Source organism: Companilactobacillus muriivasis (assembly GCF_036246245.1).
Lineage (GTDB): Bacteria > Bacillota > Bacilli > Lactobacillales > Lactobacillaceae > Companilactobacillus > Companilactobacillus muriivasis.
Genome location: NZ_BTTQ01000008.1, coordinates 57,672 through 115,342, shown reverse-complemented (window position 1 = coordinate 115,342; position 57,671 = coordinate 57,672). Strand labels below are relative to the sequence as shown.

The following is a 57,671-nucleotide window of genomic DNA, read 5'->3' as shown; positions in this document are numbered from 1 at the left end:
ACTTGATCTTCTGACATCCCGATACCAGTATCTGACACGGTAAAGACGGAAGCGTGGCGCTCTTCATTACGAATACCACTGATAAATATCTTGCCATCATTAGTAAACTGAATGGCATTTTGCATAACGTTAAAAATAACTTGAACAAAACGGTCATAGTCAGCGTATGTCTGCAATGCACCATCATATGGTTTAAGAATCAGCTCATCGCCAGAAGTCTTAGCCTTTTTATCCAATTGTGAAGTAATATCTTGCAATGGTTTATTAGCATCAAAAATACGTTTAGCCATCGTAATTTGGTTAGTTCTGATTTTTTCGTAATCCAAATTTTCATTAACCAAGCGAATCAAACGTTTCGTTTCATTACGCATCAATTGAATACTTTGACCTTTGGACTCTTCAGGAATAGCATCATATGCCAGCCCTTCCAAAAGTCCATTAATAGTCGTCAAAGGCGTTCTCATTTCGTGAGATGCATCAGCCATAAATTCCTTACGACGTTGCTCCTGACGCTTAATTTCAGTATCTGAAGCCTCCAGTGACTTGACCATTTGGTTAAAGTCATCAGCCAAGTCATCCAATTCATCTCGACCTTTACTTTCAATCTGAACGGAGAAGTCGTTATTGGCAACTCTCTTAGTGGCTCCACGTAAACGGTTAATTCGGTTAACTTGATACCTTGAAAGCAAGAAACTCAAAATAATCGCTGCTAACAAGGAAATCAACAAGGCAAAATACAATCGACGATTAATTTCACCGATATTTGTCTGCAATTCGGAAACATCCGAACCAGCCCAGACAGCCGCAATCAACTTACCATTTTGGAACCACGGCGTCAGAACGTAAACATAACTCCGATTATCGTCCTTTCGCAGTCGGGGATTACCCTCAGTATTCTGTGGCTTTTGAATATTTCGAATCGTCTTACCTTGCTTCAATTTGTTCCAGTAAGATTGCTTCAAATGCAACTTAACGTTAGTTGGTGGCGTTGGATAAACTTGATTATTGTTATAATCAAAAATCGCAAATTGAACATTTCTTTCGGAAAGGACTTGCTCAACCGTTCGAATATTGTCGCCTGTAATATTATGAATTTGCCCAGTTTTGGGATCGGTTTTTAATGCAATTTTCTCGAGATTTCCAGCATAACTTTCCAAACTTTTGTATGTCCGGTTGTACTCCCAACTAGTTGAAGCACTAGTTACGGAATAAAGAATAATCCCAAGCGTTGTTAAAATAACAATCAAAAAACTCAGCATGTTTTGATAAATTAATTTCATTATGCCTTAGTCTTTGCTCCTGAATCATCAAATTTATAGCCAACGCCCCAAACAGTTTCAATAACTTGTGGGCCAACTTTTTCCATCTTTTGACGTAATTTCTTAATGTGGGCATCGACAGTTCTTTCTTCACCAAAGTAGTCGTAATCCCAAACCTGCTCAAGCAATTGTTCACGAGAGAAAACTTGCTTAGGTTTACTTGCCAAAGTCTTCAATAAATCGAATTCCTTCGGTGTTAAATCAGGGATTTCTTTATCATCTAAATAAGCTTCACGAGTGTTGGAATTCAACTTGAAAAAGCCAGTATTGATATCGAAACCATCATCAGCTTCTTCAACTTCAGCGTTGACTGGTGTGCTTTCAGCTAGTTTTTCAGCTAAATTTTCATCACGTCTGTGAATGGCTTTCATTCTGGCAATCAAAGTAATCGGACTGAATGGTTTAGTAACGTAATCGTCAGCACCAAATTCTAGTCCCAATACTTGGTCACTCTCAGTATCACGAGCTGTTAACATAATAATAGGAACAGTTTTAGAAACCTTACGAATCTCTTTGGCAACTTCCATCCCGTCTTTACCAGGAAGATTAAGGTCTAGCGTGATCATATCCCATTTATCGGGGTCCTCATTGAACATGTCGACCGCTTCATTGCCATCATAAGCAAAACTTGCTTCCCACTTCTCTTTTTGGAAAAACATCCCCATCATTTCAGAGACAGATTTATTATCCTCAATCATTAAAATTTTCATAAAAATCACTCCGTATTTTTCAAAATTAGACTATCTCATTACAGAAAAAATTGTTACCATATTGCTAGTATACAAAATAAATTTAAGTTGGTGATCTTTTGCAAAAAAATTATCGCGGAACCGTCTTTTTTGATCTTGACGGAACCCTTTTGAATGCCCAATCTCAAGTTGATGACTCAGTAGCTACTGCCGTCCATCAAGTTGAAGAGAACAACTATCTACCAGTTATCTGCACTGGTCGCTCACCAATTGAAATTGAAGCGGCTACGAGTGCGACCGGTATTGATACCTATGTTACTTTAAATGGCGCATTTGTCCAATCACAGGATAAAATTATTTATCACAATGATATTAAACCAGAACTAATTAAAGATGTAATCGATACGGCTCACAAAACTGGTGACACCGTATATATGCATACGCCTGACAAGACTTTTTTGAGTGGTGAAACCCCATATATCAAAGAATTCTTCCATAAATTACGACTAGATGTACCAAAAATTGACGCTGACTTTTACAAAAAAGATGCCATTCAAATGTTTGTCATCTTAACAGCTGATGACGGTACACGCTATCAAAAGAAGTATCCTGAATTACAGTTTTACAATACTGGCTATTTCTCAATCGATACCGTCGCTAAAGGTGTTTCCAAGATGAGCGGTATCAAAGAAGTACTCAAAGCCTTTGATTTAACCGATAAACCCGTTTACGCATTCGGCGATGGAACTAACGATTTACCAATGATTGAATTTGCCGATTACAGTGTTGCCATGGGTAATGGTATAGATGCAGTCAAAGAGGCCGCAACTTATGTTACCACTGAAAACGTCAACGGTGGTATCGTTAACGGTCTAAAACATTTCAATTTAATTTAACTCAAAAAACGTAACCTTTAGTCGATAATGACTTCAGATTACGTTTTTTTAATTGATTACATATAGTGGTTCTTTATTTTCATTGGCTAAAACAACATTGTTAGCAACAATATCAGCCATCGCATCACGTGCTTCAACTGTGGCATTACCGATATGTGGTGTCAAAATCACGTTGTCTAATTGCTTGAATCCATCAGCTACCTGCGGTTCATTTTCATAAACATCTAAGGCAGCTCCGGCTAATTCATGGTTTTGTAAAGCCGTTAACAATGCCGCCTCATCAAGCACTGGTCCACGAGAAGCATTGATCAAGTAGGCTGAATTTTTCATTTGTTTAAATTGTTCAGCTCCTAAAATATGCTTGGTTTGTGGTGTTAATGGCGCATGCAATGTTAAGACATCACTATTGGCAATCAACTCATCCATTGAGACAAACTTAGCATTTAACTTTTGTTCAATTTCAGGGGCTAATTGATGACGTTGAGTATAGATGATTCTCATGTCAAAGGCAGCCATTCTCTTCGCAACTGCTTGACCAATCTGTCCCATGCCAAAGATTCCTAGGGTTTTACCAGCCAATTCATGACCCAAGAAGAACAGTGGAGCCCAGCCAGCAAAGCCCTTCGTACGCATTAATTTGTCTCCTTCAACTACTCGATGAGCTAAAGAAATAATTAATGCAGTCGTCACTTCAGCCGTCGAAGTTGTGGAAACCTTGGGCGTGTTAGTAACAGGAATATTTTTCTGACGTGCATATTTAACATCGATATTATTGAAACCAGCTCCAAAATTAGCAATCAGTTTCAATTGTGGGTCAGCATCAATAACATCTTGATCCACTTGAGTGGATAGCGGTGTAATCAAGTAATCCTTGCCAACAATTCGCTTCAATAATTCATCCTTAGTTATCAAAGCATCGCCAGTATAACTTTCCACATTTAGTCCTGCTTTTTGCAGGATTTCTAAAGCGGCTTGTGGAATCGCTGCTGTAATGAGAACATTTGCCATTAGTTTTTTCTCCCTTATTCGTTGTCAGATATTTTTTAGTTGCCTATTTTCATTTCTATTTCAGACTCTTAATAGTCTAATTTCTTATCTGTATAATTAATAACCTTTTGAGACACATTAGCATCATATTCCAAAGCATTTGACTAGCAACTTCACTTGCACTTTGTTTGAACTAATTTTGCATTTCTGATTCAGACCACATTAGTAATTACCCTTAATCTTGAAATAACTACCCCGAATAATTCCTGCCAAACTTGAACGTTGACGGGCAAACTTGAATTTGCCATTAAATTCTTCAGGAACTTCGATTCCCTCTGCTAATTTAAAACCAACTGCCCGTTTACCAGTGGAATCTAAACTATATAAAATATTAACTACTAGTCCATTATCATAAAACACATATGACCAACGCGTATCCTCAACAACAAAGTCACTCACTTCTAGCGCTTTATACGGAAATACCATGTCACGTTCCTTTAAAATCTCTTCAATTCGATTCAAAATTTTTGGATTCTCATCTGCTGGAATGGTTACAAATTCATGCTGATATTTATTATTAAAATAACGTGCTTCATTAGCTCTAAGACCTGCAAGATTTTCAGCAACCGGAGAACTCTCCAAGCCAATTGTCTCTACCCGTTTAAAATTAACTTTATATGCCATATTTTTCCTCGATAATTATTAATTATTTGTCAATTAACATTATACTCAAGTTATGTTATTGAAAGATTTTATTACCATTACAAAAATTGATTTACTGCTATTAAAAATTTAATGCTCTAAAAAGTATCAAAAGAGTAAATTTAAATTATTGAATTAAAAAAATCATAGAGCATTAGATTACAATCCAATAGCTTCTATGATTTTTTAATGTCTCCATTTTAATCAACTACGCTTTAATAACAACCTTACCCATCATATGACCAGCTTCGACTAATTCAGTAGCTGCCTTGATATTTTCCAAATTAAAACCATTAAAGACCTTAGTAACAGTGGATTTAATCATCCCACTATCCAAACCATCAGCTAATTTTTCCAAATAAGCTCCTTGATCTGACATGGAATCCAACTTGAACTTAGCCTTAGTAAACATCCATTCCCAGGCAAAGTTAACTGACTTCGACTTCAAATCGCCAATCTGTGATTCACGTAAATTGGTAATTGTTGCAAAAGTTCCAAAAGGCTTGATCAATTCAACAACTTCATTCCAATGTGGATCATTATCACTCAAGCCGATAATGTAATCGACATTTTCAATCCCCAAGTCATGTACTTGTTTGATTAAATCTTGATGATGATTGACCACTAAGTCTGCTCCAAGGTCTTTGACCCACTGGACTTTCTCTGGTGTTGAAGCTGTAGCAATTACCTTTAAACCGGCTAAATGAGCCAATTGAGTAGCAATTGAACCAACACCACCGGCACCATTGATAATCAAAATAGTTTTATCACGGTTATCAGCAGCTGGATTAATCTTTAATTTTTCAAAAAGCAATTCACTAGCTGTCAAAGTTACCAATGGCATAGCAACACTCTTTTCAATTGAAGTCTCTTTTGGTGCATGGGCAACAATCCGCTCATCAATAATTTCATACTCTTGATTTGAACCATCCCTCGTATAATCACCGGCAAAGAAGACTTTCTCACCTACTTTGAAATTCTTAACTTCAGAACCGACAGCGTCAACAACTCCATAGCCGTCATAGCCTAAAATCTTCGGACTGTCCAGTTCCCCAGCGACATTCTTTCTAGTAGCAATATCGACTGGATTGACTGAAACAGCTTCAATTTTGACCAGCAAGTCACGTCCAGTAGGTGTTTCCTTAACTTTATCAAATTCAACAAAACTATCTATTTTATTATCAGTTACACCAAATGCTCTCATTTATCTGACCTTCTTTTCACGTTATATCCATCTTACAATAAAAGTTTAATTGATAAAATTTTTATCCCTTTAGTTCTTGCCATAAATTAGATTCAACAATAATTCAACAAACACCATTGGAATAGACTGGGTATCGACAACCGATTTGCTAGAAAATGTTCGTTCCGGCAACACAATTGTATGTGGAAAATCAGCTGCTAATTCCGCTTTAGGATTCATTGTGATCAAGAAAGAATTTTTCGGCATACTAGTGGCCAAATCAGCTAAATAATTCTTGAAATTGTGTTTATTACCATCAATTGAGAATAACACTACGGTCGAGTCATCATTAACTGGTCGTGTAATATGTTCGGAAATCATATAATCATCGGCAAACATCGAAGCATGTCCCAAATCATTTAATCCCAAATACAATTCTCTGGCTGGCAAAGATGAATAAAAGATTCCCAAAATATAATTTAAATTATCATTCGTTAAGGCATCAACCAATTCATTCATACTTTTAGAGTCAATATCCCTCATTTGATTGATACTCTTCATATAACCATCGACCAAATTATCAATTAAACTGTTGGGTTTTACTTCCTTCTTCTGCTCGTGAATAAAATTCACCATTTCAAAACGGAAATCTTTATAGCCATTAAATCCTAATGTCTGACAAAACCTCAGTACTGCTGAAGTTGATGTACCAGCTTCAGTAGCTAATTTGGTAATTGTAATAACTTCAACTCGCTCGGGTGTTTTGATTATATATTCAGCAACTTTTAATTCAGATTTAGAAAAATCATCATAGTGGTTTTTAATACTTTCTATTATATTCATCGGTATACTCCAATATTTGCTTTTGAATTCAGGATATGCGTATTTGACAAAATTGTCAAAGTATTTTGATAATTCATTGACAGCGTTTTCACATGGTGCTATTATTCAGTTGTGATAAATTTGTCAGATAAATATGACAATATTTTCAATAATTAAAAGAGGTGCCAACATGGATTACAAAAAATTGGCTGCTGACATTGTAAAAAATGTCGGTGGTGTTGATAATATTAAAATCGTAAATCACTGTATGACACGTTTAAGATTCAGTTTGGTTGATGTTTCTAAAGCTGACAAAAAGGCTTTGGAAGATCTCAATGGAGTCTTGGGTGTCGTTTATGCAGGTGAACAATACATGGTCGTTTTGGGTCAAAACCTGATTCCTACTTATGAGGCTGTGGTTAAAGATTTCAATGTTTCCGCTGGTAAGAACATCGACGAAAATCTTGATAACTTAGACCAGAAGAAAGAACCATTAACTTGGAAAAACGTTGGAACAAAGGTAATCGGTTTTATATCTGCTTCCGTTACGCCATTACTTCCCGGACTAATTGCCGGTGGTATGTTAAAAGTTGCTTTATTATTAATTGTCTCATTCATAAATCCACATTACGCTACTGCAACTTCATACCTACTATTATCAGCAATCGCTGACGCACCATTTTACTTTATGCCTATCGTTGTTGCTTATGGTGCAGCCACAAAACTTGGTGGAACTCCGGTATATGCGATGGTTGCTACTGCCGCACTACTACATGGAAATTTCACTACCTTAGTAACCGCTGGCAAAGCCGCAACCCTCTTCGGATTACCAGTTAAAATGCTCAGCTATGGAACTACTTTATTACCGGCCTTATTAATTGCTATTGTTGCTTATTACGCTGAAAAGTTTTTCAACAAAATTGTTCCAGGTATCTTCCGTTCTGTATTCGTTGGTATGGGTACAATTTTTGTCGCTGGATCATTAGGATTTCTTGTACTAGGACCTCTAGGTAACATGTTAGGTCAAGGTATTGCTTCCGCATTCATGTTCTTAAACAGTACTGTTGGACCTCTAGCTGTTGGTTTACTAGCAGCCGTACTTCCATGGATGGTTATGGCAGGTATGCATACCGCTTTGACACCTTTCATGCCTCAACTCTTATCAAATCCCGGATATGATGCTATCTTACGTCCAGCCTTTTTAATTCACAATATGGCTGAAGGTGGTGCCAACCTTGGTGTCGCCGCTAGAACAAAAAATAAAGAATTTAGAAGTGAATGTCTTTCTCTAGCAATTGGTTGTATCGTTGCCGGAGTCACCGAACCAGCTATTTACGGTGTTAACTTGAAGTATCGTCGACCAATGTACGGTGTTATGGCTGGTGGTTTCGTTGGTGGATTCATCGCTAGTTTGTTGGGTGCCAAAGCTTACGTCATGGGTTATTCAAACGTGTTAGCTTTACCAATCTTCCAAAAAACTGCTATGGCTATGGTTATTGCTATTATTGCTGCCATCGCAACTTCCGCAATCGTTACATTCATTCTCGGAATTGACGAGAAAAAAGCTCCAAAAGTTACCGAACCTGTTCAAGAAACACACGCTGACGATGAAATTGTTGCTGTCAGTGATGGTGAATTAGTAAACCTTGAAGATGTTAATGATGATGTATTTTCACAAAAAATGATGGGTGACGGTGTTGCACTCAAGCTCGACAATGATTTCATCTGTGCCCCAGCAAACGGTACACTAGAAACAGTCTTTCCTACTGGTCATGCCTTTGGACTTTTAACAAATGAAGGCGTTGAAATATTGATTCATATCGGTCTTGATACTGTTCAACTAAAAGGTGAAGGATTCGATGTTCTCGTTAAACAAGGTGAAAAAGTTCGTGCCGGACAACCTATAGTCCGTGTTGATCGTGATGCTATCGCTAAGAAAGGTTACGATTTAACAACTATGTTGATCATTACTAATGCTAATAACAAGACAATCAAATTCAAATCAAGTGGAACTGTCAAAATTGGAACAAAACTAAATTAAAATTTTAAAGGAGTAAATCATGACTAAAAAATTACCAGATGGATTCTTATGGGGCGGTGCTACCGCTGACTTTCAATATGAAGGTGGCTTTAACGAAGGCGGACGTGGAATCCTTTCCCACGATTATGAGACTGATGGTTCTCAAGACAATCCTCGTCATCACACACTAAAAACTGCCGATGGCTCAATTATCAGTCCAAAGAGTTCATTTATTTTGGCGGACGACGTTCCTGAAGATGCTCAACCAGTCTTTTTGGACGATCAATACTATCCTAGCCACAAAGCTGTCGATTTCTATCACCATTACAAAGAAGACATCAAACTAATGGCCGGCATGGGATTCAATATTTTCCGTTTCTCAGTTTGCTGGAGTCGGATTTTCCCAAATGGCGAAGAAGAACAACCAAACGCTGAGGGTCTAAAATTTTACGATGACGTTATCAATGAAATGGCTAAATATAATATGGAACCTCTCATCACTATTTGCCACGATGAAATGCCCATGAATTTAGCTCTCAAGTACAATGGTTGGACTTCAAGGAAAGTTATCGACGCCTACGTTAAATACGCTAAGACCCTCTTTGAGCACTTTGGTGACCGTTGTCGTTACTGGTTAACATTTAATGAAATCAATGCTGTTCGTGGATTCGGACCTACAGGTGTTAGAAAAGCTACTGGACAGGACCGTTATCAAGCTGCTCACAACATGTTTGTTGCTTCAGCAAAGACAGTTCAACTAGGCCACAAACTAGTTCCTGGCAGCCAATTTGGAACCATGTATGCCATGAGTGAAGTTTACCCTGCTACATGTAAGCCAGAAGACATGTTCCATCACCTTCAAGAACACCGTGAAAACTGGTATTTCATCGACATCATGGGCCGTGGCTACTATCCTAGTTATTCCAGAGAACTTTGGAACCGTCACGATGTTAAAGATATCAAGATGGATCCTGAAGATAAAGAAACCTTGATGAAAGGTCAACTAGATTTCATCGCCTTTAGTTATTACCGTTCAAACACAACTAAAGCTGGCGATGACTGGTTCAACGTCGGTGGCAATAAGAACCCTTATTTGAAAGAAACACCATGGGGCTGGCCAGTTGACCCATTAGGTTTGCGCTATTGTATGAACGAAATTTACGACCGCATTCAAAAGCCATTATTCATCGTTGAAAATGGTATGGGTGCTATTGATAAAGCTGACAAGAATGATTACGTTGAAGATGACTATCGAATCGACTACTTACAAGATCACCTTTCAGCAATGGCCGATGCAATCAATATCGACAAGGTGCCATGTTTAGGCTATACAATGTGGGCTCCAATCGATTTGGTCTCACTATCAACTGGTGAAATGAAGAAACGTTATGGCTTCGTATATGTTGATATGGATGACAAAGGCAATGGCTCATTGAAACGTACACCAAAGAAATCTTATAATTGGATGAAACACATCATTGAAACTAATGGTGCTGCATTAAAGGATTAGATCAAAAGGGACCTCCAAATTTGGAAGTCCCTTTTATTTTTGTCCAAACAAAAAATCGTCACGTAATTCACTCATTAACAACGAGCAATCTAAGTAACGATTAATATTATCTACCAGATTTAAAAAAGTGATTCTAACTTTCGGGTGCCATATTTCAATACTTTTAGCCGATAATTTCGACTGTAGCACTAGTGATTCCATAAGAAGGAATCATGCTATTTGGCATAGCCATATCAATTTGGTATGGATTGTCATAGGCGAATGTACCCGTATCATTAACGGTACGATAGTAGACATCCCCTTGAGCTGTGGTAATCTTCAAGCGTGACCAACGTGGGATAACGCTCAAATTTGTAGCAACTCCTGAATAACCCATATCTGATCCTAAAACAGCTGGATCATAAAAACTAATTTTAAATGTACCAACATTTCTACCTGTTGATTGCATTTCTACTGGTGGCTCTGCAGCCGCTTGTGTGATAGCTTGTTGTGATTCTTCGATTTGTTCTGGTTGTGAAGTTTGGACTGGTGCATGGTCAACAACTTGGTCATCATTTGACTCTGTTGTGACGTCCCCCATATTTGGATCCTTTTCACTATGTCTAATACCAGGCATAAATTCCTTATTGTCTGATAATGATACTTTTTTGTTTAGTGTATTAGCATCATCATTAACTGCTTGTTTTGTCTCCAAGTTAGTCAATGTTTTTTGAAAATCTGTTGTATTACTTACTTGGCTTGATGATGAATCTGAGGCGTAGGCAACTGTATATCCCATTCCCCCCGTGATGATCAAACTGATAATAAGTAGTGCATCTAATTTAATTTGCTTTAGCAACTAATCTCTCCCCGGTTGTATGTTTACCAGATGAAACTATACAAGACAAATATAACAAACAGATTACAGGAACAATAAGAAAATTCATTCGAGCGAAGTTTCTGTAACGTTCCTGTAATAAGTGTCAAAAAACTGCAAATATATTATTAGTAATTAAACAAAGTCAAATATTTTACCATATTGTGATACTTTTATCAATATTTTTGTAACCGATTTCGTAAAAATAAAAAAAATATTTGTTTGCGAGAACAAATATTTGTTGAATAAATTTTTTTGTGCTAATTTAGAAATATCGAAAGTGATGGAGGTATTTTATATGTCAAAGAAAATTGCTGTAATTGTAGGTAGTTTGCGTGAGGGTTCATTCTCAAAACAAATTGCTAAGAACATGATGAAATTGTTCCCTAGTGACTACGAACCAGAATTTGTAGAATTTGGAAACTTGCCACTATATAACGAGGATATTGATACACCTGAAAAAGTCCCTGCAGAATACACAGAATTCAGAAATAAGATCAAGGATGCTGCTGGTGTGCTATTCGTAACACCTGAATACAACCGTTCAATCCCTGGTGGTTTGAAGAACGCCATTGATGTTGGTTCACGTCCTTACGGTGCAAATGCTTGGGAAAAGAAACCTGCTGCAGTAGTCAGCGTTTCACCTGGTGCAATTAGTGGATTTGGTGCTAACCATGCCCTACGTCAATCATTAGTATTCTTGGATATGCCTACATTGCAACAACCAGAAGCATATATTGGTAATGTTACAAAGATTCTTGATGACAACGGCAATGTTGCTGAAGGAACAGTTGGCTTCCTACAAAGTATCGTCGATGCTTATGTTGATTTGTTAAATAGATATTAAATATTAAATGAAAAATCCAGATAATCTTGAGAACTTTAATGTCCTCTCTGATTATCTGGATTTTTTCTTCTATATAAGAGATATGTTAAGAATTCAAATCTACTTAACTAATGACAAGAAATATGTTGCGCCATTGTGTCCATTAGTTAATAAACCGACATTCCAATATCCATCGACTAACTTAACTTGCAAATTCTTATCGACATTTAAAATTTTATAGCCATTATCTTTAATTTTAAAAGTTGTTTCGGCTCCGATATTTTGACTTGGATCAGAAATACCGAATAATTTTTGATTACCATTATCAATTTTTGTAACTGAAATAGGATTGCTGAATTCCATATCATCAACTTTATTATCACTAGCATTGAAAACATTAACACCCGTAGTTGCACCATTCTTAACGATTTGAGCATCTGCGGTATTTTTAATAATCTTAGGTGCTGTAATATTGTTGAATTCAGTCAAACTTACATTAGGATAAATTACGTAATTATAAGTATCATTCGCCTGAACATGATTCTTATAAATTTCTAAGTATGTTCTGATATATTCTGTTTTACTTTCAGCTGTATTAATTTCTGACCAAGCACCCTGACGCTCAATCAAGCCTAAATTAAGGTTCTGAGGTGTGATGAATTTATAACCAATTGATTCGTCTGGTTTATCAGATTGTAAGTATATAGAAGAAACATTCTCCAACTGTTGAGGGTCGTTCAATTTTGGTTCATAAACTGAACCGTTAACATAAATTGTATAATTCGAACTATCTTCCAATTTGCGGTTATCAATCACGGTTAAAGCCTTGTTTTTTGAAGTATTGTTAATCGCGCTTCCCAATGCAGCAACGCCGTTATTCATCAAGAACCATGATTTATGTGCTGTTAAGTCCCCATCATTATTGATGAAATCCATTGCGATGGAACCAACATTACCGATTGAACCGATATTTCCAAAAACAGAACCACCGACAAAATTCTTTGTTGATGCCTTAGCACCGGCAGCATTCTTTTGAACAGCATCAGTTTCTGTTGTACCAGGTAATTTGTATGGATCAACTGTTGCCCAGTAGTTGTCGTTATATTGATTTAAATCATTATTGTAGACGAACAACATCCCATCACCCGTATACCAACCGTGCAAATTCTCATTGTTCAATGATTCATAACGTTTGATTCGACTAGAAGACATATTGATACCGACCGCAAAATTCTTAGCACCATTCTTCAATAAAACTTTATCCATTGTCGCAAAAATATAAAGATTAGTATCTTGTAAATCAGTGGCTTTAATCGAATCATCATTCATAATCTTGGAAATCAAATCAACATCACGATAACTCGTTAATTGTTTAATATAGTTCTCGTAATTATTGCCATAGCTCAACCAATACTTGATTAAACTTTGGAATTTGGCTCTCTCGGGTGCTGGATATGTACTAATGACACGAGTAATCGATCTAATCAAATCCGCTCCAGAGTCATTCGATTGGAAATATGCACGTGAAATTGCTCGACCACGAACCATATCCATGGAATTACCTTTATAAACAAATGGTGAAAATCCCTTCTCGACCCAAAACTTAATTGAGTTCATTGAAGCATCGCTCAAATCATATGGCGTACCTTGAATTACTGGCAATAATTGGGAAACACCATCAATCAAAACGTTACCATATGAAGCATTGTAACCAACATTTTCATGCTGAATAAATGAACCATCACGATAGAATCCTTCACCATCGTCGACAAGTGGAAAGACTTTTTCCAATGCTTTGATAGCTTTTTTCAAACCAGTTTCATCTTTTTCAATCAAAGCTTGGATAATTTTAACTTTGGCAATATCAACTTGATTAGCACCAGTTGCTTCAGCTTTAGATTGAGGATAAACGCTGCCTCGGAAATAATCAGGGTCCGGAACGAAGAACGTAATTGCATCCATCGACTTTTGAATTTGTTTTTTCGTCAAATGTGGTTGCATAACTGTGGCAATATTATTGACGAAAAGTGGCGTTCCAATTTCCCAGTCCCACCAATTACCATAGGCTTTAATGTTTTGATTGTATTTATTAGCATTCAACCAATTAAAACCATCAACAACATCTTTAATCATTTGTGGGTCATTGTAATATTTCGAACCTGGGTTGGCTGTGGCAATAGCTAATGATTCCAAATTACGATAATCCGTCGTGATGTGAGCTGAAGTTGTTAATTCTTCAATTCCATTCCAAAGATTTTTACGTTCATCACTCTTATCCATCGAGTTCCAAAGTTGCGTAACATTTTTATCTTTTTGCGAACCCATCTGAGTCATTTCTTGATTGGAATTGTCATAATAACTGTCACCAACGACAACATCTTTCCAAGATTGTAACATTTGATCATAGTTATCTTTATCTGTTGTATCTGTCTTAGGAGTAACCGCTTTAGCTGCAGTCACAGCAACATCACTTTTTACTTGGGGTGTTGTGGCAGTAGTACTTGTGGCAGTGATATTTTCTTTTTGAGGAACTGATTTATTTTGAATTAATGCATTATAAGTAGTAGTTGGTTGCTCATTTTTTAAGGCATTGTTAACATCTGCCATTGTATTTTGGTTTGTGGTAGTTTTTGAATCATTAGAAATATTATTCTCTGTAACAGAATCGCTTTGAATATTTTCTGTCTTATTGTTATCCCCATTATCAGTTGTTGCGGCATCTACATTGTTAGCCTGCAAAGCTAGGACCGACAATGTGGCACTAATAAAAATCATATATCTCGTTTTCATAAATAGAATCTCCTTCTTATCCTATTAAAACTATCCGAATGTAATTTTTAAGCCAATTAGTTCCCTCTTTATCAAAATAATTACTTATCCCCTTATAAATATCACCATCCCTATTGGTTTTATGAGAATCGTTGAACAAATACAATCAATTATCTGATAATTTTTGATTTAATAATATAATTATTTTATTTAAGTTATACTAATAATTCGATGATTTGTTCATTTAAAAGCACTATCAATTCTCATTTACTTTTATAATATATCTCAATGAAAGCGTTCTTACAATCGATATGAAAAAGTGCATTAAACAAAAAAATAGGAGTCACAATTTTAATTAATTGTGACTCCTATTGAATTATTTATATTTAAAAATGTGTGGTGCTAGTTAAGTATGCCGTCTCCGGAGCTGAGAAATATTCTCAAGCTGTGCGGAACGGCCCGAGCCAAGGTGCGGTCTCGAACCTCGGTTTGAAGCCTCGACACAGTTCGTCAAGTCTCCAAACACGTCCGGTGATATAAGTACGGAAGATTTCTTCCGTACTTATATCACTACCACGGCACACAAATATTTCCCAGCTCCTCCGACTAGTTAATCGTTATTAGTTGAATGTAATAGTATTTAAGTGGTTTTGGAATACAAAATATTTGTAGTAGATTATCAACCGGCATCATGAGCATTTAAACATTTAAAATATAATGAAATCTTTAATCAGTTTAGAATTTCAGTTTTAATACCATCTTCAAAACGTTAATAGCTGACTTCTGCAAGTCTCCAAGATACATGTCATTGTTGTCTTTCCATTTACCAGTCAACAAAATATGGTTATCATCAACAATCTGAGCTTCACCACTGTAAACCCAATCTTTGATGCGGTCTCTCAATCTAGAATCACTATCAACTCTGACTTTAACAATTACCTCACCGTCTGAATCAATGTTAAAGTCATTCCACATCTCAGTTTCAACGAACTTTTTCCTCAATAAATCATAGTCTTTTTTAATCTCGATTTTACCTTGTGAATCAAACTCTGGACCAAAATCACTAACTGCACTCATCAACTCTGATTTCGAATTTCCAGGCATAATCAAATCATTTCCGGAATGCATGCTCTGCTTTGGATCAGCAGCACTGAACCAATCGGTCATGACCGTTCCTTGGAAATGCCATTCATCGCGTAAAACGTTCGTCAACAGTTCAAAATTGGCAGCTGAGAATACGCCATTAACGCGGTTATATGATGACATAATTGCCATTGGTTGACCAAAATTGACAGCAATTTCAAAATTACGTAAATAAATTTCACGTAATGCCTGTTCACCGATAATACTATTACCCAAATTACGGAAACTTTCTTGATTATTACCAAAGAAATGTTTGAGTGTCACACCGAGTTTATCATGTGCTTGAACACCCTTAGTTTCAAAAGCCGCCATCGTTCCAGATAGGTATGGATCTTCAGCGAAGTATTCAAAATTACGACCACCAAGTGGATTACGATGAATATTCATTCCTGGAGCCAACCAGAGGTCGACACCAAATTCTTTCATTTCAGTTCCGACCCCAAAGCCAACTTTTTCCAACAAGTCCTTATTCCAAGTTTGTGCTAGAGCTGTTCCAATTGGCCAAGCTGTGGCATAGTGTGTGATTGTCTGTTGATTTCGTTCGAATACGGGATCAACTCGAATACCAGCGGGACCATCAGCCATGACAACTGACGGAATCTTCCTGTTAGTATCAGTCCCTGTTTGTCCGGCAGCACCTGGCACGATATCAGAAGAAATACCGACCATACTATTCTTACCACTCGACATCTGACCTTCAACTAAGTTAACTAGTTCTGACTCGGACAAACTAGCGATAAATTCAGCCAATTCGACATCTCCATCAGCGACATCTTGCAATGACTTACCTTCAGCGTTACGAACATGTTCGATGACTTGATCTAATCCTTTACCTGGCAAATCTTCACGTTCAGCCACAAACGTTGTTACATCAGAATTTTCTTGATATTGGACAAAGTCTGGTTCGTTGAAATTGACAGCTTTCAAAATAAAGAATGGCACACCACTAACTTGTTTCAAAGCCACTTTAGCTTTCAACAAAGTAGTTGGATCAATTCTTGGTTTTAGAACATTCTCAACTTTCTTCAAAACTACCTTTTCATCTAATTTGAAACTGGCAACAACATCAGTTTGTCTAGAACTGCTACCGACACGAACAAGATAGGTTCCGGGAACTAAGACGTAGGCACCCAACTCAGTGTCGAAAACGCTCAGGTCATTGATTGGAACTTCAAATTCTAATGTCTGTTGTGCGTGTGGACGTAAATTAGTCGTCTTGCTATATTCAACCAAATCTTGATATGGCACTGAAATCTCAGTTTGAGGTTTAGAAACATAGACTTGGACTGTTTCCTGACCAGAAAAACTTTCAGTCGTGTTCTCAACATTTACTTGCAGACGAATCCGCTTTTCATTGACGTTAACTTTTTGTGTTTTGATAAAAAAGTCAGCGTAACTTTGACCATAACCGAATTCAAACCTAGGCTTGATATCAAAGCTGTCGAAATAACGATAGCCAACAAAAATGCCTTCAATATATTCAGGATTTGCCATCCCAAAATTTTCAGAAGTTGGATAGTCGTGATAAGAATAAGCCCACGTATCAGTCAATTTACCAGATGGACTCTTCGTGCCATCCAAAATATCAGCGACAGCTTTTCCAGTCATCATCCCTAGTTGGGAAATTAAGACGACACTATCGAGCGTTGGACATTCATCGATAAAACTCGTATCCATCACACCGCCAACATTCAACAAGACAATACTGTGATTGTAATATGTACTCATCGCCTTGATATTGGCCAATTCATTATCAGTTAAACGAAAGTCACCTTTATGATTACGACGGTCATAATTTTCACCTGAACTACGAGAAATTACGTAAATACCAGTCGTTGCATCATCAAATTCAGCAATTTCTGGATCTTTAAAATTAAATGCTGGTGCCAATAATGACATCGGATCATCTTTTAATTTATCTTCATAAATACTCTGTTCTTTTTGATAATAACGTTGCAAACGAATCAACCAAGACTTCGAAACAATGTTAAAACCATTGTCTTCCAAACCTTGCATGATATTGATAACATTACGTTGATTGACATCGCCAGAACCAGTGCCACCCTTGACTGTCGCGAAAGCACCATGACCATAAAGTGCAACAGTCTTATTTCTCAGAGGTAATGTTTTATTTTTATTTTGAAGTAAAACGATAGCTTCTTCAGCAGCCGTTTTAGCTAATTCTTGATTTTCAAATTCACGTTGCGAAATATCGCTTTCCATCTAATCACTCCTTTGGTGGAAATGTAATTACCGCGTTGTGTTTTTCATATGCCGTTTCCAGAGCTGAGAGTATTCATCTGCTGCGCGGTACGATCCGAGCCAAAGTACGGTCTCGAACCTCGGTTGAAGCCTTTCCACAGACCGGAAAGTCTCCAACACGCCCGGTGGTGTAAGAGCTAAAGCTCTAACGCCACTTTCGCGGCATATGAATACTCTCAGCTCTTCCAACTAATTTATTTTTGAATTATTTAAATAAATCTATATCCAATTCAATATTCTCTGGCTCTGAATATGGCACACTTAACTAACACCACACGTTTATTACCTTAATTTTACACTTTTGAGCATAAAAAAAGTGATTGCACGGTTATAGTTTTTGCACAATCACTTATTTTTTATAAATATATTTTCGTAAAACAAATTTATGGATTATAAATAAAATAATCAATAAAATTATCCCAATAATTATTTCACTAAGGATGAAATTCAATCCTAATGCTTGAAAAGTATCTAGAATAGGATTATTAAATACGGAAATTAATAATAGGTAGAGAATTATATCTGCTGTATAAATATTCATGGATTACCTCCTAATGCTGATAAATGAATAGTATCATATAATTATAGATTTGCCGCCTCCGGTTTTCAGCAATGTAGTTCTGCTATGGGGACCGGTCCGAGCCAAAGTACGGTCTCGAACCTCGCTTTTGAACTTCGCAAAAACCGCGAATTTCAAAACTCGCCCCGTGGTGTAATGGCTAAAGCCATAACGCCACCTCCATTGCAGACTACATTGCTGAAAACCTACGGCTAGAGTTATTTTTCTTTATTTTTATAATGCAATTATTAAGTTACTAATTACAATCACTAGAACTAGATTCATCATTATTATATTTTAGCTATTATTCGAACGAATATATCAAGAAACATTTGTAGACAACTAAAATGAGGCTGCCATCAAAGAGTACATTAGCCGAAGGCTGACAGTAATTTTACCAGCAGTGGAGGTGGCGTTAGAACAGCGATTTTCTGTTCTTACACCACGGGACGACTTTTGAGACGTGATTTTCGGCTCAAAAGAGAGGTTCGAGACCGCACTTTGGCTCGGACCGGTCCCCACAGCGGTAAAAATCACTGTCAACCTTTGGCGGATTAACACAAAAATTTTGAGGTGAAAAAATGCTTAAAGATAAACACATTGCTATATACGTTACTGGCGGAATTGCTGCCTATAAAACTTTGAATATTGTACGTAGTTTGATTAAAGAGGAAGCTCAAGTGCAAGTTATTATGACGGATGCTGCCCAAAAATTCGTTACGCCACTAACTTTCGCCACACTTAGCCAACGACCTGTTATTACTGACAATTTTACACCACAAACTAGTCCTGACGACTTTATTCCCCATATTCAACTAGCACTTTGGACTGACTTGGCTGTTGTTGTTCCCGCCACTGCTAATATTATTGGAAAGATGGCTAATGGTTTATCTGATGACATTGTTTCAACAAGTTTGTTGGCAACTGTTGCTCCGAAGTTAGTCTTCCCTGCTATGAATACTGACATGTATAACAATCCAGCTGTGCAAAATAATTTGAACACGTTGAAACAAATGGGCGTGCAAATTGTTGAACCTGCAACTGGATTCTTGGCTGAAGGGATGACAGGTAAAGGTCGTTTGCCTGAACTTCCAACAATTATGGAAGCTATTGAACGTAATTTTCAACCTCATCCATTAATTGGTAAAAAAGTTATCGTCACAGCCGGCGGTACTAAAGAAGCTATTGATCCGGTTCGTTATATCGGTAATCGTTCATCTGGAAAAATGGGCTTGGCTATGGCTAAAGTTGCTCGAGACCTAGGGGCTGACGTTACATTAATTACAACTGTTGACACTACTCTCGGTGGGATTAATATTATCAAGGTTCAAACAGCTGCCGAATTGATGACTCAACTTCAAAGTATTTTCCCTGAAAGTGATGTCTTAGTTATGGCCGCTGCCGTGGCAGATTTCAAGCCAATCAACGTAGCTGATCAAAAGATCAAAAAGAATGACGATGAAAATATTTTCACCATCAAATTAACTAAAAATCCAGATATTCTCAAAACTGTTGCAGCTACTAAAACAAACCAATTTGTCGTTGGTTTTGCAGCTGAAACTCAACATCTTTTAGAGAATGCTGAGAAAAAACTCGCAAGTAAAAACGCTGATGTAATTCTTGCCAACAATGTTGCTCAAAGTGATGCTGGCTTTGGTGTTGATACCAACCGCATTACCCTTTTACAAAAGAATCAGCAACCAGAAACTTGGCCAATGATGTCGAAAGTAGATGTTGCTAAAAAGTTCTGGGACTTTTATTTGAACAGATAAATCAAAAAGGGGCTATGACATAACTGTTTTTATCTTAAATATGCAGCATAAACGTGCAACAAAACATAGCTTTTTCCGCTTAAAACAAATAGAGCAGTAATCCAAAATCGGATTACTGCTCTATTTGCCTTAATGCTCGAAAGCTGACCATGTTTTGTCACACTCTCTTATTGTGGATTTTCATCATTACTATAATAAACTGGTTCAAGACTATTGAAATCAGTCTTTCCTAACCAATCCTTAATTTGTCCACCCAAATTTTTTGACATAATTGCTGAAACCATAATCTGTTTCTTAGAAATATGATTAACGTGAACACCAGCAGTTATCGTACAACTGCCAGGTAAATCAGGTTGAATAATTTTACCAATTCGAGTAGCTAAAACATCATCTTTATGTAATCGACCGTCATGACTAGGATAACGAATAGTTTCCAAATCAGTTGTTTTAGTTAACGTTGTTACTGTTCCAATGTGTGGTGTATCGCCACCGGTAACCTTTATCAACAAGTCTTTCCCGATAACTTCCACGTTAGCTTTCATCGTATAATTTTCTTGTGTAATTGAGAATTCCATTAAATACCCTCCCAACGACCACTGATATCATTTTCGATACCTAATGCATCCAATTCTTTCATTGTTTGATGATCCACTAAATCTTGAATCGTCTGTGGTTGATTGTAAAATGCTGGAATTGGCGGAATCATTTGGACACCCATTTTCGACAACTTGGTCATATTTTCCAAATGAATCGTATTCAACGGCGTCTCTCGAGGTACAATAATGAGCTTTCGCTGTTCCTTTAGAGTTACATCGGCAGCGCGAGAAATCAGATTATCACCGATACCAACGGCAATGCTGGCAACTGTTTTCATACTGGCGGGTACAATAATCATCCCGTCGGTCAAAAATGAACCACTGGCAATTGTTGCGCCTAAATCGCTATCACTATAAAAATAATCAGCCAACCTTTTAACTTCAGCCAATGACATATCAGTTTCCAACTGTAAATTTTTCTTAGCCCAAACACTGAAAACAACATGTGTTTCAACATTTTCCATTGATTGCAATTTCTTCATCAAATCGAGTGCATAAATCGTACCCGAAGCGCCAGTAACACCAATAATAATCTTTCTCATTCGCGACATATCAATACTTCCTTACTCTAAATATTTTTGCCAATCTTTTACTTCTTTAAATTTAGCCCGTTCAAACTGAGCTTTCATATCAAACGGAACCGTACCATCAAGAATCGTTTTGGAACTCATTCCCCGAACTCGAATTGACTTAGGGTCATATTCAGGCCGTTCTGATGGATCAAGGGGATGATTACGCATTCCCGGTAGCACCATAATATCTTTGTCACCTTGGAAACGTGTATTCAATGTCCACATCACATCGTTCATATCGAAAATATCTACATCATCATCAACCAAAATGACTGTCTTTAGCTCCTTAAAAGCTGACAATGCCAAAATTGCTGCCTGTCTTTGTAAACCTTCATCTGCTTCGTCATCCTTGTGGATTTGCATAATGGTCATCAACTTGCCACCACCAGCTGGAGGATTATAAACATTCGTTACTTTTCCTGGAATGGCCTTATCGACTAGTTCTAAAATTGAAGCTTCTGTTGGAATACCAGCCATTGAAACATGCTCCTCACTAGGTCCAATCATCGTTTGGAAAATTGGATTCTTACGGTGTGTGATAGCTTTAACTTTGACAACATTAACCGCTGGATTAGCATCGCCATCATAACCAGGAAATTCGGGCATAGCTTTACCAGTGTTAGTATTGATATCCTCTTGCATAGTTTGATTAGGCATAATTTCAGCTTCAATTACATATTCAGCACGAGCAATCGACTTTTCATCAACCGTTTTGGCAGCGACTAATTGAACTGCTTGTTGACGCAAGGCTCCGGCAACATTTAATTCATCGTAACCAAGCGGTGTTGTAGGTGGCTCGAAAGTTGCTCCAATGGTAATTGCAGGATCCAAGCCGATATTAATTGTAATTGGCATTGGCTTATTTAACTTTTCAAATTGCTTTTGGAAATTGCCAATATGACGACCACCGGGCATAATGTACATCCCTAAAGTATCTTTATCTTCCAAAACCATTCGGTGAATCGTAACATCACTCATTGTTTTATCAGGATTTGAACCGAGTACCAATCCGACGGTAATATAAGGACCAGCATCATATTCAGTATTTGTAGCCGCTGGCAAAATCTTTCTAATATCAAAATCCTTATCAGTAACTTTATGCACAATTTCTTGCACAGGCGCTTGGTCAGAATCAACTACAACTGGAGCGACCGGGTGCTCCACAGAATCCTTCAAGAAACGACCCAATGTTTTATAATCATGGTGTAAAATCATTCCAACACGTTGACGACTAGCCATTGAGCCAATATAAATCCGACTGTCAGGGAAACCTTTTATATTATTAAACATCATTGATGGACCAGCTTGTGTAGGACGTTGAACTGTACCACCAGCACCGATATAACGATAAACTCCAGATAATTCTGCATTAGGATCAACCTCAACATTAGTTTCGTGGTATTGATCCGGCTGATTCTTTAATTCATCGATAACTTTTCGTAAATCATATAGTTGTTCTGACATACAATTGCCTCGCTTTCTTAACAAGATTAATTATAGGGGCTGACTATACCTCAGAACAATTCAGGATAAAACAAAAAGCATTCCAAAATGGAATGCTTTTATTTTATATTCAAATGTAATTTCATTCATGATCACTTGGATAATCAAGAGCAACTAAAGTTCTACTACATAGAAAACATAGCGGCAACTAACGAGATAACCCAAACTGCAATCATATAACCATAAAATATTTTATTTTGTTTTTTATACTTAGGATTCCGTGTTGAACTTATCATTGCTTCAATAAACGATATTACTGGAATATAAAAACTCAAACCAGCGACACCAATAACAAACGGTGTACCCCAAGCTCCACCACTCATGTGCAATGACAAACTGTAGAGATAAATTGCTATCAAAATAATAGTTGGAATTATTTCAATAATACGACGAATTTTCATTACGTTCCCCCATCTTTTATACATAACTAAAGTACAGTACTCGTTAAATATAACTTACAATACGCCTAGTACCAGTTGATGGCCTACTATAAATATTCCACAGCCTAAATTCAAATATTTTCACACTCAACTAATAACGAATAATTAGTCGGAAGAGCTGGGAAATATTTGTGTGCCGTGGTAGTGGTATAAGTACGGAAGTAATCTTCCGTACTTATACCACCGGGCGTGTTTGGAGACTCGACGAACTGTGTCGAGGCTTCAAACCGAGGTTCGAAACCGCACTTCGGCTCGGACCGGTCCGCACAGCTTGAGAATATTTTCCAGCTCTTCCGACGGCATACTTAATTAGCGTATTTGGTATATACAACTATCATACTCTAATAATTATTTTTTTGGTTTCTTCTTTGGCAACTTTAATTCAAACAACAATGGGTTCGAATCTGGAGCAATCCGCAATGACAGCTCTTGTTGTGCCCGCGTTACACCAACGTAGAGCAAGCGGCGTTCCTCTTCGATAAAAGCTGAGTAATTTTCAACTTCTTTATAGAAAGTATGAAACATGGCATATTCCTTGGATTTTTCCAAAGTTTTATCCATATTAACGGGATTAAAAGCATTATTATTCGTAATTTCTTTATAGTTGTCGATATGAGCAGCCTGCAACGCGTGCTCCAAAAATTCAAAACTGCGATTATATATATATTTCCACTGTTTAACAAACTGAGCCATTGTCATTTCCGGTGGGAACCAATTGTTCAATACCACTCCGGCACGCTCAACCTCTTTGTCAGTCAAACCATAAAGATAAACATACTTGAACTCCAAGCCTTTAGCTTGATGCAATGACAAAAATTGAATCCGATGTTGCTGTTTATCCTGCTCCACCCGATTCGAAAGAATATCCTTCTTATGCTCTTCATCAAAGAAGAAATCATCAATATTTTTGTATTCGTCTAATTCATCTTCCAAATACTTTTTAATATCATTCACTTCAACCTTCGACATAAAGTTCTTTTCTTCCATAAAGTCAAAATATCTATCAGTCAATTTTGTTGCCGCAGTGTACAAATCTTTAATTAGACTCTTGGATAACTTCTGTCGAGTTTCATCATTATCAGCTTCATCCATGCGAGTCTTAAAACGTTTGATACTGTTGAAATACATCTGAACCCGCTCATCAGTCCGTTTATATGGTGTATTTGTTTCGGCGTTATAGGCTTCAGCTGCTAACAAATATTTACTTAATTTATTGAACTCATCATCAACTCGTTTTTCAACCTTGGTCGTATGATCTTTATAAGCTCGAAATCCAATTCGGTTGGCCTGACTACTGAAATACTTATATTTATCCTGCCAAAGTGCCTTCATCAATTCAGTTATAATTCGATAAATCAAATTATTTTGGAGAATGGCACCTGAATTATTAATATTAGCGTAAATTTTTTGGTTAGCTAGCCAGTCCGCTAAAAGCATTCTTGACGAGTTATAACGTACTAAAATAGCAATATCATTATTGTTAATTTCTGGATCATTAACTTGTTTTACAAGGCGCTTCAACATTTTTGACCCACCACTGAAACCAGATTTCTTACTACTATAAAGTACAAATTTACCAACATCAGGACGGCCTGACAGCAACTCTTTATCCAAACGAACATGATTCTGTTTAATCAAAGGAATAACTCGTTTCAGAATTTTCTCCCCCGTACGATAATTAGTCGACAAATTCAGCTTCTGAGCATCCGGCAACAATTGTTTATAATTCAAGATATACTGTGGATTACTACCTCTAAATGAGTAAATACTCTGGTCATCATCACCAATTACAATCAGATGTTGCATCGTTTCGGGACTCAATAACTTGGAAATAATCTCCCACTGCAAGTTATCAATATCCTGAAACTCATCGATTACGGCAATCTTATATCGAGCCATAATACGTTGGTAATACTGCAAATACCGCGGATCATTCATACTTTCCAATAACAATAATTTCATATCGTTAAAGTCAATATAACCATTGCGGCGCTTGAGTTCTTGATACTTATTAATGACATCCAAATAGTCAGCGTAGAAATCATCATCGTGATTTTGACGTGAGTACTCTGACATAACTTTAATTGATTCACGTAAAGGCTTATCTTCCGTTACAGTCGGCAAAACGCCATTGGTTGTCAATCCCTGATTAATCATATAATCGTTGAGATCAAACATTTCTCCCAACATTTCAGCCTTCGTTATAACGTTACTAGGATGCTTAATTTGATCAGATAAATCACGCATAAACAAGCGATAACTAGTCAAAACTTGAGACCGTTGATACTCAGGATTTTGTCTTAATAATTGATAGAATAAAGCATGAAAAGTTGTGAAATTCGGACGTCCAACGGGAAACTCTAACCCTGTATCAGACAACTCTTTAACAAATTTATCAAAACGTTCACCCATATCTACTCGGGATTTATGTGAAAAGGTTATTCCTAATATTTCGTCTGGAGCGGCGTTACCCTTAGCAACAGCAATCAGCGCCATCAAAATAAAGATAGTCGTCTTACCTGACCCAGCACATGCATTAACTAATAACGGTCTCATAAAATCATTATTTAAAATTTTTATTTGTTCAGCGGAGAACTTCATATTTAGACCTGACTCCATCAGATCAATTATTTCTTTAGTTGATAATTCTTGAATCGTCTCGTCCCCCATCATTTCCAACCTGCTTTTGAATATAATTCCAAAAGAGATTATTTGCTTTCGAATGTTGTCCTTTAACTCTTATAAAACACAATTTATTGGTAATATTAGCCGTCAAAGGTACAATGGCAACTGATTTATTTGCAAATTGCTTGGCAGTCTTAGCTGTCATCACCGATACACCCATATTATTTTGAACCATTTGCATGATCAAGTCCACACGTGTGCCCTCATAAACAATATTAGGGTTGAACCCAGCCTGCTGACAAAGCTCTAAAACTGGCAAATAAAGATTAGTCGAATTACCTAAAATTAAAAATTTTTCAGTCTTTAAATCAGCTAAATCTAATTTATCTTGAGTGGCTAAAACATGTCCCTGTGGTAAAACAGCCACGAATTTATCATTCTCCATGACAATCCGTTCCAATTTTGGATCATCAAATTTAAAAGTCCGTGCAAAAATCACTTCACATTTACCAGCTTTCAAAGAAGTTATTAAATTGTAACTTTCTTCCTCTTTAAGCTGCATTTGGACATCTGGATAGTCGCTTAAAAATTGACCAATTAAGCTAAAGCTTTGATAACTTGGCATCGTCGGAATCGTATGCATTTCAATGGTCATATTTTGAGCAGCTTGATAATCGTCTAATTTAACAGTTAATTGTTCATAATCATGTAAAATATTTTGTGCATATGGAAGGATTAATTTGCCCTGTTCAGTCAGTTCAATCTTTCGATGCGCTCGTTTAAATAAGGAAACATTTAAGCCCTTTTCAAGAGCTAATATTTGTTTGGATATATTTCCCTGAGTCGTGAAAAGATTCTCAGCTGTTTCAGTATAATTGAGTGTTTTTGATAAATCGACAAAAACCTTAAACTTATTTAAATCCACAGTGATCTTCCTTTCTTGAAACTAAACTTACAGGAATTAATTGTAGCATGAATCTCTAAACATTCTGTTGAAATATCCGCTTTATAAACGTAAGGTTAAGTTACGTTATTAAAATCTCTATTATTCATTATTCAGGAGGATTGGCTTTGAACGATATTAAATTGATTGCGACCGACATTGACGGTACACTTTTTGACACTGAACACAATTATGATGTAAAGCGTTTGAATAATTATTTAAATTTATTACATCAAAGGAATATTAAGTTTGCCATTGCCAGTGGTAACAATTACGACCACTTAGAAAGAATTTTTAAAAAGAGTCCAGACATTGATGCTTTTATTGCCGAAAATGGTTCACAAATCATTTCACATCAAGAAACTTTGTATGAAAAGCTAGTTCCAAAAGAATTAGTGAACGATATGATTAAAACTTTAACAAATGAATTAGACCTCAAGGCAATTTCGCTTTCTGGTAAAAAAGCAAGTTACTCAGAATCTAAGGAAAATCAGCCACTCTACCACATCAATAATCTTGAAGTTGTCCCCGACCTTACAAAAGTTGACGATGAAATATTCAAATTTAACATTCAATTGCAACACGATGATCTAGATGCAGCTGTCCAATTATTAAACCAAAAATACGGCAACAAAATTTATGCGGCTGTTAGCGGTTTCGGCAGCATCGACATCATGAGTAATAACGTCAATAAGAGCCTAGGATTGCAACATCTTTCTGAAGGACTAAACCTATCTTTGGAAAACGTCATGTCCTTTGGCGACAATACCAATGATTTGGAATTGCTTGAAGAATCTGGTATTAGCTACGCCATGAAAAATGCTAAACCATCAGTCCTCAAAGCGGCTGACCATATTACTAAAGATGACAACGATCACGATGGAGTTTTAAATACCATCGGTGAATTTTTCCAACTATAAAATAAATAGCCATAGTAATCTGAAAATACAGATTATTATGGCTTTTATTATTTAACAATTTATTTTAATTAAGCTTCGTCAGGTTTTTCCATCAATAACAATAGAATCAAGTAAACGATAATTCCGGGAAACATTGGTGTCAAACTGAGTACCACGTAAAGTACTCGGCCAATAGCTGGATTCCAGTCATATTGCTCACATAAGCCGGCAATAACTCCACCTAAAATTTGATTGTCTTTCGATCTCTTTATTGGAATATGCATTATCTTAACCTCTATTATTAATCAGGATTTTCCATTAACATCCAGAGTACCAAGTAGCCTATGATACCTGGGAATGGTGTCAAACATAGAATTACCCACAAAACCCTAGCGATAGTTGGATTCCATTGAAAATGTTCTGCCAATCCACCAATCACACCAGCAAAAACATAGTTACTTCTCGAACGTCTAATTGAAATATGCATAAGCTACTCCTCCTCTTTATCTTTATTTACATAATAAGTTATTCCGTACAAATAGTACATAGAATTCGCTTACAACAAACTTACATTTTTGTCACTTGAAGTTCCAACAAACTTTTTAAAACATGTAAGTTTTGGTTAAAAGCATTTTTAACGATTGGGGCGAACAAAGCCAATGGTAATTTCAAATCGTTAGTTGGATAAAGTTGCTCCGTAATTCTAGTAAAACCGGACTCTTCACTCAATTCGAAAACAAGTTGATACTCCATTTTTCCAGTGGTACTTTGAAAAATAATTTCATTATTATCTTGTTTAACTTCAATAATTTCATCTTTATTCAAAGCATCAACATCCCGATGAATCGTATAAGTACGTTCACCGACTTCTTTAATATTTCCAATCGCCCAATTCCACTTCAAAAAATTTGGTACTTCCACTAAAAACTTTTTAACAATATTTTTATCAGCCTTAATCAGGATTTCATTTTCAAATAATCTTTTCATGATTGTTTCTCCCTTAATTTGATAAGGCAATCATATGAAAAAATGGGCTTAATTAAAAATCAGTATCCTGATATTTTAGAAATCTTTGAAAATTTGTTCTCCATATAATTCTGAGAATAAATCTTTTCGTTGATTAGCTTCCAAACGTTCGTCATCATTGTGGGCCTCTTGCGCCAAACGAGCCATCAAGAAATAACAATTTGCCAACATATAATGTGAATTATGCTTAGCGATAAAAGCAATCCCATCAACCAAATAAGCCGTTGAATTCTGATAATCGTTCAATTTGAAATAAATTAAAGCTGCTAAATAATAAATAATATTTTGATTTTCGTCATAAGCAAATTCATTCCAATTACGAAATGCAAGATCAATGTTGTCGACCGCCCCAGTTTTATTATTCTGCAAAACGTCAATCACGCCCATTGCCAAATAAGCCAATCGAGAAATTGTATTTAGATGTAAATGATTTACTTCTGCCAAAGATAATCTGAATGAACTCAACCCAGCATCTAACGAACCAGTTTGTAATTGAGCTACCCCGAGATAGTAATAATAAGCCTGCATTTGTTGTGAAGTTTCCAAAGAATCTGTCACAGCATCCTGTTCCAAGAATTCTAATAATTTTTGATATTGGTGAGTATTGCACAGCTTATCCACTGTTTCATTGAAATCACTATGACCACTAATACTATAATTGGCAGCCAAACTAATTTCATTTAGATCGACCTCTAATTTTTTTGCTAAATTGACCAACAGATTAGCATTGGGAATATAAACATCATTCTCAATTGCTGACAACATTGACTGGGCACAGACACCTTCGGCCAATTCTTTTTGTGTTAAACCTTTTTCTTTACGTAATTCTTTTAAGACAGCCCCTAAGTTTTTCATATGCAATCCCTGACTTCTCTATTTAATAACCTACTTCAATTCTAAGGTAAAAATAAAATAAATGCATAGAAAAGGAATTGTTTTCATATTTATTTATAAACTTAATAATTTAGAATGCAGTGTTTATTAAACATTCCGTCTCCAGAGCTGGGAAATATTCTCAAGCTGTACGGGACGGTCCAAGCCAAAATGCGGTCTCGAGCCTCGGTTTGAAGCCTTTACACAGTTCGTCAAGTCTCCAAACACGCCCGGTGATATAAGTACGGGAGATTCCTCTCGTACTTATACCACTACCACGGCACACAAATATTTCCCAGCTTCTCCGACTGACTGATCGGTTTTAATTGAATATAATAATATTCAATTGCTTTATGTTCAACTCATTTTATATACTGAAATATAATCTATACGAATATCTACAATGAATTAATTCCATAAAAAGAGACAATCCCAAATTGGATTGCCCTCTATAAAATTAAAGTTCCTGTGAAATTTTTACTACTGGAGTTGTTATTCGCGTCGTAAATGTTGCAGCTGGATTTAAAGGTTGTAATGTTAAAACAGCTGGTTTTCCGACTTCGATCTTAAAATCATTTAAAACTTCTATATCTTCCGAATCCTTTCGTAACTCTCGCCCTCGTAATTCATCACGTGTCCTATTTAGGACGACCTTTGAATCGGAAATTGTGATTCGATAAATTGATCTACTCATTGTTGTGAAGGTATATGTTCCCTTGGGAAAATCAAATTCCAATGTCTGCATGAATATGCTCCTCAATTTTCTTGAATTGATAGTTTTTATTGTAAAACTTTATATGTCCAAGCTGCTTTTTCATAACCGTGGAATTCTTTCTTAACAACGTCAGCGACTTCTGGTGTGTGGTAGGCTTTAACAATTTTCTTAAAGGTTGGATTATTTTTATCCTTGGCATTAGCTGACATAATGTTGACATAAGGCTTAGACTTGGCAGTAATCTTTTCACGATAGACAGCATTTTGAGGATTCAACTTAGCATCACTGGCAACCCCACTGTTAACACATGCGGCGGTTACATCATCAAGTGATTTGGCAGTTTGTCCGGCATCTAATGATGAAAGTTTGATACCAACTTTGTTCTCGGTAATGTCACGCAAACTTGGAATCTTGGCATTATCAAGTTTGATCAAACCAGCGCTCTCTAGTAATTGTAGTGCTCGACCTTCGTTAGTAACATCGTTGGGAATAGCGACTTTATCGCCTTTTTTCAATTGATTAATATTCTTAATCTTCTTGGAAAAGAGTGACATTGGCGCAATTACGGTAGTCCCCATGGTAACGATATTCGTCTTGTGCTTCTTATTCCAATCGCTTTGGAACGTAAATGTTTGAAAGTCATTCATATCAATTTCTCCGTTAGCCAATGCGGTATTTGGTTGACTATAATCGGAAAACTCGACAATCTTAATGTTAATTCCATCCTTTTTAACAATCTGAGCAACTTTCTCCAGCTCAGGATCATTGGCACCAGTAATACCAATTTTCACTGTCTTGCCAGATGCGCTCTTTCCGCCGCAACCAGCTAAAATAAATAAACTAAGTGTGGTAATGAATATTAAAAATATTCCCTTAATTCGACTCTTCATGATTTTCCTCCTCAATTTGAAAAGGCGCTTCTATCAGGCAATGTTTGCCAAATAGAAGCGCCTTTTTTGACGCGGTATTTATAAGCAAACTTTTTCATATCTACTTTTCAAAATACCTATTAATTTAATTACTATTGTGGTAGTTGTAATTAAATTAATGTTCTAACTTACGAACTGCTAAATCTCCCAGTCCCTGAATAACGAAAACTAATACTAAAATGAATAACATGGAAACAATGGTAACGTCATTTTCAAATCGTTGGTATCCGACTGAAATAGCCATGTTACCAAGTCCACCACCACCGACAGCACCGGCCATGGCTGTTAAACCAATCAAACTAATAATTGTCAAAGTCCCGGAACGGATCAATTCTGGCAATCCTTCACGAAGATATACTCTAAAGATAATCTTCATTGGTGACAAACCGATGGCCTCAGCAGCTTCAATGACACCAGGGTCAACTTCAACTAATGCCAATTGAACTTGTCTAGCAAAGAATGGTGCAGTACCGATAACCAATGGTACCAAAGCACCAGTAGGTCCGATTGTTTGGCCGACAATCAACTTAGTGAACGGTCCGATAACCGCTAGCAAGATGATAAATGGAATTGATCTGAATAGGTTGACCAATTTATCTAGCCAATAGTAGAAATTCTTATGTGGTGTGATACCGTCTTTAGCTGTGACGACCAAGAGAATTCCTAAGATAATACCGATAATACCAGCAAATAATGCACTGACAAAAGTCATATAAAGTGTTTGCCAGATTGCGGTAACGAAACCATTATCGCCTTCCCAGTTAGCGACAACATTAGGTAAAAACTTATTTATTAATCCTGCCATGAGTTATTTGCCTTCTTTCTTTAAATCAATTTCTTTAACATTAACGTTTAAACCATTTAAATATTGAATTGCTTGTTCAACCTTGTCATCATCACCTGTTAAAGCGAAAAGCATGATACCAACGGTAGTTCCTTGCAATCTTTCAATGTTACTAAAGAGAATATTGGCTTCAACTTCAAAACGTTTGTACAATCCAACGACGATTGGTTCATTGGTAGAATCACCGATATAGTTAAGTTCAATCAAACGTCCTGAAAGTTTGTCAACGATTCCACTATCACGAATTTCGTCCAATACTGAACCAATATGAGTTGAAGTATTAACAAAATCCTTTGTCAATTGTTCTTTAGGTTGACCGAAAATTGATAATAAATCGCCCTCTTCAATCAAACGACCATTTTCCATGACGGATACGCGGTTACAAATCTGTTTAATAGCGTCCATTTCGTGGGTAATGATAACAATTGTAATTCCAAGTTCTTTATTCAAACGACCAAGTAGATCCAAAATTTCTGTGGTAGTCTTTGGATCCAAAGCACTGGTAGCTTCATCGGAAATTAGAATTTCAGGGTCATTAGCAAGTGCACGAGCAATCGCAACACGTTGTTTTTGACCACCAGATAGTTGTGAAGGATAGTTGTTAGCGCGGTCAGATAGACCAACAATATCCAATAGACGGTCGATTTTTTGCTTACGTTCTGCCTTACTCAATCCGGAATCACGTAGTGGAAAATCAACGTTTCCATAAACGGTCAAGGAATTCATTAAATTAAAATGTTGGAAAATCATCCCAATATTACGACGTGCTTTACGTAAATCTTTTTGACTTAATTCGAGCATGTTTTGGTTATTAACAATAACTGATCCAGCAGTTGGCTGTTGCAATAAGTTAATTACACGAACCAACGTACTTTTACCAGCACCAGAGTAACCAATTACCCCGAAAACGTCGCCTTTCTTAACATCAATTGAAACATCTTTAACAGCTTCAATCGTCTTACCTTCATTTTGAAAGGTAACGTCAATATTCTTAAGCTGAATTATCCCATTTTGTTCTGCCATTTAATAATTACTCCCTTAACTTAAAATCTTCGAATCGTGATAGTTTGTGTTTGACTAAACGATCCCCAAATCATAAAGTCATGTGGCACTCCGTTTATTTAAATATTACCCTTAATTCCATCTAAAACTATATTACGTAAAATTTTAAAAAGAAACTTTATTTCCTATATTAATACTAAAGTTTTGCGTTCCATGCTGGAATTTCGTTTCCGCCGTAAACTTTCTTGATTTCCTTTTCAACATCTTTTGTTTGGAAAGCTTTAACAACTTTCTTGTATGTCTTGTTGTCCTTGTTCTTCTTTTGAGCAACGATGATGTTGATCCAAGGAATTGAGTTCTTGTTGATTTTTTCTGTTACAACGGCTTTCTTAGGGTTCAATTTAGCATCGTTAGCAACGTTACCATTAACAACTGCGGCATCAACGTCGTCTAATGAACGGGCTGTTTGTGCGGCATCAAGTGTTGTGAACTTCAAGTTTAGTTTGTTTTCCTTAATATCTTTTGTTGAAGGTAATGTCTTGCTGTCGTCAAGCTTTAGTAAACCATTGTATTCTAGCAATTGTAATGCACGGGCTTCATTTGAAGCATCGTTAGGAATGGCAATCTTAGCACCATTCTTTAGTTCGCTAAGTTTAGTGATCTTATGTGAATAAAGAGCCATTGGTTGGATAACTGTCTTACCAATTGAAACTAAGTCTGTCTTGTGTGCTTTGTTCCAAGCGTTCAAGAAATCTGTATGTTGATAAGCGTTGATATCAACTTCCCCTTGAACCAAGGCTGTATTTGGTTGGTTGTAATCGTTGAATTGAACAATCTTCAAATCGATTCCTTCACTCTTAACATTCTTTTGAACAACTTTCCAAATTGGAGCATCTGAAGGATTAATCCCTACTTTAACTGTTTGTGTCTTGCTTTGGTTACCACAACCAGCTAGTACAAAAATAAATAATGCTGTGAAGGCTAATAAAATAACCTTGCCAAATTTCTTAAATTTACTCATATCTTTCTCCCACCTTAACTAATACTTAATCGACTAAAAAATATCTATAGAAACAAAAAAAGCCGCTCCTAAACTGAACATCTCTGTCCAATGTTAGAAGCGACTCCTCGCGGTACCATTCTAATTCGGAATAAGTTTACACTCATCCCCTTTACAACATACAAAAGCTCTATATGCGTGTACTGTAAAGGGTACCAACCATTGCATCTTTATCCGAAGATTCAGCGCACCAATCACGGGTCATTTTCATTCAAGTCGTTGCCCTCATCTCAGCAAACAGAGGTTTTCTGTACAAACGGGATTGAATTACTTCCCCCGATCAAATTGTTTAATAAATATCTTTTGTTAATCGTTGGTTAGATAATACAATCTAATTTTTGAAATGTCAATCAATAAAAATAAGTTTTTTCAGTGAGTTTTCTAATTTTTAATTTATATGCCAAGTAGTATTTATAACATGATATTGAAAGAAATACTGTTATTTCAATGGTTTATTAAGTTTGCTGTTACGCCTTTTATAAGGCTACACCAATATATTTTTATAAATAAAAAGTTTTTAAATATCTTTTTCATTTACAGATTTACATTAGTTAAATTAGAATTTTATTAATGTGGGCCGTCTCCGGTTGAGAGATAGTCCGCTTGCTGTGAGACCGGTTCGAGCCAAGGTCTCTCACCTCGATTTTGAGCTTCGCAAAGTACGCGAATCTCAAAATACGTCTGTGCTGTAAGAACGGCTTCGCCGTCCTAACACCACTGTCACTGCTAGTGGACTATCTCTCAACCTCCGACTAGAATATCTGAATTTAATTTAATCATCAAAGATTCTTAAGCTCCAATGAACTCCTACTATATTTCAACAAAGAAAGGGACTGCCTAAACTATAAGGAAGCCCCTTTCTGTATTCATCTATTAAATCAAATATCAAAATTAATTGTAATACGCATGGTACTAGTTGATAACCTTTTACAAATATTACCGATTATTTAGTCGGAAGAGCTGGGAAATATTTTCCAGCTCTGAAGACGGCATATTTAACTAGCACCACACGTATTGTAATATCTTTTCAATAACTAAAATCCATTGTTTTCACTTAACTTCGCATACCATTGGCCAGACTTTTTAATCGTCTTAGTCTGCGTATGAATATCATTTCTAATCAATCCATAACGGTTACGATAAGCATTTTTCCATGACCAGCAATCGATTCCGGTCCAAACAAAGTAACCCTGACAGTTGGAACCTGCCTCGATACCACGATGCAATTCCGTCAAATGATCTTTAATAAATTTAATCCGGTAATCATCTTGAACAACGCCTTTGTCATCTAAATAACGCTCTTCACGTGACACACCCATACCATTTTCAGATACGAACCATGGCAAATTGCCGTAGTTATCACGAATATTGATGGCAATATCATAAAGTGTCTTAGGATAAATTTCCCATCCCTTATCAACATTCATGACACGTCCAGGCATCTCGTAATTGTCGAAATAAATGTCAGGCATCCAATCTTGCAAACTATCTGGCGAAACACTTGGACGCATGACACGTTCTGGGTGATAGAAGTTAACTCCCAATACATCAATTGTATTATCAGCAATTATCTTCAATTCCTCTGGTGTGCTGTCGAATAAAACATTAGCATCGTCCAAAATTTTAACCAATTTTTCTGGGAAATGACCTTTAACAGCGGGATCCAAGTACATGTTATCGTCCCAAAGTGTTGCAAATTCGGCAGCAGCAACATCTTCTGGATCATTAGTTGCCGGATATGCAGGTGTTAAATTCAAAATGGTACCAATTTTGGCATCCGAATTATTCTCTTTACGCCACTTCTTAAATCTAGCAACGGCCTTAGCTGAAGCTAAATTGATATTATAAGCAACCTGGACAGCCGCTGGACCATCAACCTTCAATGGATAATGGAATTGATACAAATACTCACCATCCAAAATTACCTTTGGTTCATTGAATGTAAACCAATTTTTAACTTTACTGCCAAATAATTCGAAACATTTTTGAGCATAGTCAGCAAACAAATCAGTCACGTGCTTTGATTCCCAACCACCGTATTTCTTATATAAATCGATTGGCAAATCAAAATGGAATAAATTGATATAAGGTTCAATACCGTTATCTAATAGGCAATCAATGACGTTGTTATAAAATTCTACTCCGTCTTGATCAACGATTCCCTTGTCGACATCTGCCATCAATCTAGTCCATTGAATTGACGTACGCAACGAACGGATGCCAGATTTTGCCATCAATGGGATGTCTTTTTTGTAATCATTATAAAAGTTTGAAGCTGTATCTGGACCTACTCCATCATAGAAAGCATCTGGATCTTTTTCATACCAATAATCAAAGACATTTTGATTTGGCTTGTGAAAGTTACCTTCAGATTGAGGGCCAGACGTTGCAGCACCCCATGCGAAATCTTTTGGAAATTTAAGCATTATTTTATCTCCTTAATTACAAAGAAAGGCTCAAGTGACATGCGGTGCCCCTTGAACCATCCTTTCCATTTTTAAATAAAATTCTCTATAAAGTCTAAAGATAATATTTTATACAACCGTTGTCATGATAATCCCAGTAATAATTCATTTAAACAATGAACTAGTTGGAAGAGCTGAGAGTATTCATCAGCAGCGATAGTGGCGTTATGGCTTTAGCCATTACACCACCGGGCGTGTTGGAGACTTTCCGGTCTGTAGAAAAGCTTCAACCGAGGTTCGAGACCGCACTGTGGCTCGAACGTACCGTGCAGCAGATGAATACTCTCAGCTCTGGAAACGGCATACTTCAATAAACCCTTAACTCTTATTTTTGTTGATTAAAATTGACTAAAGCACCGCGCAAGTTGGCTTCATCCGTATAATGACAAGCAACAACTTGAGGCTTTATCGATGCAATCTCAACTATTTTTCTAATTTTTTCAATTTCTTTATTAACCGCTGGAATCAAATCAGGATTATTGGAAACTGCTCCGCCAAGTACAACTAATTCGGGATCAAAACTATATTGCAAATTGTAAATACTCTTAGCCAAGGCGTAATACATTGTGTGTACTTCTTTTTGAGCACGTTCATCGCCTTGTTTAGCTAAATCGAATACTTCTTTACCTGAATATTTTGAAACAGGTTTCGAATTAATATTGTATCTATTAGCAACATTTACCGAAGTTCCCAAATTGCTGAGTGTATTTTCATTATCCGATAGCATGTATCCAAACTCGCCACCGAATAAATGTGCACCATGCCAAATTTTATGATCAATAATTACTGAACCACCGACACCGGTTCCAACAATTAAGAAGACCAAACTATCGACATCTTTACCGGCTCCAGAATCCAATTCAGCAAGAGCTGCACAATTAGCATCATTTTCAATACTTACCGGCAATCCAAATTTTTCTTCCAATGCCTGTTGAATCTTGAAATTATGAATATAAGGAATCGCTGACGCACCCTCAATTACACCAGTTTTCTTATTAACAGCACCTGGTGAGCTAATTCCGACACCCACGATTTGATACTGCTTCATTTTTTCTACTTGATCAGTCAGAACATTGTAAAATTCTCCTAATGTTGAAGGCGTTGGTACTGGTTTTAATTTTTTTAATTCATTATCTTTCCATACGGCAAACTTGATAGAAGTTCCACCGATATCAATCAATCCTAAATTTTTCATACTAGCCTCTGCCTACTTTCATTTCGAACGGTGACAACGGTGCCCCGTACTCATTAAATATCGTGCATTTAGGAAAATTCTTATACTCATATCTGATCTCAATTGCGTGTTCAGCATTTGGAATCATCACTGTATTGCCTTGGGTATATACTTCTTGCTCGATCCACCCCTGATTATTTCTGATCGAAACATAGGCGTTTCCTCTAGCGCTTAACATCGAAGCATTTTTGACAAATAGTAGCAAGCCATTATCAGCAATTTCTTGTTTATAAACTGTTGGCGTATCGCTATATTGAATGCCTGATATAATCTCTCCCAGACGTGTTCCGGCAATCCGTTTTGATTCAGGATGAATATTGTGCATATCGCCCGTATCAGAAATTGAAACTAAGTGAACATCATTAATTGTTTGGGATACATCCAACTGACTTTGGCGAATCATTGGCCATGCATCCTTTGGTTCATCAAAATATCCTGGAAGTTGAACAATATAAAATGGCAATGAAGTATTTTCAAACAATTGTCTCCAGCTAATGATCAATCCGCGTAATAACTTCTTATAAACTCCAGGATTTGGAGCATCATTTTCACCTTGATACCAGACAACTTCATTGAAAGGATAGTTTTTAACCTTTTCAATCATTGTGTGATACAAGCCATTTGGTCTTAAGAATGACGTTGGTGTCATTGGAGGTGGCCATGGTGTGTGTCCAACTTTATCTTTGGCATCACTTAGTGAAACCTCGGGATACTTTTTGGTAAAGGCACTCAATTTAGTATTGTGATCCTCAACCGCGGCATTATAAACAGCGAACTCTTCTTTAAAATCAGCTGCAGTTTTACCATCAATTGCTTCGTGGAATGGTTTGATGAATGTGTCTACTAATTCTTTATCACTCTGCAAAACAGACTCTGGTACCCAAGATGACGCTGATGTACCGCCTTTATAACAGTCAACAATTCCAATTACTTGGTCCGGATAAATTTGCTTGAGACGCTTCAACATCCAGTAACCAACTGCTGATAACCTGCCCACAGTTGTATCCTTGACCAATTTCCAAGCAGGAATTGGCAAATCATCTGGCAAAGTTTGCTTCTCATCACGATACTCAAGTTTGGGAACATTGTAGTAATAAGCATCTTTAAAATTAATATCCTTTAGTTGATCCTGATATTCACAATCATTTTGAAATTCATATTCAATATTAGATTGACCTGTCAGAAGAATGACTTGCCCTGTTTTAATATTGTTAACAACTATTTCTTCATCCAAGTTTTGAACCTTCAGAGTTGTTTCAATATTACTTTCAATTGGAGCAACTTTAATCAGCCAATTGCCATCAGTATCAGAGGTTGTACGCAAAACTTGATTGTCTATTTCTGCATAAACTTCGGTATTTCTAACGGCTGTCCCACTGATTTTAAAGGCTTTATTAGCTGGTATGACCATATTATTTGAATATAGTGGATCAAGTTCTAATACTTCAGTTGCCATAAAATCATTCCTTAGCCTTAAGAGTATTTAGTTCTTCGTGTAAATTAATAACCTTTTCAGCTACTGTCATCATAATATCTGCTGAAATAAAGTGGTCTTGTGAGTGAATCAACATAATTGATTTCTCAACCTTTTCACCGTTCATTTCATCGGTCATCCATTTAGTTTGAATATTATGTGCTTCGTGCAAAGTCTTGTGTGCAACCTTTAATTTTTCTCTTGCACCATCGATATCACCAGTTTCAGCAATAGTCATAGCTTCAACACATTGTGATTTTGCAGTACCGGCAACTGAGATCAACTCCATTGCTCTTTTTAATTGTTTTTCATCCAAGATATTTTTTCTCCTTTGCCGTTTTTTTATTTAATCAGAATAATAATAAAATCATTTATATTAACAAATTAATCGGAAGAGATGAGAATCTTTACCCGCATAGCAGGTAAATGTTCTCATCTCTGGAGACGGTTTATGCTTCTGCAGTTACAGCAGCGTTTTCCATTTCTTTGTCAGGATTATCAGGGTTTAATCTGTTATCCATCTTAATGAATGGGATGTAAATTGCTGTTGTAATTGCAACGATAACTGCTTGTACAATCAATCCATTAATAGATCCTGTGTACAATAGTCCAGATAGCAATGTTGGTACTGTCCATGGAACGTTGTTAACAATAGGTCCGATAAAGCCAATCTTTGTAAAGAATAGTCCGATGTAGAATGCCAATGGTTGTGCAACTAGCCATGGAATGAAGTACAAAGGATTCAAGATAATTGGTAGACCGAATGTAACAGGTTCTGAAATATTAAAGATAGCAGGCATTAAAGCAATCTTGGAAACTTTCTTTGCAGCAAGTCTCTTTGAAAATAGCATCAATGCTAGAACTGGTGATACTGAACATGATCCAGCAGCAACAGTTGAGAAGTTCATGAACAATGTTGAATAAATGTGATGTGCTTGGCCTAACATGTTTTGTGTATCATTGATATTCCATGTTAATCCAAAGATAGGTCCCCAAATTGATGTTGGGTGAATACCAAACCATTGAAGTAAACTCCATGTAGTTTGTGATACAAAGGCAAATAATCCTGTACCAGAAATAGCAAGAGCTGGCTTTTGCAAAGCTGTTAGTAATAGTTCTGGCATTGTTTCACCAGTTAATGTTGTACTGATACCTGTAAGAATAATGAAGACACCCATTGTAATAACACCGGGAATCAATGACTCGAAACTACGAGCAACAGCAGGTGGAACTGAATCTGGCATCTTGATAGTAAAGTTCTTTTCAAGAACCTTGTTGTAGATCCAAACTGAAAATCCGGAAATCAATAGTGCAGCGAAAACACCTTTTGTTCCAAAGAATGTAGTATCCATGTAATTTAGAACATCGATAGCTTTCTTAGAACCATCTGGTGTGTATTGGAATTTCCAAGGCATACAGATGAAGAATGCACCTAAAGCATAAAGAACTGAAGTCATGTGTTCCTTACTCTTTGGGAAGTACTTACGTGAAAATGTGTGTGAAAAAATAACTACAAGTAGAATAGCGAAAGTATTTAGAGAACCATTAGAAACTAATCCAATCAAGTTCCCAGTCGTTGTTAATCCATTAAATAAGCCTGATGCGGCCCAAGCTTTCCAAGAACCGCTGATTAATTTACCAAGTCCCAATCCTTGTTGACCAAAGATAAGTCCATTAGTAGGATCGATGAAAACATTTTGAATCATGATAGCGAATCCAGCAATCATTGAAGTTGCGGCAACAATGATGAAGGAATCACGTAATGTTAGAAGCAATTTGTTCGCAGCAATTTTACCAGCAGTCTTGGTAAATTCCATCTGGAACTTTTGCCAACCTTTTCCCTTTGCCATATTAATCTATTCCTTTCTCTTTCAATACATCAACTAGAACTTGACCATCCATACTACCAAATTGTTGCATTGTTAGAAGAATAACCTTTGTGTTTGGGTGACCCTTTTTAGTTTGATCAAAAGCCCAACCAATTTGTGGTGCTAGTAGAATGACATCGGCATCATCGCCAACTTCATCAACCATACCAAAGTCATATGCATCAACCTTTACATCTTTCCCCTCGGCATCATATACCTTTTGCATTTTGGCACCGATAAGACTTGTTGAAAATCCACCGCTACAGAAAATAGCAATCTTTAATTGTTTCATAATTGAAACCCCCTTCGTTTTTGTTAACGGTTACATTATAAGTTCATTTATAATTCTGTGTCAATACAAAATATTAATTTGTTATAACAAATTATTTGAAACAGTAAAAAAAGACAATAGAATTATCAATTAAATGATAATTCTATTGTCTTAGATTGATTCATGGATTGAAAACTTCGATGCTCGTATGTATGTATATGAATATTCGAAGATCTGTCCATTACTTAAAAAGGAGCGCTGTTCCATTGTTATCAAGGGTTCTGGCTTATCCAGTCCAAGTTTTTCAGTAACTTGCTCATCAGATATTTCACTTGAAATAGTTCTAATTGCAGAATCAATTTTTAAATCCAATTCTTTATCTACAAAATCATAAATAGAACCTTTTAGTGAATCCATCTGCATTCCTTGGATGATTTTCACTGGCATAAAGGTCCGTTGTAACGCTATAACAGTGTCTTTATCCTTAATCAAACGCTCTATTCCGTAAGTAAAATCAAATTTATTAATGTTCAACTGGCCCATAACGCTGCCAGTGGGCTTATCAACGCCGAACTTTAATAGATCAACTTGATACTTATTGAAATCAAATATTTCTAAAGATTTTTTACCATGACTGAAGCCTGTGTTAGCTTGATTGTCTTTGACAAAAGTCCCTGAACCCTGGATTCTATATATCAACCCTTCCTCTACTAGGATGTCCAGTGCCTTCCTAACGGTGATTCTACTGACATTCAGAGAACTTGCAATTGCAGTTTCTTGAGGTAATTGTTCATTGATTTGATATTCTTTTTCCAGGATTTGTTGTCGTAAATGATTTGCTACCACCACATATTTGGGTGTTTCCTTCATAAAATTCCCTCCGACATCATCCTTTGACGTCTAGAATTTGTTATAACCAATGTTCTAGGTGTCTTTCACATTATAGCGTAATTCCTTAAATACTTATACACTAATTCATATTATCAATATTAACTCATTTTTCAAATGATATATATCAAAAGAACAATGATAATGTAAATTTGAGCACATAATTTATAAAAATTGTATAGTAGAAACGCGTGGTGCTAGTCAAGTATGCCGTCTCCAGAGCTGGGAAATATTCTCAAGCTGTGCGGAACGGCCCGAGCCAAAATACGGTCTCGAACCTCGGTTTGAAGCCTTGACACAGTTCGTCAAGTCTCCAAACACGTCCGGTGGAATAAGTACGGAAGATTCCTTCCGTACTTATTCCACTACCACGGCACACAAATATTTCCCAGCTCCTCCGACTAATTAATCATTATTAGTTGAATGTGAAAGCATTCAAACAATTTTAGACTATGAAATATTTGTACTAGGTTATCAACTAGCACCATGCGTAAGTAGAACTATTTTTGTAAGCGCTTAACTTGTTCTTAATTAATAATACACTTCTTTTAAGCTAGTAACTGAAGCCCTGTTTATAAGAAGTCTGATGTGCCTGTACTCGTAACATCTTCGATTCTGAAAGCAGTCCAAAACGACAAAAAGGTCCTCTAAATTAATAGAGAACCTTTTTTTGCAATTGTCTGTTCCACGTACATCTTACTCTAAATTATGATAAAACTTCAACTGAAGCTGTAGTTACACCATATGAAGGGATTGATGAACTAGGCATAGCAACGTCTAATTGTTGTGAATTTGAGTTAGCAAATGTTCCTGTATCATTAACTGTTCTGTACAATACAGTTCCATCAGCCAATGTAATCTTCAATTGTGTACCCTTAGGGAATACTGAAAGATTTGCGGCAACACCACTATAACCCATGTTTGAACCTAAAACTGATGGATCATAGAAAGAAATCTTGAATGTTCCTTGTGATGTACCTGTTGTACTTGTTGATTGTGTTGTAGCTTGTGAAGTTGTGTCTGTTGTTTGTTGTGTTTGTGTATTTGCACTTGTAGTATCTGTTGAGGTTGCTGTTGTAGCAGCTTGTGTATCAGCAGATGTGTCAGTTGTTGTATTTGCGGTTGTAGTTGTAGCGCCAGGTAATGTAACTGTTTCTCCTGGGAAGATTAAGTCAAATCCGCCAACTTCACGTCCATTAGCTTGTTCTAGAGCAGAAATACTAATTCCGTTAGCTTCGGCGATACTCTTGTAAGAATCCCCTTTTTCAACTGTAACTGTATTGCCATTTGTTACGGCAGCTTGTGCTGTATTTGTTGATGCTAAGATTCCTGTTAAAGCCATTGCACTTACTAAAGCGATAGATAAAACTTTTTTCATAAATTAATTACATCCTTAATGTTTAAAATTTAATTTCTCTCAATTGCTATGGTGCTATACTAACAGGCCTATATTACATGACGACAACCTCAGAGTTACATTTTCAGGATTTTATGTAATCTTAGTAATGCTAATGAAATATTAGTATTAAAGGTATTTAAAACTTTTATTGTCATGAAGGTATGTTCATGCTATAGTTATATATATGAAGAATAAGAAAAAGAGATTGTCCGCAAAACTACTAATAATGTTAGTCGCTTTGGAACTTATCGCATTTAGTCTAAATATGTTCTTCGAGCCGCACAGTATAGCAGCCGGTGGAGCTACCGGAATTGCTATCTTGTTGCAAGCAGGATGGAAAATCCCAACATTCATCTCGGTTCTTGTCATAAATATTGTGATGTTAGTACTGGCTTACTTACATTTAGATCGTCAAACAACGGTCAAATTAGCACTTGGAAGTTTCATGCTTCCATTGTTGTTATATATCACACCGGTTTACAATTTGATTCCCAACAGTCGTGTCATTTCTATAGTCGTTGGAAGTATTATTTTTGGGATTGGTTTAGCAATTTTATATACATTAAACATGTCGAGCGGTGGGACAACAGTTCCCCCAATGATCATCCATAAGAACTTCGGGGTCGACAAATATATCAGTTTATTCATCATTGATGCAATCGTCTGCTTAGGCAACATTGCTTTAACTGACATCTTCTCATTCCTCCTAGCTGTTATGTCAGTAGGAATTTCCAGTCTTTCAATTAAAGGCTTCGGAATCATACATGCCAGAAAATTGGCACAATAAAAGGCGCACATATCAAAGTATCGAATTTCGAGTATTTTGACATATGCACCTTTTTTTATTTCAAATTTTGCTGTTCTTTATTAATAATTTGATTATTGGAAATCTCAATTCTAATCATCGCATCGGATGCTTGGTCGATTTCTGACAAATCTGATTCATAGGTTAAAGTTTTTACGCCGTTAGTATCCGAATAATCATCTGGATCACCCAACGTATTAATAACTTTCTTGTAGCTATCGCCGACTTGCAATTTAGCCAAATCTTTGGAAGTTAACATTTTCTTACGGTCAATATCTAGACCTTGAATCGATTTGGATGTGGCTTTATCTTTTTCAACTGTAATTTGAATCGTCACATTCTGGTTATCGATCCCTTTCCAAATCAAAGTTGTAATTGGATTATTGACATCCAATTGTTGAGTTGTCGTTGGTTGACCCAACAATTCAATGAGTTCAACTTTACTGAAACCTTTTTTATTACCAGTTTTAATAGAATTATATTTATCAACTAATGAAGGATCAGAATCAATCTTTTTTTCAGTCAGATTCTTACTTTGACTAGTGGTAGCTTTATCAGCTTGGTCTTTATAGAAAGAAAAATTTGCGACGTATGTTGTGGCTGACACGATAATAAAGATTGAAAATATTATGACCCAGAACCAGTTTCTCCTGTAGAAAGGTTTGCTGTTATTTTCATCTATCATTTGCATACCTCCGTTCACACCAGTATTTTAACAATTTTTATGCCAACTAGCACCTCTAACGCACCAATATTTTTATAATAATTAAGTCATACAATTTGCTATATTATGGAAAATTAGCTATTATATTAAGGTGAACATTCATGGGGGTGTTCTGGATTCGACATGTGTAGTAGCGTGCAAGCTGCACTTAGGGTTTCGTGTCCCTCTAAAAACACACAGTTTATTATAACTGCAAAAAATAATAATTCTTACGCATTAGCTGCCTAAAAACAGTCTAATCGTGATCCATTCTAGTTTCGCCCAAGGGCTGGAAATGGGTCTCAAATTAATTGGGCTACGTTTAACCGTGCATTCTGAATAGTTAAAAAGAGATTACCGGAATAGTCACTGTGGTTAGCCTGGTTGTATGGCGTTCAGAGTGGCGAAACATTAAATGATACAACTATGAGTGTAGATGCTTGCATAGCATTATGCTTGGACAGGGGTTCAATTCCCCTCACCTCCATTTTGTAGATTTGAACCAGTTGTATCAGGCCTGTAAGCCTTGATATAACTGGTTTTTTGTTTTCTCAAAATTCATATAGTTTCATACTATTCCACTTGAATGGCATTCAAAATGGCAATCAAAAGTGCAATCAATTTAATAAAAAACAAAAGATGTGTGGGTGCAATGTAAAAGTTATGGAAAATAAAAAAAAACTAATTGTCATTAAGCTAGGTTCTTTCTTAAACTTGGTTGAAAAAATAAAAGAAGTTGTTTTCTACTTGATTATTGATCAAGAGGAAAACAACTTCTTTTTGACTATCTCCTAAGTGAAAATACAATTGTACTAAACCACGTCCAATATCTTTGTTAAAAATAATCTACTGATATTCATTCAGTAACCTTATTATCAAATGTAGGAAAGAATCTCTCAAATATCTACGCTATCACACATCTCTTCATAATTCATAACCATAATTGCACTTTTTAAATTCTGTTCTGATTCCCATGATTTTAAAAAGTTAAATCCACAATACTCATAAAAATCCATAGCATTGGTCAAAGCTTCCAGATATAAAACTTTAAATCCAATATTATATTTCATATCTGCCAAAATTAACCGTTCAATCATATTTTGCATCAAGGACATGCCAACGCCATTATTTTGATACTGTTCATCGACCGCAAAATATTGAATTTTTATTGCACTATATTCGGTCATTGTCTCTCTGGTCGCCGACTTTTCAAGCCCGTCGTCTCTATTATCTATGAGTAAAAGTGAAGCTGAGGTTGAATAAAAGCCAACAATATTATCATTGTTATTAACATATATCGTAGTAGCAAAAATGTTCTCTTGATCTAATCCGATAGCTTCATTTACAAAATAATCATTTATTCTGCTATCACCACAGTCGAATGATTTTAATGATTCTGTATTGTAAAATGATGTATTCAATCTTATGGCTTTTAACTCATTATTATTCAATTTTTAATTTATAATCCTATAATTAGATTTCACGTGACTCTTAATCTTATTTAAGCGTTCTTCTTTTTCTTTTGGGGTATATGATTTATTAATAATATTGTCCATTCTTTTTCTTTCAGATTCATTATTAACCACAATCTTTGTTCCAATTGACACAGTTGTCATAATCCTTTTCCCCTTTCTTTATTCAAAAAAACACATTTGAAAGATAGTCACAACATTATTTGAACAATGTGGATCCTGTTCTTTCTATTATCGTGTTCAAATAATAGCATTTTATAAAAACCGGTTCAATAATTAAATTCCAAAATAAAAAGTTTATTTGGCTTTAATGCTTGCTTATATTTGATTAAGAGCAATACCAAATTAAGTATTATCTAATTTGGATCTTTTGAATATAGAAATAGCACTCAATTTCATTGTTGAGTGCTAAAAATCCAATTCGTTTTTTCTTCATATTTTAAAATAACTTTTCACATAATATAGCTTACCGATTATACCCATCCCGAGGTGCCATCTGCTTAATAGTCTCCCCTTGATAAAGTAACTTCCCCAGATGATTTTCAGCAGTATCATCATACAAATAAACCATCGTAATACCATTATCAGTATTATCAACCCTGATATACTTAGCGTCAGAAGTCTTCCAAATATAAGTCATCCCTAATCCATCGACAAAAGCCGACTGATAAATACTACCGACATATTTCTGAATTGACTGGGAATCTTCCTGACCAAAAGCCTGTCCAACACCTTCTATATAACGTTCTTCTTCAGCTGGAGTTCGTTTATCCACAGCTTCTTTAGCAGGTTTCTTGTTAGCAACATTATTTCGAGGTTTTTTCTTTATCTGAGAAGTTTTAACATTATTATCCTTCGATGAAGATTTATTATTACCAACTAACAAAAATCCACCGACAGCAATTATCACAATAATAATCAGAAAAATAATCCATTTAAAAGACTGCTTATTATTTCCCATGTTTTTCCCCTTAGCATGAATCCGAATCCTATTGATTCCATTCTAAGAGTCGTGGCAAATATTTCAACAAATATCTTAGATCCAGCTAGGTTTGTCACCGTCAGTATTAGGCTTGTTCAAACCAATACTCTCATTTTGATATTTCTCAGGATTGTTAATAACTTTTAAAGCAAAGTCAGCCACACTGGCACGAGAGACTTCAGTTCCTGTCATCGGTTGATTTACGCTAGTTTCTTCATAATCAATCTCATCCTTATTAGTCAACCATGAAGGACGGATTTCTGTATCAACGACAGTTGAACTCTCCAATAATTTAGCAGACTCACGGAAACCTGGTAAAAATGCAGCAATAGCTTGTTCATTCCATTCGCCAAATTTTCCAGCAACTTCATGATGTGCACCCAATGCACTGATAAAGATCAATCGTTTCTTGCCAGTTTGATCCATTGCATCCAAAATACTTTGAGTTTGTTTCGCCAAATCAGTTCCACCAACATTTGAGTAAACAATGTCAGCGGGTTTCATCGCCTCAGCTAATTCATCAGTTTTCAAAACGTCTCCATCGACCAAAGTTACACGCTCATTATCGGCGTATTCAGCCAAACGTTGAGCATCTCTGAGGTATAAAACCAAATTATCGTCAGTTTCATCCAATAATCTCTTAGTTAAAATTCTAGCTGTGGCACCATGCGCACCAATAATCATTACAGTTTTCATATTAAAATCCTCTTTTTATTTATGTAGTTTAATAATTACTTTTTGATTATCTTTCATATTCTTGATAACTTTTAAATCATTCTTAGAGTTGAAATGGCCGATAATGTGAATTCCTTCATAGTAATCAACTTTCCCCAAGTAAAATACTAGCCTTTTGTCCGGTGACCAATAACCAATATTACCCTTTTGGGCACTGGCACCTTTAGGCATCTTCTTAGTACTCAGATTAAAGTTCAGATCAGCTGTATTTTCATCCAATCCAGCTCTACCTTTAACAAACACAGTTGTCAGAGGTAATTTCTTCTTCAAAGATTTAGCGGCTGAGCTATTATTCAACGATCCCTTAAGATGTTTTTTACCGACCTGAACATCTATTTTCGCACTCTTAGCCAAAACAACATGTTCACTATTATGGAAAGCAAACCCCAGTACTACCAATAAAGATGTTAATAATAAGGTAAAAACCACTCGACGTTTTTTCATATAACCAGTCATTCACTCCTAACTTAATGATTATGTCTACAATAACCGCATAGCAACTCCATGTCTAATACATATAATAAATAAAGAATCATAACCTATTGTTATATGTAAAAAAAATCCGTCATATTTAGGAAACTCATTCCCAATATGACGGATTTTTTCTATTTATTCAGCTGTAATACCTCGAGATAATTCTTTGCGACCACGTTTGAAAATAAATATCGACACAATCAAGACACCAATTGCGGCCAAATACATCACATCGTAAGAACTATGCATGATCAACATTCCACCAAGCAACGGTCCAATCGCCCTAGCAAAAGTAGCTGCCATACTAATGATACTTTGATAACGTCCGGCTTCAGAATTAGGAGTCGATTCACTGATTAACGCTGGGATACCTGGATAAACAAGCATTTCACCTAATGTCAACACTACCATCCCAATTGCGAATGACAGATACTTTGTTGCACCAATTAATGTTACAAAGGCAGCAATGAAGAAAATGACACCTACTGGAATCTGAATCTTTTTAAACCAATCTTTGTTTTCAGCCAAATGATTTATTAATGGTAGAAACACAACAATTACGACGGCATTAATTGTCCACAAAAGGCTGTATTTACTGACCGGAATGCCGAGTTTAGTCAGGTGAGCGGAAATATTACTACTCCACTGTGAATATGCAACCCAAGTCGTACCTAAGAAAATAGCTATTAAGGCAGTCCCTGGTTTTAATTTTGACTTAATCTTTCCAGCACTTTTTTGTACATGTTCAGCCGTAACAGTCCGATTACCATACCCAAAGACTGCCAATAAAAAGAACATACTGAGAAAAATAAAATTAGCGATGAAAACCAATGTCATTTGAATGCCGGCAATATAGCCGCCTAAGGCTGTACCAATTGCATTCCCCAAATTAGTTCCAACATAAATGGCATTAAATAATTTATATTTATCTACTTCATCAATCTGAGCCCCAAACGAATTAATAACCGTAAATGCACTACCGACACCAAAACCTAATATCGGTAAAAGAATCGGATAAGCTGGCCATCCATGATTAAAAATTAAGCCAACTAAGGCCAACATCCCTATCATGGTACTAATCATAACCGTTTTGTGACCACCAATTTTATCAAACAATTTTCCACCAGCATAATTTCCTAAAAATGTCAGTATCGAATTAAAGAATAAAACAGTCCCAGCAACAGCCAACGATTTATGCAAATAATCATGAATAAAAATCGTATTGATTGGCCAAATAAAACTGGCACCGACTGACTCTAGAAAAGCCCCAATTATCAACACTTGTGCAGTTACTTTCTTCATCTCCGAGCCCCCTCAAAAAAAGACCGCCAGCACTAAGCTGACGATCAACATATGAAAATCCTATCATTCTAAGAGACCTTGTCAATACAGATTTTACTTGACCACAGTCAATTCGTTTAACGTTTTACCCTCAGGTGACTTCAATTGTAGCCAACTGTTGGTTCCAGCAAAGTAAAGGAAGGTGCCAACTTCATTGACGCTGCGTAATTTAACATCATCTGTTAAAACATTATCTTTAATCACATCCGCATGTTCATCACGTAAACGTAAACCAAATTTACCGGCAAATCCAATCACGCCAGCCTTTGTCAACGGAGCTTCAGCAACTAAGTTAGCTCCCGCTTTAACAACAAATTCATTGCGTTTGATCCAAAAAACAGTTGCTTTACTGCCCATGTAATCAATCGAAAATGGCACGTCAGCCAAGGCGGCAGAAAACTTATGACGAGGTTTAGCAGCAACTTTCTTTGGCTTAACAATTAGGAGCCCAAAAGCCTTCAACAATGGCATAATAGTTTCCCAATATTTGGCGTAAACCTTAGTTGATTCTGGTGAAATAGTCATTTGATAACCAACGTTAATTTCATAACCTGCTTGTTCCATCTCCAAAGTTAAGAAATAGAAAAAGTCAGCCGGAATAATATTTTCTGGAACGATCAGCTCGATAAAATTCTCCGTATCGTCCAAATCATCAAGGCTGCCGTAACTCATGCCAATTACTAATTGATCTTTCATAATGATAAAAATTGATTCCTCATCAATTTCCTTTGGTTTAGTGAAATAATAATTAATTATTCCTAAATCATTTAACTGTAGTGTTATTTTATTATCTGAAAAATTACCGGTGATTTCCGTTGTCATATTTATATACCTTCCAATACCTGATTATTGAAACATTGCTTAAAGTTTAACATAGTCTCTATTTCTTTATTTAATTTTCATTATTTATGAATATAGCAAGCTAGAACACAGTTAAAGCAATTTTCTGAAAATTAGTCTTCTATCCTTATTAAATGACAAAAAAGTCAATAGTCGAGAAACTATTACTCCCATTTTTTGAACTAAGCCAACATTTTATAATACTCTTTATGAAAAGTGAAACATAATAATACTCAAAAGACTATATAATATATCATGATAAGTGAATTAGTATAACTAAATATCATCTATATAAACTGACTAAATGATTATCAAATATTATCTCTTGGAGGGAAATAATTATGAATATTAAAAATAATCTGAAATTATTTTTAATTAGTTTGTTTTTCATACCATTAGCCTTTACTTGCTTTAGTAATACTGTTTCAGCAGCAGCTGTTGGTCCATACGAATTTAACGACGGCATTACTAATTGGACTAGCTCTGCCTACAATAAAGTCGGTGAATTACCTATTGATGGAAAAAATTTGGAATTAGGCTATGCCTTTGGTCTGGCTCAAAATACAAGCGGTAAAGTGACTACCGGAGGAGATTACACTGTAGCAAGTGATTCCATTTCAAAAGGTATCAATTCCCAATATTCCAAAATGAATGTTTTTTTGAACAATAATGGAGATTATATTAGTTCAGTCTTTCAAGGTGGTTACACCAATTCATCAACAAATAGGGAAAATGTTTCTCCCACATCACCTAATTTTATGATTGCGCCTAGTACCGCAACATCTTTAAACGGAATAACCTCATCAGCCTTTTCAATTTTAGGAAATCCTGGTTCTTTAAACGGTACCGGTAATACCGGATTGGCTAATAAAGCCTACTACTACGGAACAGATTCAAATGGTAATCCTGCATACAAAATTACTGGACATTTCACCAGATCCAATAATAGTGGATATAAAAACGGAACCTACGATATGGATGTTGAAATACTTTTAAGACCATCCCCAACTAATTCTGCAATTATTCAGCGTGAGATGTACGTTAAAAATACTGCCTCCAGTCCTGCGGAATTTATCACTTTGTTTGGTGAAGATACCAAATTGGGTGACAGTAATGGTGGTAATGATATGGTCCCCGTTTATGATTTAGGCGACAAAAAAGGAATTTATATCGGTGATACATATGCAGGTAAAGACTTTCGATTGATGGTAACTAATCAAACACCAGATGGTTTTGATTCATATAATGGACAAGTAAGATCAGACAATTGGGCCACTGGATTAACTGATGGAAAAGTAACCGGTACCGGTGCTGAAACTAATAATAATCACCAAGGAACAAAGTTGACTGGGGCTGTTGATACCGCATATATTCTAAAATGGAATTCTACAACTCTAGCTCCCAGTGAAACGGCTCACTTCAGTTCTACCATCGGCGTCACAGCTAAACCTTACTCAATTCCCACTCCAACGAAAACATACACTAATGAAACTAGAACTGACGGTACTAATAAAGTCGGTGATAAATTAAAATTTAGTTTAAAAATGATCAACAATGGGTATGGAGCACAATGGCAATATGATAAATTGGTCGATGAATTGCCTGCTGGACTTCACGTTGACCCCAGTACTTTAAAACTAACTGACAATTATGGTGCAACGCAAATTCTGGACCCAAGTGATTATGACTCTTCCACTAACACCATCACAATCCCACCAGCCTTGTCATTAACTGATGAGCAATACGCTACAGTGACTTTTGAAGCACAAATAACTAATGCTGCTCTATCAAGTTCTGGAGGTGAAAATACTATCACTAACAAAGCTAACTTCACAGGTCTAGATGTCGGGAACCATGAAACTACGCAGAAAACTTTCCACGCATCAGTTGATATTAAAGTTGAACCACCTGCTTACAACTATTCTTTTACCAAATTAATCAAGAAACATGGCGATACCAATTATACAACCAGTGTCGATGCTAAAAATGGTGATATCGTTGATTACCAAATTCTCTACACGGTTAATAGCACCAGTACGGATACACTTCAAGCCGGTGCAGTAATTGATGACGATTTGCCCGATGGTTTGGAACTAGATACACATTCTATCAAAATTTGGGGCCCTGAAGATGATGATACTGGTGGCTACACTCAATCCCACATTAACACTGGTACTATTCATGCTGTTGGAAAAAGTCAACGTGTAAAAATCGAATTCAGTGCAAAAGTTACTGCTGCAACTGCAGGTAAAATAACCAACACGGCGTATATCACCAACGTAAACACCACCGGAGATCAAAGTTTTCCAAAACAATTTTCAACTGGTGCTGATATAAATATTCAAAACGTCAATGCCATTACTAGTTATCCAACCAATATCAACTTTGGTTCAACAAACATGTATGGCAAAGATAAAACTTTGAACAATGTCAGCACAACTGGTGAACTAATCGTTACTCACCCGGACAATAATCCTTATAATGTCACGGTTTCCTACGACAACGATAATTCGGAAACACAAATGAAAACTAGTTCTGGTCAAACACTACCTGCTGATGCCTCAGGCCTACTCTTTATCAGGCAAAGAACCGACAAGGACTCAGATCCTGGTACATGGAAGGCCTTAACCCCAACAGGTACAACTATTCAAAGTTCAAACTTCACTAATTACGATAGTGCCATCAATTTAACAAGTTACGTCGGTGCAGGTGATTGGCAAATTAGGTTATCTGCAAATACGTTACCAGGAGCTTACAACGGAACTTTAACCTGGGGATTAACTGAATCCGTTTAAAAAAAACATAAGAAAAATTAAGTTTCCTTAATAAAAGATTCACTATCCTTACAATCTGATATTCTATTAAACGGTAGAATCAGTTGTTTTTATTAAAAAAGAGTCGTTCACACAGGTGGACGGCTCTTTTTTGTTATTTATAATCGCAAATTGAAAGCTAAAAATTTTATATAACTGTTGTTGTAGCAATTCATTCAAATAATCAGACGTATTCAGTTGAACATTCATCTAATTAAAAGTGAATTAGTTGGAAGAGCTGAGATATTTATCCGCAGCAAAAGTGGCGTTATGGCTTTAGGTTATTTACACCACCGGACGTGTTGGAGACCTGCTGGTTTTGCAGGGCTTCAACCGAGGTTCGAGACCGCTCTTTGGCTCGAACCTTGCCACGCAGCAGATGAATACTCTCAGCTCTGGAAACAGCATCCTTTAATAACCTACAATATTTAGTTGCAAAAAAAATACGCCACCCGCAGGTGTCGTATTTAAATGGCCTTAGACAAGACCCAATCTTTTACATCCCCATGACTCAAATTAACTTTCTTAACTGAGCGTACTGAGAAATTATTCTTCTTATAAAAAGTAACATTCTTTTTAGTGTTAGTTTCCAAAATAATATTTCGGTAACCAATCTTCTTCACGTAAGGACTAATGTGATTGTTCAACATCTTGCTACCGATACCTTGACCACGCAAGGATTTATCAACTGCTAGATATTCAACAACACACTTCTTCTTACCTTTAACCTTATCGAAAAGATCTTCGAATTTAAAGATATCGAATGCATTGAAACCATTGAATCCACTCTTTAGGATTTCAGGTAATATTTTCAAACCATCCATTGATAGATAGTCCCAAAAACTGATCTGTCTTCCTTGATTAAATTCAATTAGAGCAACAGCTCTAGGCGTTCCCTTTCCGTCAGCTCCAACATAAACCAAACCTTTTTTCATAAATACATTAACTTCTAGCGCAAAATATTTTTTAATTAACTTATCAAATTTAGCACTTGAACGAAACTCTTGTTGGAACATGTTCTTAGTAGTTATGTACTCTTTAAATGAATCTGCTAGTAAATTTATTATCTGGGGTTTATCACTATTCAACCCGCTCCTAAAATCCAAAAATATGACCTCCTTTAAACAGCCATGTATCCATCATAATCACTTGAATACAAAATGTCCATTAATATAGAAGCTTTTAAATTATTTGTATGCCAAAAGTCAGATTATTTATATATTTTTAATAAAAAATTTTAGGTCAATTATTAGACAATAATATAAATGGATAGTATCATTATCAGTAATGTGAGATTTCCAGTTCAAACCGATATCTAAGGCAACTTAGGGTATCGGTTTTCTTATAATCAACTACTATCGGCAGATGGTAGTTTTTTTGAACTGAAAAAGTAAATTTACGGAGAGGGGAATATATGGGGAAAAATAAAAAATCGATTTATATTCTAGTATTTAGTAACTTTTTAATCTGTTTGGGAATTGGCTTGGTTATTCCGGTCACACCATTCATCAAGAATGAATATCATTTCACCACTTCACAGATGGGTGTCATGACTTCACTCTTCGCCTTTGCACAATTTGTTGCATCGCCAATCGTTGGTAAGATGTCCGATAAAATTGGTCGTAAACCGGTTATTGTTTTCGGACTTTTCACGTACATGATCTCCGAATTCATCTTCGCTGTGGCAACAACCTTACCTATCTTTAACATTTCTCGTATCATCGGTGGGTTATCAGCTGCTATGGTTATTCCTACTTCGATGGCCTTGGGATCAGATTTAACAACTTTGAAGGACCGTGCCAAAGTTATTGGTTGGCTATCTGCCGCCTTTAGTGGTGGATTAATCTTAGGACCAGGACTTGGTGGTATTTTAGCTGGTATCAGTTATAAGACACCTTTCTGGGTTGCTGGTGTCCTCAGTATTACCAGTGCTATCTTCACACAGATTTTCTTGAAAGAAAACAAAGAAGTTATCGAACTTGAGGAAGAAGAAGCTGAGAAAAAAGCTGCTGAAAAAGGAACGATTCGTTCAATTTTGACTTTACCAATGGTCATGCTTTTCGGAATGATATTGGTATCATCCTTCGGACTACAAGGATTCGAAAGTATCTATAGTATTTACGTTAACCAAGTCTTCAATTTCGGCTTGAGTACCATCGCCTTAGTTTTGACATTGAACGGAATCATTTCATTAATCCTACAAGTGGCAGCGTTCAACTGGATCATTAGTAAGATTGGTGAAATGCGTTTAATCAGTATCGCATTCTTACTTAGTGCCGTCTGTGTGTTCTGGATTACCCAAGCACATTCACACATTGAAGTTATCGTTGCTACGTTGGTTATCTTCTCATCATTCGATTTATTGAGACCAGCGATTACAACTTTATTGACTAAGTCGAGTAGATCTAATCAAGGCTTAATCAACGGAATGAATATGTCATTAACTAGTGTTGGTAATGTTATCGGACCATTGATGTCAGGGGCATTGATGGATTGGAATACACATTATCCATATTTGGTTGTTACAGTTATTTTAGCGATATCATACTTATTAACATTTATTGTTAGAAAGCATCCGATTGCACAAGCAGAATAATAACAAAGGCTAGAAAACTTAATTATTTTCTAGCTTTTTATTTATGTCTTTTTATAAATCTCAATGTAATCAACTGGCACAACCAGATGAAAATATAGAAAGCTCCTAAAACTAATAGCGACAAAATTTTAACTTTAGGAGTCTGGACAACCCCCGCGCCATCAACTTTTCGAATTAATATAAACGCTGCTCCAATCACAAATAAAACAAACCATAATAAATTAATTCCATGCCAAGCTTTCATTCAATCACCTCTTGCTCCAAATCATTTGATAATCCTTCTCGGCATTATCTTCATCAATACTTTCAACAGAAATACGAAAATCGTTATTTTGATAAAATTTAAATGCATTTTTATTTTTCGCATAAACATCCAAAGTCAATTTATCATAATGTTGCTTAAGATAATCCAACAACTGCTTACCAATACCTCGATTACGAGCTTCCTTTTTAACAAAGATTCCCGCAATATAATTATCTGTTAGACCGGCAAAGCCTTGAACGCCTTGCTTATCATACACGTAAATATCTGCTTGCTTGAATTGTTCTTTAACTTCATCTAAATGATTTATCCAATAATCTTTATCAATAAAATCATGTGCTTCTAAATTTCCATTGAGCCATATGTCGCCAACTACATCTACTTCAGTTGGACGCATTTTTCTAATCACGGTTGCCACACCCCTATATCTTTGCTAAAATAATCTGAAATCATTAAACACCGCCGGGTGTCACTTACAAAAGTATTCTCGTCAATTCCGTTAGGCCAAAGAAGGAATTGATGGGGATACTTATTTTTTTGGAGGAAAATATTATGAATTGGATCTATTTGATTACCGCTGGATTATTTGAAGTTGTTTGGGCCACTACCATGAAACTCAGCCATGGTTTCACCAAACTCAACTACACAATCATGACAGTCGTTGGCCTCGCTTTAAGTATGGGATTGTTGGCTTTAGCCGTTAAGAA

The 57,671-nt window shown here is 36.2% G+C and carries 52 protein-coding genes and 1 other RNA gene (2 of these 53 cut by a window edge); 11 read left to right on the top strand and 42 right to left on the bottom strand.

The window, feature by feature from the left end:
• Together AAA923_RS09845 and AAA923_RS09840 are read right to left on the bottom strand one after the other, a co-directional pair.
• Positions 1-1,280: the 5' portion of an ATP-binding protein gene (locus tag AAA923_RS09845; protein WP_338216738.1), read on the bottom strand. The gene continues 211 nt to the left of window position 1, outside the view; only the first 1,280 of its 1,491 coding nucleotides appear in the window; it begins with the start codon at positions 1,278-1,280; the stop codon falls past the left edge of the window.
• A complete protein-coding gene (locus AAA923_RS09840; RefSeq protein WP_338216736.1) occupies positions 1,280-2,029 on the bottom strand; it encodes a winged helix-turn-helix domain-containing protein in 750 nt (249 codons plus the stop codon). Before AAA923_RS09840 ends, AAA923_RS09845 begins: the two co-directional genes overlap by 1 nt.
• A gap of 98 nt (positions 2,030-2,127) precedes the next feature.
• Here AAA923_RS09840 and AAA923_RS09835 point away from each other — a divergent pair, with 98 nt between their 5' ends.
• Positions 2,128-2,904: a Cof-type HAD-IIB family hydrolase gene (locus AAA923_RS09835; protein WP_338216734.1), complete on the top strand. Its 777-nt coding sequence runs from the start codon at positions 2,128-2,130 to the stop codon at positions 2,902-2,904.
• 48 nt (positions 2,905-2,952) lie between these two features.
• Here AAA923_RS09835 and AAA923_RS09830 read toward each other — a convergent pair whose 3' ends face one another.
• From AAA923_RS09830 to AAA923_RS09815, 4 genes are all read right to left on the bottom strand, one after another.
• Entirely contained in the window at positions 2,953-3,912 is a 960-nt protein-coding gene (locus AAA923_RS09830) for a 2-hydroxyacid dehydrogenase family protein (RefSeq protein WP_338216732.1), read from the bottom strand.
• Positions 3,913-4,113: 201 nt separating this feature from the next.
• Entirely contained in the window at positions 4,114-4,575 is a 462-nt protein-coding gene (locus AAA923_RS09825; protein ID WP_338216731.1) for a DUF8821 family protein, read from the bottom strand.
• Positions 4,576-4,801: 226 nt separating this feature from the next.
• Positions 4,802-5,797 (bottom strand): zinc-binding alcohol dehydrogenase family protein, encoded by a 996-nt coding sequence (locus AAA923_RS09820; protein WP_338216729.1) that lies wholly within the window; start codon positions 5,795-5,797, stop codon positions 4,802-4,804.
• Positions 5,798-5,866: 69 nt separating this feature from the next.
• Positions 5,867-6,619, bottom strand: a complete 753-nt coding sequence (locus AAA923_RS09815; RefSeq protein ID WP_338216727.1) for a MurR/RpiR family transcriptional regulator — start codon at positions 6,617-6,619, stop codon at positions 5,867-5,869.
• 169 nt (positions 6,620-6,788) lie between these two features.
• On the opposite strand from AAA923_RS09815, the gene AAA923_RS09810 reads away from it, so the two are divergent.
• Positions 6,789-8,639, top strand: a complete 1,851-nt coding sequence (locus AAA923_RS09810; RefSeq protein WP_338216724.1) for a glucose PTS transporter subunit IIA — start codon at positions 6,789-6,791, stop codon at positions 8,637-8,639.
• Between the two features lie 19 nt (positions 8,640-8,658).
• Positions 8,659-10,128 carry a glycoside hydrolase family 1 protein gene (locus AAA923_RS09805; RefSeq protein ID WP_338216722.1) on the top strand — a complete coding sequence of 490 codons (1,470 nt, stop codon included), beginning with the start codon at positions 8,659-8,661 and terminating at the stop codon, positions 10,126-10,128.
• A gap of 163 nt (positions 10,129-10,291) precedes the next feature.
• Here the strand turns inward: AAA923_RS09805 and AAA923_RS09800 are convergent, their stop codons facing one another.
• The gene (locus AAA923_RS09800; protein WP_338216720.1) at positions 10,292-10,966 is read right to left on the bottom strand and encodes an RlpA-like double-psi beta-barrel domain-containing protein; all 675 of its coding nucleotides are present in this window, start codon (positions 10,964-10,966) and stop codon (positions 10,292-10,294) included.
• Positions 10,967-11,282: 316 nt separating this feature from the next.
• Here AAA923_RS09800 and AAA923_RS09795 point away from each other — a divergent pair, with 316 nt between their 5' ends.
• Positions 11,283-11,831 carry an NADPH-dependent FMN reductase gene (locus AAA923_RS09795; RefSeq protein ID WP_338216718.1) on the top strand — a complete coding sequence of 183 codons (549 nt, stop codon included), beginning with the start codon at positions 11,283-11,285 and terminating at the stop codon, positions 11,829-11,831.
• Between the two features lie 99 nt (positions 11,832-11,930).
• Here the strand turns inward: AAA923_RS09795 and AAA923_RS09790 are convergent, their stop codons facing one another.
• Both AAA923_RS09790 and AAA923_RS09785 read right to left on the bottom strand, forming a co-directional pair.
• Positions 11,931-14,600: a polysaccharide lyase 8 family protein gene (locus AAA923_RS09790; RefSeq protein ID WP_338216716.1), complete on the bottom strand. Its 2,670-nt coding sequence runs from the start codon at positions 14,598-14,600 to the stop codon at positions 11,931-11,933.
• Between the two features lie 714 nt (positions 14,601-15,314).
• Positions 15,315-17,945: a glycoside hydrolase family 3 protein gene (locus tag AAA923_RS09785; protein WP_338216714.1), complete on the bottom strand. Its 2,631-nt coding sequence runs from the start codon at positions 17,943-17,945 to the stop codon at positions 15,315-15,317.
• Between the two features lie 1,179 nt (positions 17,946-19,124).
• Between AAA923_RS09785 and coaBC the strand changes: the two genes are divergently transcribed.
• Positions 19,125-20,315 (top strand): bifunctional phosphopantothenoylcysteine decarboxylase/phosphopantothenate--cysteine ligase CoaBC, encoded by a 1,191-nt coding sequence (gene coaBC / locus AAA923_RS09780; RefSeq protein WP_338216711.1) that lies wholly within the window; start codon positions 19,125-19,127, stop codon positions 20,313-20,315.
• A gap of 167 nt (positions 20,316-20,482) precedes the next feature.
• Here the strand turns inward: coaBC and lpdD are convergent, their stop codons facing one another.
• The 6 genes from lpdD to AAA923_RS09750 all read right to left on the bottom strand — a co-directional run bounded on the left by lpdD (position 20,483) and on the right by AAA923_RS09750 (position 26,976).
• Complete coding sequence (lpdD, locus tag AAA923_RS09775; protein WP_338216709.1) at positions 20,483-20,890, bottom strand: prenylated flavin chaperone LpdD; 408 nt, start codon at positions 20,888-20,890, stop codon at positions 20,483-20,485.
• Positions 20,890-21,453, bottom strand: coding sequence for a UbiX family flavin prenyltransferase (locus AAA923_RS09770; protein WP_338216799.1), 564 nt, complete (start codon positions 21,451-21,453; stop codon positions 20,890-20,892). The genes lpdD and AAA923_RS09770 overlap by 1 nt, the downstream gene beginning before the upstream one ends.
• 21 nt (positions 21,454-21,474) lie before the next feature.
• Positions 21,475-22,947 (bottom strand): UbiD family decarboxylase, encoded by a 1,473-nt coding sequence (locus AAA923_RS09765; RefSeq protein WP_338216707.1) that lies wholly within the window; start codon positions 22,945-22,947, stop codon positions 21,475-21,477.
• A 164-nt stretch (positions 22,948-23,111) separates the two neighbouring features.
• The gene (locus AAA923_RS09760; RefSeq protein ID WP_338216705.1) at positions 23,112-23,387 is read right to left on the bottom strand and encodes a LasU family protein; all 276 of its coding nucleotides are present in this window, start codon (positions 23,385-23,387) and stop codon (positions 23,112-23,114) included.
• A gap of 387 nt (positions 23,388-23,774) precedes the next feature.
• On the bottom strand, positions 23,775-26,099 hold the full coding sequence (locus AAA923_RS09755) for a UvrD-helicase domain-containing protein (RefSeq protein ID WP_338216703.1): 2,325 nt from the start codon (positions 26,097-26,099) through the stop codon (positions 23,775-23,777).
• A complete protein-coding gene (locus AAA923_RS09750; protein WP_338216701.1) occupies positions 26,062-26,976 on the bottom strand; it encodes a LysR family transcriptional regulator in 915 nt (304 codons plus the stop codon). Before AAA923_RS09750 ends, AAA923_RS09755 begins: the two co-directional genes overlap by 38 nt.
• Before the next feature lie 146 nt (positions 26,977-27,122).
• On the opposite strand from AAA923_RS09750, the gene AAA923_RS09745 reads away from it, so the two are divergent.
• On the top strand, positions 27,123-27,914 hold the full coding sequence (locus AAA923_RS09745; RefSeq protein ID WP_338216699.1) for an HAD family hydrolase: 792 nt from the start codon (positions 27,123-27,125) through the stop codon (positions 27,912-27,914).
• 68 nt (positions 27,915-27,982) lie between these two features.
• Here the strand turns inward: AAA923_RS09745 and AAA923_RS09740 are convergent, their stop codons facing one another.
• From AAA923_RS09740 to AAA923_RS09660, 17 genes are all read right to left on the bottom strand, one after another.
• Positions 27,983-28,177 carry a PspC domain-containing protein gene (locus AAA923_RS09740; RefSeq protein ID WP_338216696.1) on the bottom strand — a complete coding sequence of 65 codons (195 nt, stop codon included), beginning with the start codon at positions 28,175-28,177 and terminating at the stop codon, positions 27,983-27,985.
• Between the two features lie 17 nt (positions 28,178-28,194).
• Positions 28,195-28,380, bottom strand: a complete 186-nt coding sequence (locus AAA923_RS09735; RefSeq protein WP_338216694.1) for a PspC domain-containing protein — start codon at positions 28,378-28,380, stop codon at positions 28,195-28,197.
• A gap of 80 nt (positions 28,381-28,460) precedes the next feature.
• Entirely contained in the window at positions 28,461-28,880 is a 420-nt protein-coding gene (locus AAA923_RS09730; protein ID WP_338216692.1) for a hypothetical protein, read from the bottom strand.
• A gap of 75 nt (positions 28,881-28,955) precedes the next feature.
• Positions 28,956-29,774 carry a helix-turn-helix domain-containing protein gene (locus AAA923_RS09725; protein ID WP_338216690.1) on the bottom strand — a complete coding sequence of 273 codons (819 nt, stop codon included), beginning with the start codon at positions 29,772-29,774 and terminating at the stop codon, positions 28,956-28,958.
• A 475-nt stretch (positions 29,775-30,249) separates the two neighbouring features.
• Positions 30,250-30,537, bottom strand: coding sequence for a hypothetical protein (locus AAA923_RS09720; RefSeq protein ID WP_338216689.1), 288 nt, complete (start codon positions 30,535-30,537; stop codon positions 30,250-30,252).
• A 35-nt stretch (positions 30,538-30,572) separates the two neighbouring features.
• Positions 30,573-31,397: a MetQ/NlpA family ABC transporter substrate-binding protein gene (locus AAA923_RS09715; protein ID WP_338216688.1), complete on the bottom strand. Its 825-nt coding sequence runs from the start codon at positions 31,395-31,397 to the stop codon at positions 30,573-30,575.
• Between the two features lie 154 nt (positions 31,398-31,551).
• Complete coding sequence (locus tag AAA923_RS09710; RefSeq protein WP_338216687.1) at positions 31,552-32,241, bottom strand: methionine ABC transporter permease; 690 nt, start codon at positions 32,239-32,241, stop codon at positions 31,552-31,554.
• Positions 32,242-32,244: 3 nt separating this feature from the next.
• Positions 32,245-33,303 (bottom strand): methionine ABC transporter ATP-binding protein, encoded by a 1,059-nt coding sequence (locus AAA923_RS09705; protein ID WP_041499295.1) that lies wholly within the window; start codon positions 33,301-33,303, stop codon positions 32,245-32,247.
• 175 nt (positions 33,304-33,478) lie between these two features.
• Positions 33,479-34,303 (bottom strand): MetQ/NlpA family ABC transporter substrate-binding protein, encoded by an 825-nt coding sequence (locus AAA923_RS09700; RefSeq protein ID WP_338216684.1) that lies wholly within the window; start codon positions 34,301-34,303, stop codon positions 33,479-33,481.
• A gap of 1,073 nt (positions 34,304-35,376) precedes the next feature.
• The gene (locus tag AAA923_RS09695; protein ID WP_338216682.1) at positions 35,377-36,768 is read right to left on the bottom strand and encodes a glycoside hydrolase family 1 protein; all 1,392 of its coding nucleotides are present in this window, start codon (positions 36,766-36,768) and stop codon (positions 35,377-35,379) included.
• A gap of 364 nt (positions 36,769-37,132) precedes the next feature.
• Complete coding sequence (locus tag AAA923_RS09690) at positions 37,133-38,002, bottom strand: ROK family protein (protein ID WP_338216680.1); 870 nt, start codon at positions 38,000-38,002, stop codon at positions 37,133-37,135.
• A gap of 1 nt (position 38,003) precedes the next feature.
• Positions 38,004-39,497, bottom strand: coding sequence for a sialate O-acetylesterase (locus AAA923_RS09685; RefSeq protein ID WP_338216678.1), 1,494 nt, complete (start codon positions 39,495-39,497; stop codon positions 38,004-38,006).
• 4 nt (positions 39,498-39,501) lie between these two features.
• Positions 39,502-39,831 (bottom strand): PTS lactose/cellobiose transporter subunit IIA, encoded by a 330-nt coding sequence (locus tag AAA923_RS09680; protein ID WP_041499300.1) that lies wholly within the window; start codon positions 39,829-39,831, stop codon positions 39,502-39,504.
• Positions 39,832-39,964: 133 nt separating this feature from the next.
• Entirely contained in the window at positions 39,965-41,365 is a 1,401-nt protein-coding gene (locus AAA923_RS09675) for a PTS sugar transporter subunit IIC (RefSeq protein ID WP_338216675.1), read from the bottom strand.
• A 1-nt stretch (position 41,366) separates the two neighbouring features.
• Positions 41,367-41,675, bottom strand: coding sequence for a PTS sugar transporter subunit IIB (locus AAA923_RS09670; protein WP_041499302.1), 309 nt, complete (start codon positions 41,673-41,675; stop codon positions 41,367-41,369).
• Between the two features lie 150 nt (positions 41,676-41,825).
• Positions 41,826-42,524: a GntR family transcriptional regulator gene (locus AAA923_RS09665; RefSeq protein ID WP_338216671.1), complete on the bottom strand. Its 699-nt coding sequence runs from the start codon at positions 42,522-42,524 to the stop codon at positions 41,826-41,828.
• A 724-nt stretch (positions 42,525-43,248) separates the two neighbouring features.
• Positions 43,249-43,920: a DPBB and LysM peptidoglycan-binding domain-containing protein gene (locus tag AAA923_RS09660; RefSeq protein ID WP_338216669.1), complete on the bottom strand. Its 672-nt coding sequence runs from the start codon at positions 43,918-43,920 to the stop codon at positions 43,249-43,251.
• 205 nt (positions 43,921-44,125) lie between these two features.
• Between AAA923_RS09660 and AAA923_RS09655 the strand changes: the two genes are divergently transcribed.
• A complete protein-coding gene (locus AAA923_RS09655; protein ID WP_338216667.1) occupies positions 44,126-44,728 on the top strand; it encodes a YitT family protein in 603 nt (200 codons plus the stop codon).
• A gap of 55 nt (positions 44,729-44,783) precedes the next feature.
• Here the strand turns inward: AAA923_RS09655 and AAA923_RS09650 are convergent, their stop codons facing one another.
• Positions 44,784-45,431, bottom strand: a complete 648-nt coding sequence (locus tag AAA923_RS09650) for a DUF3862 domain-containing protein (protein ID WP_338216666.1) — start codon at positions 45,429-45,431, stop codon at positions 44,784-44,786.
• Positions 45,432-45,573: 142 nt separating this feature from the next.
• Here AAA923_RS09650 and ssrA point away from each other — a divergent pair.
• Positions 45,574-45,939, top strand: a transfer-messenger RNA (tmRNA) gene (ssrA, locus tag AAA923_RS09645).
• A gap of 406 nt (positions 45,940-46,345) precedes the next feature.
• Here the strand turns inward: ssrA and AAA923_RS09640 are convergent.
• The 6 genes from AAA923_RS09640 to AAA923_RS09615 form a co-directional block, all read right to left on the bottom strand.
• The gene (locus AAA923_RS09640; RefSeq protein ID WP_338216664.1) at positions 46,346-46,900 is read right to left on the bottom strand and encodes a GNAT family N-acetyltransferase; all 555 of its coding nucleotides are present in this window, start codon (positions 46,898-46,900) and stop codon (positions 46,346-46,348) included.
• A 487-nt stretch (positions 46,901-47,387) separates the two neighbouring features.
• Positions 47,388-47,882 (bottom strand): hypothetical protein, encoded by a 495-nt coding sequence (locus AAA923_RS09635; protein WP_338216662.1) that lies wholly within the window; start codon positions 47,880-47,882, stop codon positions 47,388-47,390.
• Between the two features lie 75 nt (positions 47,883-47,957).
• Complete coding sequence (locus AAA923_RS09630; protein ID WP_338216660.1) at positions 47,958-48,599, bottom strand: NAD(P)H-binding protein; 642 nt, start codon at positions 48,597-48,599, stop codon at positions 47,958-47,960.
• Between the two features lie 15 nt (positions 48,600-48,614).
• Entirely contained in the window at positions 48,615-49,082 is a 468-nt protein-coding gene (locus AAA923_RS09625) for a cyclophilin-like fold protein (RefSeq protein WP_338216658.1), read from the bottom strand.
• A 165-nt stretch (positions 49,083-49,247) separates the two neighbouring features.
• Complete coding sequence (locus AAA923_RS09620; protein ID WP_338216657.1) at positions 49,248-50,414, bottom strand: MFS transporter; 1,167 nt, start codon at positions 50,412-50,414, stop codon at positions 49,248-49,250.
• A gap of 93 nt (positions 50,415-50,507) precedes the next feature.
• Positions 50,508-51,275: a hypothetical protein gene (locus tag AAA923_RS09615; protein ID WP_338216655.1), complete on the bottom strand. Its 768-nt coding sequence runs from the start codon at positions 51,273-51,275 to the stop codon at positions 50,508-50,510.
• Positions 51,276-51,634: 359 nt separating this feature from the next.
• Between AAA923_RS09615 and AAA923_RS09610 the strand changes: the two genes are divergently transcribed.
• Positions 51,635-54,088, top strand: coding sequence for an isopeptide-forming domain-containing fimbrial protein (locus AAA923_RS09610; protein WP_338216653.1), 2,454 nt, complete (start codon positions 51,635-51,637; stop codon positions 54,086-54,088).
• A 485-nt stretch (positions 54,089-54,573) separates the two neighbouring features.
• On the opposite strand, the gene AAA923_RS09605 is transcribed toward AAA923_RS09610, so the two are convergent.
• The gene (locus AAA923_RS09605; protein WP_338216652.1) at positions 54,574-55,212 is read right to left on the bottom strand and encodes a GNAT family N-acetyltransferase; all 639 of its coding nucleotides are present in this window, start codon (positions 55,210-55,212) and stop codon (positions 54,574-54,576) included.
• A gap of 308 nt (positions 55,213-55,520) precedes the next feature.
• Between AAA923_RS09605 and AAA923_RS09600 the strand changes: the two genes are divergently transcribed.
• Positions 55,521-56,702: an MFS transporter gene (locus AAA923_RS09600; RefSeq protein WP_338216650.1), complete on the top strand. Its 1,182-nt coding sequence runs from the start codon at positions 55,521-55,523 to the stop codon at positions 56,700-56,702.
• Positions 56,703-56,739: 37 nt separating this feature from the next.
• On the opposite strand, the gene AAA923_RS09595 is transcribed toward AAA923_RS09600, so the two are convergent.
• Both AAA923_RS09595 and AAA923_RS09590 read right to left on the bottom strand, forming a co-directional pair.
• Positions 56,740-56,946: a DUF3923 family protein gene (locus AAA923_RS09595; protein ID WP_338216649.1), complete on the bottom strand. Its 207-nt coding sequence runs from the start codon at positions 56,944-56,946 to the stop codon at positions 56,740-56,742.
• Between the two features lie 4 nt (positions 56,947-56,950).
• On the bottom strand, positions 56,951-57,373 hold the full coding sequence (locus AAA923_RS09590) for a GNAT family N-acetyltransferase (protein ID WP_338216647.1): 423 nt from the start codon (positions 57,371-57,373) through the stop codon (positions 56,951-56,953).
• A gap of 143 nt (positions 57,374-57,516) precedes the next feature.
• Between AAA923_RS09590 and AAA923_RS09585 the strand changes: the two genes are divergently transcribed.
• Positions 57,517-57,671, top strand: the 5' end (the start) of a protein-coding gene (locus tag AAA923_RS09585) for a DMT family transporter (RefSeq protein ID WP_338216646.1). It continues 166 nt past the right edge of the window; only the first 155 of its 321 coding nucleotides appear in the window; its start codon is at positions 57,517-57,519; its stop codon lies off the right edge, out of view.

Bases quoted from the DNA above. Each gene is read 5' to 3' on its own strand.
- AAA923_RS09840 (WP_338216736.1), bottom strand. From the start codon at position 2,029: ATGAAAATTTTAATGATTGAGGATAATAAATCTGTCTCTGAAATGATG.
- AAA923_RS09830 (WP_338216732.1), bottom strand. From the start codon at position 3,912: ATGGCAAATGTTCTCATTACAGCAGCGATTCCACAAGCCGCTTTAGAA.
- AAA923_RS09825 (WP_338216731.1), bottom strand. From the start codon at position 4,575: ATGGCATATAAAGTTAATTTTAAACGGGTAGAGACAATTGGCTTGGAG.
- AAA923_RS09820 (WP_338216729.1), bottom strand. From the start codon at position 5,797: ATGAGAGCATTTGGTGTAACTGATAATAAAATAGATAGTTTTGTTGAA.
- AAA923_RS09815 (WP_338216727.1), bottom strand. From the start codon at position 6,619: ATGAATATAATAGAAAGTATTAAAAACCACTATGATGATTTTTCTAAA.
- AAA923_RS09810 (WP_338216724.1), top strand. From the start codon at position 6,789: ATGGATTACAAAAAATTGGCTGCTGACATTGTAAAAAATGTCGGTGGT.
- AAA923_RS09805 (WP_338216722.1), top strand. From the start codon at position 8,659: ATGACTAAAAAATTACCAGATGGATTCTTATGGGGCGGTGCTACCGCT.
- AAA923_RS09795 (WP_338216718.1), top strand. From the start codon at position 11,283: ATGTCAAAGAAAATTGCTGTAATTGTAGGTAGTTTGCGTGAGGGTTCA.
- AAA923_RS09790 (WP_338216716.1), bottom strand. From the start codon at position 14,600: ATGAAAACGAGATATATGATTTTTATTAGTGCCACATTGTCGGTCCTA.
- AAA923_RS09785 (WP_338216714.1), bottom strand. From the start codon at position 17,945: ATGGAAAGCGATATTTCGCAACGTGAATTTGAAAATCAAGAATTAGCT.
- coaBC (WP_338216711.1), top strand. From the start codon at position 19,125: ATGCTTAAAGATAAACACATTGCTATATACGTTACTGGCGGAATTGCT.
- lpdD (WP_338216709.1), bottom strand. From the start codon at position 20,890: ATGGAATTCTCAATTACACAAGAAAATTATACGATGAAAGCTAACGTG.
- AAA923_RS09770 (WP_338216799.1), bottom strand. From the start codon at position 21,453: ATGAGAAAGATTATTATTGGTGTTACTGGCGCTTCGGGTACGATTTAT.
- AAA923_RS09765 (WP_338216707.1), bottom strand. From the start codon at position 22,947: ATGTCAGAACAACTATATGATTTACGAAAAGTTATCGATGAATTAAAG.
- AAA923_RS09760 (WP_338216705.1), bottom strand. From the start codon at position 23,387: ATGAAAATTCGTCGTATTATTGAAATAATTCCAACTATTATTTTGATA.
- AAA923_RS09755 (WP_338216703.1), bottom strand. From the start codon at position 26,099: ATGATGGGGGACGAGACGATTCAAGAATTATCAACTAAAGAAATAATT.
- AAA923_RS09740 (WP_338216696.1), bottom strand. From the start codon at position 28,177: ATGCATATTCCAATAAAGAGATCGAAAGACAATCAAATTTTAGGTGGA.
- AAA923_RS09735 (WP_338216694.1), bottom strand. From the start codon at position 28,380: ATGCATATTTCAATTAGACGTTCGAGAAGTAACTATGTTTTTGCTGGT.
- AAA923_RS09730 (WP_338216692.1), bottom strand. From the start codon at position 28,880: ATGAAAAGATTATTTGAAAATGAAATCCTGATTAAGGCTGATAAAAAT.
- AAA923_RS09725 (WP_338216690.1), bottom strand. From the start codon at position 29,774: ATGAAAAACTTAGGGGCTGTCTTAAAAGAATTACGTAAAGAAAAAGGT.
- AAA923_RS09720 (WP_338216689.1), bottom strand. From the start codon at position 30,537: ATGCAGACATTGGAATTTGATTTTCCCAAGGGAACATATACCTTCACA.
- AAA923_RS09715 (WP_338216688.1), bottom strand. From the start codon at position 31,397: ATGAAGAGTCGAATTAAGGGAATATTTTTAATATTCATTACCACACTT.
- AAA923_RS09710 (WP_338216687.1), bottom strand. From the start codon at position 32,241: ATGGCAGGATTAATAAATAAGTTTTTACCTAATGTTGTCGCTAACTGG.
- AAA923_RS09705 (WP_041499295.1), bottom strand. From the start codon at position 33,303: ATGGCAGAACAAAATGGGATAATTCAGCTTAAGAATATTGACGTTACC.
- AAA923_RS09700 (WP_338216684.1), bottom strand. From the start codon at position 34,303: ATGAGTAAATTTAAGAAATTTGGCAAGGTTATTTTATTAGCCTTCACA.
- AAA923_RS09695 (WP_338216682.1), bottom strand. From the start codon at position 36,768: ATGCTTAAATTTCCAAAAGATTTCGCATGGGGTGCTGCAACGTCTGGC.
- AAA923_RS09690 (WP_338216680.1), bottom strand. From the start codon at position 38,002: ATGAAAAATTTAGGATTGATTGATATCGGTGGAACTTCTATCAAGTTT.
- AAA923_RS09685 (WP_338216678.1), bottom strand. From the start codon at position 39,497: ATGGCAACTGAAGTATTAGAACTTGATCCACTATATTCAAATAATATG.
- AAA923_RS09675 (WP_338216675.1), bottom strand. From the start codon at position 41,365: ATGGCAAAGGGAAAAGGTTGGCAAAAGTTCCAGATGGAATTTACCAAG.
- AAA923_RS09670 (WP_041499302.1), bottom strand. From the start codon at position 41,675: ATGAAACAATTAAAGATTGCTATTTTCTGTAGCGGTGGATTTTCAACA.
- AAA923_RS09665 (WP_338216671.1), bottom strand. From the start codon at position 42,524: ATGAAGGAAACACCCAAATATGTGGTGGTAGCAAATCATTTACGACAA.
- AAA923_RS09660 (WP_338216669.1), bottom strand. From the start codon at position 43,920: ATGAAAAAAGTTTTATCTATCGCTTTAGTAAGTGCAATGGCTTTAACA.
- AAA923_RS09655 (WP_338216667.1), top strand. From the start codon at position 44,126: ATGAAGAATAAGAAAAAGAGATTGTCCGCAAAACTACTAATAATGTTA.
- AAA923_RS09650 (WP_338216666.1), bottom strand. From the start codon at position 45,431: ATGATAGATGAAAATAACAGCAAACCTTTCTACAGGAGAAACTGGTTC.
- AAA923_RS09635 (WP_338216662.1), bottom strand. From the start codon at position 47,882: ATGGGAAATAATAAGCAGTCTTTTAAATGGATTATTTTTCTGATTATT.
- AAA923_RS09630 (WP_338216660.1), bottom strand. From the start codon at position 48,599: ATGAAAACTGTAATGATTATTGGTGCGCATGGTGCCACAGCTAGAATT.
- AAA923_RS09625 (WP_338216658.1), bottom strand. From the start codon at position 49,082: ATGAAAAAACGTCGAGTGGTTTTTACCTTATTATTAACATCTTTATTG.
- AAA923_RS09620 (WP_338216657.1), bottom strand. From the start codon at position 50,414: ATGAAGAAAGTAACTGCACAAGTGTTGATAATTGGGGCTTTTCTAGAG.
- AAA923_RS09615 (WP_338216655.1), bottom strand. From the start codon at position 51,275: ATGACAACGGAAATCACCGGTAATTTTTCAGATAATAAAATAACACTA.
- AAA923_RS09610 (WP_338216653.1), top strand. From the start codon at position 51,635: ATGAATATTAAAAATAATCTGAAATTATTTTTAATTAGTTTGTTTTTC.
- AAA923_RS09600 (WP_338216650.1), top strand. From the start codon at position 55,521: ATGGGGAAAAATAAAAAATCGATTTATATTCTAGTATTTAGTAACTTT.
- AAA923_RS09595 (WP_338216649.1), bottom strand. From the start codon at position 56,946: ATGAAAGCTTGGCATGGAATTAATTTATTATGGTTTGTTTTATTTGTG.